The following is a 57671-nucleotide window of genomic DNA, read 5'->3' on the forward strand; positions in this document are numbered from 1 at the left end:
CCGTCCTCGTGGCGCACCTGGCCGGACTGGTCCCAGCGGCGCACGCGGGTGTGGCGCGCGGGATCGGTCGCCTGCTGCTCGGCGGTCGGGAACAGCCCTTCAGTGAGGGCCGCCTCGAACTCCAGGGTGCGGGCCACCGGGTCGACGCCGTCGGGCGTGCGGATGCGGCGCAGCTCACCGGGCAGGCCGTGCAGCTCGCGCCAGTCGTCGGTCACCTCTACCCAGTCCCCCTCGTGAAAGCTCAGCCGCTCGTCGCGGCCGAGGCTCTCCACCGTGATGCGGGTGCGCGCCGGATTGATATGGGTCACCCGGGAGGCGACGGTGGCGTTGTCGCGCGACCACGTGAAGGTGGCCGTGCCGGGCGCGCCCGCCTGGTGTACCTCCACCCGGTAGAGCTGGTTCTCCAGGCCGCGATAGCCCGCCGCGGGTGGCACCCGGCAGGGGTCGGGGTCCGGGCTGGTCGCGGCGGTGGCCGTGGTCAGCCGCGCGCCGGAGGGCGCGGTGGCGGCCGGCCAGCCGGGGATGTCGGCGGCGTCGCTGGCGCAGTCGATATCGCCCACGTCGGGCAGCACCTTCACCTGCCAGACGGTCTGCAGGCGCCCCGTGGTGTCGACGCCCACGGCCGGCTCGATCAGGTCGGGCGCGTTCACGGCGGTGATGTCGCGCTGCCACACGTCGAGGTAGACCAGGTGCGGGCCGGGGCCCTCGGGCAGGGCCGGCGGGCCGGGGTAGTAGGGCTGGTCGGCGTAGTCGAGCGGCACGCTGCCGACAGGCTCGGCGAGGCGCGGCCCCCAGGCGTCGGGTGCACCGCCGTGGTTTTCCGCCAGCAGCCCGTCGACGTAGATCCGCCCCGCGCCGATGGTCAGCGCCCCGCCGGCCGCCTCGATGCGAAAGCCGTCGGGCGTGATGCGCGGCACCGCGTTGCCGCCCAGGGTATCCAGGGTGCCGGCCTGGAGGCGCCGCGCGAGCTGGGCGATCCACTCGTTCCAGTCGGCGTCCAGCTGCACCCGGCCCTGCTGCATGATCACGCCGAGAAAGTCCCGTCGGGCGTCGAAGCGGACGCGGCTCAGGTCGAAACTCATGGTGGATTCCCTCCCTCAGGATTCGTGAAAGATGCCGGCCCGCAGGCTGACCCGTAGATACTCGGCGAGTCGGATGCGCAGGTTGGTCTCGCGCAGGGCGCCGGCGAGATGGTGGTAGACGCCCATCTCGCTCTCGTCGTCGGCGCCGCGCCGGATCTCCGGCGGGGTGGCCGCGGCGAGCTGGCCGTAGGCCGGGGTGCCGTAATGCCGCGAGTCGAAGCGGGGGGCGATGTGGGGGGTACCGGCGGCTGGGTGGGGCTGGCAGCGATGGCGCCGGGGCACGATGGACGCCAAGGGCAGCCAGGAGTAGCGCACGCAGCCGACCTGCTTGCGGGCCGTGCGCACCGGGGCCGCCCAGGCGTCGCCGCTGGCCAGCGCCGCCAGCAGGATGGCGTTGGAAACGAGCGCGATCTCGCTGGCATGGAGCTTGCCGACGACCGTGCAGCCGGCCAGGGACAGCACCGCGCCGGGCCCGGCGTCGTCGAGTGCGGCGAAGGCGACGCCCTCGGGGTCGAGGGCGTCGATCAGGCAGTCCGTGGCGTGGAAGGCGGCGCGCTCGTGGCTGCGCACGCCGCCGACGATGCAGCGCTTGAGCCGGGTCTCGAGCCCCGCGAGTTCGAGCACGAGGCTGGGCGTGGCCGGGTCGCTGGGCGCGCCCTCGGCGGTCAGGCCGATGCCGGGCACCAGGGTACAGTGGTGCAGGTCGAGGCGCGCCAGGGCGTTGCCGTCGGCGTCGGGCACGCCGAGCGGCGCGCCGGTGACGAGCAGGCCGTTGAGGATGCAGGCGCTGTCAGCGCCGCCGCGCACGCTGAGCCCGCCGAGCTCGAGGGTCGGCCGACGGTGGTCGGTGGCGCGGATCTCGATGCTGCCACCCGCCGCCACCTCGATGGCCAGGGTCTCGCTGTAGCGGTCGCTGTCGGTGATCTCGATCACGCCGTCGCCACCCAGTGCGGCGAGGGCGGCGGCCAGCGTCGGCTGGTCGTCGGGCACGCGCTGCACGTTGGTGGTGTCCGCCGGCGCGGGCAGCGTGGCCAGGCGCGAGTATTCGCCGCCGCCGAGGTCGGCGGGGAAGCCCTCGTGCCAGTCGAGCCGTACGTCCGCCGGGTCGGCGGCGTCCGCCGGCAGCGCGATGCGCCCGAGCACCGGGTCGAGGGCGTAGGTGCCGTCGGGTGGCGGGGTATGGGCCCAGCTCGCGCCCTCGTCGGAGAGGTTGCAGACGCGGATGCGCTCGCGTGCGATGTGCTCTCCGTCGACCCGCAGCGAGAGGGCCGGGGCCGGCAAGGCGTCGGGGGCGCCGTAGTGGCGCGCCAGGTGTTGCTGCAGGCGGCGGCGCGAGAGTGGCCAGGGCACGTTGTCCGGTTCGGCCAGGTGGGTGATGTCGTCCTCCGCCTGGGGGCGGTTGTAGAGCGGCAGGTCGTGCCCCAGGGGGCTCGCCCGGTAGCGGCGCGGGCCGGCGCGCGTGGCGGGCGAGTCGCGATGCGGATAGGCGCGGATCCGCCACAGGTGCAGACCGACGTTGGGCAGGTTGTGGCGTCCGCGGCCGGACTCGATGCGTCGCACGTCCAGGGTGCGGTTGGCGGTCTCGAAGGCGCTGCCGATCCACTCGAGCGCCTCGCCGGCGCGCAGGTCGGGCGACTGGCGGTTGTGGCGCCGCGGGTGGTTCATGTATTGGGTGGTGCACAGCCGCTGGAAATACTCGACCGCCCGGGCGTCCCAGCCGGTGACGTCGCGGGCAAGCTGCTCGAGCACCAGGGCCGTGCCCTTGCGCCGGCGCAAGGCGATGGTATGGGCCACCTCGGCCCGCGGACCGGCGCTGTCGCCCACCTCGTGCAGGTCGCGATAGCCGATCAGGTCGCCGATATAGGGCACCACCCAGTCGGCGCAGGTCTCGATGAACAGGTCGTCGTGCAGCTGCTCGAGGCCTTCCTCGGTCACCCGCAGCTGCTCGGCGAGCACCGTCACCAGTTCCTCGAGCGGGCCGCGCTCGAGGCCCATCGCCCGGGCCAGCTCGGCATCGCGCAGGCGGTGGACGGCCGGCAGCAGTTCGAACAGGACTTGCGCCTCGAGACTCATGGCAGCACCTCCAGCTCGAGCGGAGCAGCGTCCAGGGTGAGCAGCTCGGCGGCCTGGGGCAGCGTGGTCAGCGAGTCCACCGGCAGCGCCGCGAACAGGCGCGGCTCGACCGCCGGCGGCATGCCCAGGCGATGCAGCCGCGTCACGTGCACCGCCTCCACGCCGCGTACCGCCTGGGCCACCGCCGCCACCTCGTCCACCGACACGGCCTGCCCGAAGGCGCGTTGCGCGAAGCCGAAACGGCCACGCAGGGCGGCCTCGACCCCGACCATCACCGGGTCCGGCGCGAAGGCGGCGCGCACCTTGACCGCCAGGCGGCAGCGGAAGCGCGCGTCGACATAGTTCACCAGTCGCAGCGGCACCAGGGGATCGCCGTAGCCGACCAGCGCCTGCCGCAGGCTGGCCAGGGTATCGCCGGTGGCGGGCAGCTCGGCGCCGTCGACGCCGGCGAGGGTGAGGAACACGCCCTGCGCCGGCCCGGCGGGAAGCCACAGGGCGTGCGCCTTGTCGATGCCGGCGAAGGCGCGGGCGAAGTTGGCATAGTCGTCGATCGACACCGCGCGCTCCAGGGTGAGCACGGTGAGCGGCGCGTTGTCGCGGGCCCGGGCGAGCGTCTCGGCATCCTCGCCGCCGGTGGCCGGCACGGGGTTGGTCGCCTCGCTCACGCCCAGCGGCCGGCTCAGCAGGGTGGTGATGCGGTTCGCCGCCAGGTTGCCGGCCACGCCCAGGCCCTTGCGGTAACGCGCCCGCAGGTTGCTCTCGCCGCTGGGCAGCCGCGCGCCCTCGCGGCCGTCGCCGAACTGCACGGTGGTGACGCCGGCGTCGTCCCGGCGGGTCTCGAAGACGCGACGCTCGGGGGCCTGCCCGTGCAGGCTGGGGACTTCCTGCCACTGCACGTCGTTGACGCGCACCTCCAGGGTCGAGGCGCGCCCGCTCGGGGTGTCGGCGCCGACGAAGGTGAGCGGCGCCTGGTCGAGGGCCAGGCGCTGGTTGGCGGTGCCGGCATCGCCGCTGCCGAGGATCGTCTCGATGCTTTCGCCGTGGGTGGCGGGAGCGACATTGGCGTTGGCTCGTAGGCTGGCGCGTTCGTAGACGTGGGTCAGGCTCGCCTGCAGGCGCAGCATCGTGTGGTCGCGCTCCAGGGTGATGGCGTCATCGGTGGTGGCGATGAAGGCGATCTCGCTGACCCGGGCGTCGTCATCGCGGCCGGCGAGCAGGCGCACCTGGGTGGCGTAGGCGACGAGGGTGCCGCGCCGGCCGTCGCGATCCATGAGCGCGAGCCGAAGGCGAATGCCGGGCGTGCCGATCAGCGCGGCGAAGGCGTCGGCCGCGAGGGCCTGGCCCCCGGACGCGCCGAGCAGGCGGACCGCGGGGGCCAGCAGCAGCAGCTCGTCGCCGCCCTCGAGGGCCACGCTGTCGCCGTCGTCGAGGGCGAGGCTCAGGCCGGTGGCCTCGGGCGCGAGGCCGAGGCGCTGGCGTCGGCCGCTGAGCGCGAGCGGCTGGCCCGGTCGCAGGCCGTCCTCGCGCCGGCCGAGGACGAGGGCATCGCCGTGGACGGGATGCCGCAGTGGCGTAGCCGCGGGCACGAGCCGTTCGCTCTGGGCCAGGACGAGGGTGCGGCGCAGCGGGTAGCGCGCGGCGGTGAGGTTCTCGTCGGTATCGGGATGGATGCGGGTGATCTTGCCCGAGATCCCGAAGGCGTTGCGGGTGCGGTGGATCACCTTCTCGGCGCGATACAACTCGGTGTAGCCGGGCAGGTCCGCGCTGCCCCTTCCCGGCTCGTTCGATACCAGCGCGATCCAGCCGCCGGCGACGATCTTCGCGTTGTCGGTGTCGAGGTCGATGGTCGGCGGGTCGATCGTGAAGTCCTTCCACTCCCAGCGGCTGCCGGTCGCCAGCAGGCCGATCATGCCGATGAAGGACCCCGTGCTGCCGCCCTTGTCGATCAGCTGGCCGACGTTCGAATCGGTGTTGTTGGCGCTCATCAGGTTCGCGTCGGGGGCGTTGTGTCCGAACAGCGCCGTGCGCTGGCGAAACACCTGCACCTGGGCGGCGGTGGCGGCCGGATCCATGGGCGGGAAGACGCTGCCCAGCGGTCGCTTCCAGTGCACCCGGGTGCGCTGGTTGTCGGTGTCGGGTTCCACCGCGTCGAGCACGCGTACGTCCCATTGCTCGTTGCCGGGGGTGGTCAGGCGCTCCTGGCCGACGACGAGCAGGGCGTCGCCGGGTTGCAGCTGGGTGGCGAGGCCGTCGAGCCACAGCTCGGTATCGCCCTTGGCGGGGCGCCAGGGCGTGCTCGCCTTGACCGGGATGGCATTCCACTCGGCCCGGGCCGGCGCCGGCTCGATGGTCTCGAAACTCTGCGCCTGCTCGTCCTGGCCGGGCACACTCTGCACGCGGGTGCCGACCGGAAGGGTGATCGGCTCGACCGGGGCGCCGGGCACGCCCTTCAGGGTGAAGGCCAGATAGGTGCTCGCGGCCACCCCTGGGGCGAGTTCATAGCCGATCAGCCGTGCCATTTCGCGCACCGAGAGGCGCTCGGTGGCGGTACGCAGGTAGTGCTCGTTGGCGACGCGCTCGGTGTAGAAGGTGAGGACGTCGAGCGAGGCGGCCAGGGCGTCGCCGAGGGCCAGGGTGAAGTCGCTGGCTTCGCGGGTGGTCAGGGCGGCCAGGGCGGGGAGGTCGGCGCTCGAGAGGCGCGCGCGCATCGACTCGAGGAAGTCGCCGTGGCGGCCGACCCGGTAGGCGATGGCAGCGAGCCCGGGCGGGTTGTGGAGGCGGCGTGGCGTCGCGGCATCGATGCCGGCGCAGCAGCCGCAATTGGGGACGTTCGGCCGAGGGTCGCTCATCACTTGCCTCCGTGCAGGTCGAGGCGCAGGACGCCGTGCTCGGGGAAATTGCGATCGTTGTCGAGGCGGGCGATCTCCAGCCGGCCGAGCGTCATGAAGCCGTCGGCCAGCGCTCCGGGATCTTCCTGCCCCTGGCGATGGAAGCGTGTCACCTGCACCGAGGCGACGCCGGCCACCCCTCGCGCGGCCGCGTAGAGCGGGCTCAGATAGACGGTCTGGCCGAAGCTGAAATGGTCCGGGTGGAACAGGCCGCGGCGGCCGTCGGCGCGAGTCCGGCTGCCCAGCACATCGAGCAGGCCGCGACGCACGTCGCTGCGGAACGCCTCTGGGGCGACGCACACCAGCAGGTCGATCTCCAGCGAGACGTAGAGCGGTTCGTCGATATGCAGGTCGTGGCCGGCCATGCGATAGCGGTCGAGATGGGCGAGCGCGGTGGTGGCGAAGGACTCGTCCACCGGCGCGCCGCCCTCGCGATCCACGGTGACGAAGACGCTGTGCCAGCTGCCCGTCCAGCGCAGGCCGGCGGCGGCGCGCTGCACCCCGTCGAGCCGCTCGGTCACCTCGGCGTAGTCGGCCGGCGTCACCGCCCGCTGCTGGGTGCGGAAGGCGTGGGGGGCGTGGCGGCGGACTTCCTCGAGGCTTTCCGGGGCGACCCCGCCGCGGGCCGGCAGGGGATTGCGCACCGCCGCGATGCGCGTCTCGGCGGTGAGCACGTGGACGATGCTGTTCGCGCCCACGTTGCCCTGGGGGCCGTTGCCGATGCGATAGTCGGCGCTGAAGGCCATTCCGCCGGGGGGGCGGCGCCCATGGGTGTCATCGCCGAAGCGTAGCCGGGCGCCGCCGTCGTCCTCGACCTCGAGCACGAAATGGCGATGCTGGGCCTGGCTGTCGAGCAGGTCGCGTCGCGCGCTCCAGGACTCGCCGTCGGCGCTGGCCAGCGTCACCCGGGGCAGGGCGTCGGCCATGTGCCAGGTAAAGGCGGCGCGGGCCGAGGCCTCGGGGTCGAAGGCCAGGCGTTCGCTGCGGCGCTGGCCGCTCTCGACGCGCGTCTTGGCGATGGTGCCCTGGTGGGTGACCGGCCCCTCGGCCAGGCGCGGGCGAAAGCGCGGCGGCAGCGGTTCGGGGGCCTGGCGCGCGCAGGCGTCCCCCGCCGAGGGCGGGTAGTGCAGCCGTGCCTCGGGGACGCGGCCGAGGTCCTCGCCGGCCAGGCTCATGCCGTGATCGACGAGCACCACGTTGCCCAGGGCGATGCTCACCTCGGTGAGCATCAGACTGCCGTGGTCGTCGTCGGTCTGGCTCGACAGGCAGAACGGGAAGGGCAAGGCATCCTCGGGGTGCCAGCGGATCTCGGTGATCTCGGTGTCGTCGAGGGGGTCGCTGAGCGGGCTGGCGCCGTCGCGGGCACGCACCGCGGTGAGGCGCACCGCGTGGCGATGGGCGGGGTCGGCGTCCGCCGCCTCGCCGGTGCGCGGGCCGACCACCTCCTCGAACACCAGCACCTCGCCCGGGGCGAGGTCGGACCAGTGGCCGGCGAGCGTCGCGGCGGTGGCGCCCACCGGCAGGCAGCAGCGTTCGTCGCCCCAGGTGTAGAAGGCGAAGCGGTTGTGACCGGGGTGCAGGCGTGGGCGCGGTTGGCCCTCGAGCGTCAGCGGCTCGAACACCAGCGGCGCCGCCTCGTGCAGGGTGCGCGCCTCGGGCGAGCCGGGGGTGACGCGCGCCGGCACGCCCGACACGCGGGTGACGCCTTGCACGTCGTCGGGCAGGTCGATGGACGGGCCGTCCGTGACCTCGACATGCAGCCAGGCGCGCGCATTGCAGCCCTCGTGCAGGTGGTAGTCGACCAGCAGCGCATGGCGGCGCAGGCTGGTGCGGCGGCGGGCGGTATGCAGGTAGGCTTCGCTGCCGATCGCATCGAGGTGATAGTGCTGCAGGTCGCCGACATAGGCGATCAGCTCGCCCAGGGTGGTGGCCAGGTCCGCCGGGCTGCGGTCGCGCCAGCCGGGCATCTGGCGGCTCAGGCGGTCGATCACCAGGCGGCGCAGGCTGGCGTAGTCGCGGGCCAGGTAGTCGAGGTCCGGCGCGGGGCGCGGCGTGGGCGGGCAGTCGCGGGGCACGGCGCAGTCGAAGTCGCTCGGGCATTCGACCTTGAAGCCGAAGTCGACGGCCGACAGGCGAGGGTCGAAATTCGGCAGCGGGGCGTGGCTGCCCGCCGCCTGTTCGAGGATCAGCCGGTAGCGCGAAAAATCGCCCGCCGTGTCGGTGCGCACCAGCAGGACATGGTCCGCCGCCGGCAGCGCGGTGAAATGGTCACGCTCGGCCGGCGTCGTCTGCGGTGACGGCGGCGGCGCACTGGCAACGCCCACCCAGGCGACGCCGATGTCGCGGATGCGCTCGCCGCCCTCGAGGCGCACACTATGGGGGGCGATGCCGCCGGGCACGGGCTTGAGCAGGCGCACCAGCAGCGTTTGCTGGGGCGGGCTGTCGGGCGGGGCGTCCTCGTCGAGCACCTCGAGGAAGTCGATGCCGTTGAGCGTCGGGTGGGCGTCGACCGCGGCGCGGCGGTTTTCGTCGCAGCAGGTGTAGATCATGCGCCACCTCCCTGGGAGAAGGTCTCCGTCAGCTGGGCATCGCTGCGGCGGATGCGGTAGACGATCGTCACCGACAGGCGCGACTCGACCGCCGAGACCTCCACGGCCTCGACCGCGATCAGCTCGCCCAGCCACTGCTGCAGCGCGCCCTGGACGAGGAACTGCGTGGTGGCCGCCAGCTCCGGCGAGTTGGGCGCGAAGACCAGCTCGCGCAGCCCGCTGCCGAAATCCGGGCGCATCACCCGTTCGCCTGGCGCGGTAAACAGTACCTGCTCGATGAGGCCGCGGAGCCACTGGGCCTCCTCGTCGTCGCGGGTGTGGCCACGGCCGTCGAAGCGATAGGGGAAATGCAGGCGTTGGGTCATGGGTCAGCTCCCGATCACGCGTGTCTGCGCCGACACCGGCAGCAGCGGCGTGCCGTTGGGAACGCACAGGGCCTGGCTGTCCATCAGCACCAGCGGCTGGCCGCCCGAGGTGACCCGCGTGGCCGCCACCACCCACTGGGCGGTGACGCAGGGCACCGGCGAGCCCGAGACGTTGAACGGGCAGCCGGCGATCGCGTAGGGCCCGCTGATCAGCACCGTGGGCTGCCCGCTGACCAGCACGCGGGGGTTGGGCACCGTGGGGGTGGCGGTGCCGCCGTGGGCGCACAGCACCGAGGCGCCGACATGGAGGAGGGGACCGGGCATGGAGGTGTCCTCGCTAGATCACGGTCAGGGCGCCGTTGTTGATCGTCACCGTCGGGCCGACGAGCGTGATCATGGCGCCCTTGCCGTTCTGGATGTAGATGCCGGTGTCGTTGACGATCAGGCTGGCGCCGGTGGCGCTCTTGAGCATGATGCCGCCCGAGGGGCCGGGCAGGTCGGAGATCGTCATGCCGTTCTGCAGCGGCGTCTGCAGGGTGATGGCCGGCATGCCCGGCGGCGTGGCCAGCGCCAGGGCGGGCACCTCGGCCGCGCTGCCCCAGAAGCAGCCGACCCAGATCGGGTGATCCGGGTTGCCCTGCTCGAACTCCACCCAGACCCCCGAGCCGACCACCGGCAACGCCATCATGCCGTTCTGCAGGCCGGCCAGCGGCACGCAGGGCATGGCCCAGCTGGCGGGAACCAGCCCGGCCACGTCGGGCACCTGGACCTGCAGGCGGCCCTGTTGCAGCGGATCGACGTTGTTGAGCACGACGCCGCGGTATTTGCCGTAGTAGCGTTCCGTCATCTTGCCCCCTTCATGCCGGTACCGTCGGCGTGATCGAGATCAGGCCGTTGCGGGTCAGCTCGAAGCGTTGCTTGAACTCGCCGCGCTTGATGGAGCTGGAGACGCGGCTCACGTAGTAGAGGCCGTCGTAGGCGACGCCGGCGCCGCGCACGCCGACGAGCTTGCGCGCCTTGAGCAGGCGACCGTAGCGCAGCACGTCGAGGCTGCCGCTGGCGGTGACGGCATCCTGGGATTTCTTGGCCTCGTTGAGCCCCCGGGAGATCGCCTGCATGGGGTTCATCTTGGCGGTGTCCTTGAGCATCCTGAGCTTGGCGATCGGTGCCGGCAGCGCGCCCAGCGGCGGCTGCAGCGGGTTGAGGTCGGGGATCGGAATCGGGATCGGCGCGCGAGTCAGCGGGTTCTGGATGAACACCACGGGCAGCACGCCCTTGGTGGGGTCGAAGCGGAAGTTCAGCGACTCCACGTTGGTGTGGGCGTCCATGTCGATGTTGAGCGCCGGCTGCGGCGGGCCGACCTTGATCTCGGGGCCGAAGTAGGCAACGTTGGTCAGCGGCACCTCGCCCGGCTCGATGTAGAACACGTGGCCGACCTCCTCTGCCAGCTGCTGGAGGTAGTCCAGGTCGGTGCCCTGCTGGGCCGGGATGCGCTCCACCGGGATCGGCACGTCCGGGAACAGCGCCGGGATGGTCAGCGGGACGATGCCGAAGGCGGCGTACTTGGCGCAGATCAGTGCGACCCGCGCCTCGATCGGCATGGCCGGATAGGGCAGGCCGGAGAAGTCCAGCATGTCCATCACCCGGGTGAGGTCCTCGCCGGTGACCGAGATGCTGCCCGGCTGGCCGTGCTGGCCGGCCTGGACCTCGACGTTGGTCACCACCCCGTCGAACAGCGGCTGGGGGCGGCCGCCCAGGGTGACGATCAGCACCACGCGCAGCGGCGGGGTTCCGAGTCCGGTGTTCTGGCCCACGGCGATCAGGAAGAGGGTGTTCAGCTCGGACTCGCTGTTGACCCGGAAGCGCAGCTGGAAGCCGCTGGTCGCCCCCGCCTCGCTGGTGACGGTGACCGACTCCAGCGCCTCGATCATCATCGCGGGCACGGGCACCGGGGCGACCGGCCCGATCATCAGGCTCAGGTGGAGGGCACTAGAGCTGGACATCGGTGCCTCCGGGCACGCCTTCCGGCAGGGTGATGCGCAGCCGGCGGCCGGGGGTGTCGGTCAGTTCCGCCGGGCGCAGGGCGCCGTTGCCGTCGCACAGCCGCCAGTACTGCTGCGGGTCGCCCAGGTGCTGGGCGGCGAGGGTGTCGAGGCGGTCGCCCATCTCGACGACATGCTCGCGCAGCGTGGCGAACCGCTCGGGCGGCGGAATGAAACGCCGCCTGACGTAGGTGACCGGGGTGCCGTCGGGGGCCGCCCACTGGGCGGTGTCGAGGCTGTGGTAGCGGCTGTCGGGCGCGAAGGCCGGCGAGGTGAGGGCGTTGGCCTGCAGGAAGGCCTTGAGCGGATCGGTCATGGTAGGCCTCCGATGTCGAGGGCGTCGAAGCCGACCGTGGCGGCCCGGCCGGCGAGTCGTTCGCGTGATTGCAGGTAGGCCATGAACAGGCCGCCGCCCTTGTGATCGAAGCCCAGGTCGTCGATGGTCAGCACGCGCAGCCCCAGGGTGACCTTGGCGCGGATGGGGTTGAGCGACGGGTCGAAGGCCTCCTCGGTGATCGAGAAGTCGTTGACCCGCACCGGCACGATGCGGTTGGCGCCCCAGACCAGCAGCGCCAGCGCGGCTTCCATGGGCGCGATCTCCAGGGTGCCCGCATCGGCCAGCGCCTTGCGCGCGAGCAGTTCACTGCTGCCCGGGTTGATCAGAGCCTCGAGCACCGCGAGCTGCGGGGCGATACCGGCCTCGACCGTGCCCCGGTGGCGGTCGGGAAACTCGAGCTGGTCCGCCGCGTCGATCTCCGCCTCGAGGCTGAGCGTTTCCACCGCCGGCCCGGTCAGGCGCAGCGCCTCGGAGCGCTCGGCGCCTTCGCCCGGGGTCTGCACCTGCAGCGTGCGGCTCAGCGAATCCGGGTTGTACTGCAGCGCGATCACTCGGCGCACCCGGGCCGACGCCGGGTCGACCAGCACGATGCCGCCCTTGACCAGGCGCGGGGAGTTGGAAAAGCCACTCATCTTCCGGCCTGCTGTCGCTGATCATCATCATTGCGGTCCATCATTCGGCGTCTCCTCAAGTGCCTGGCATTCCTGACGCTGGCCACGAGATACGGTCTTCGACGCATGTCGATCGTGCGTCTCAGGAGCAACTTCGGTAGCGGCGGTAGGAGCCGGCATAGCGACCGCTCACCGCGACGGTGGTATGCCCGGGGCGGGCACTGTCGAAGATGATCTTCGAGGCGCCCCAGTGCAGCCTGACGCACCCATGTGAGGCGGGATGACGTGGTACCTCGGAGTAGTAATGCAGTCCGATGCCGGCGCGCTGGAACCCACTGAAGTTCTGCAGCTTCAGTTTCGGCGTGACGCAGCTTTGGCCTCCTAGCGTGAACGAGCCGATCGGGGTGCAGCAGCTTCCGCTGCGGGTGCTGTGACCGGTATCGTTACAGCTGGTCTCGCCGCGTACCCCGGCGCCTGTGGAACAATTGATGATGCCATCGCCGGTGACACGCCGAACGATGCGTTCGGCTTCGGCAACGTTGGGGCCGGTCCAGTCCAGCGTGACCCGCTGGTCGGTCAGCGACACGTTGACCTGGCTGATATAGGTATCGGGGAAATCGTAGGGCTGTGTGCTGTCGTGCTCGCTGCGCTTCCCCCTGCATATCGTGTCCTGGTAGCACTGCACGCCTTCCGGGGCTGAGGAGATGGCGGGGGGCAAGCCCGGTGAAGGTTTCTGCAGCAGAACGGGATGTGTCGGGGCCTGGCCGGTGATGTCGACACCGGCAGGCTGGCGATCGAGGCGAGGTGCCCGGTTCTGCTGTACGACATGGGTCAGCTCGTGGGCCAGCAGATGCGGGAATTGCCCGGCGGGGATTCGGTTGGATAGGTAGATATGATGCCGACTCGCGGCCGCCAGAGCGCCAAGGTGCTGTGTGTACTGATGAGAGGCCCCGTCATTGTGGATGCGGACACCGGAAAAGTCGCGGCCGAAGAATGCCTCCATCTCCTGTCGGTACGATGTTGGCAGGGGGCGGCCACTTCCCGCAGTAGCTGGAGGGAGTGTCGCAGGCCTCCCTCGGTTGTCGATGCGCTTGGTGAGGACAGCCTCCTGCTCCTCGGGTGACCGCTCCGAACTCGGCTCGCCGACTTGCGTTTCGGCCGTCTCTTCAATGCTATCGATTCCCTTTGGCTCGGCTGGCGTCCCGCCTTGACTGTTGGCCTCCTCCTCGTCTTCCTTGAACAGCATCGTGTCGCTGGGAGGGCTTGACTGACGGATGTCAGGGACCGCTGTCTTCGGCATCGAGCCGACGGTGGCGGCCTGCGATGGCCTGTGGAAGCCCGGCGCGTCGAGAGGGGACCTGGGCGCCATTGCCGATCGATAATTCATGAAACGGTCCGCAAGGGTATCGGCTTCGGCTTCCAATTGTGCGCGTCGAGAAGGGCTCAGCGTGCCGGCCACCGGCGCGCCTTGGAGACCGTAGGGGGAGAAGGCCGAGGCTGTCTTTCGACCAGTCTCGCATTGCTCGCACCGGGATGCCTTGCTGCATGGGGCCATGAGGATTCTCCTGTTCGCCGTGGCCGCCACTCGTCTAGGGGCGCTCGAAGCTAGCGCTCGAGCCGTCGATGTCATGCGTGACCTGCTCGATATGTTCCATGACATCACCCAAGTGAGAGGACGTGTTTCTGCGAATATCGTGGTACAGGATGACAATCTTCGGTGCGGCAGGGGTTGAAACTCGCCAGTTGTTTGCTGCGATTCGCCGGATGCCTGCGGCGACTTGGGTCTTGAGATCGGCGAGTGACATTTCCCCTCGAGGATCCCCGTCGATATCCCAGAGAAGGTTGGTCAAGTTCAGGTTCTGATAGGTCTGCTCCACGGCTTCATTGGACCTGCCATATGGTGGTCTCACCAGCGTCGCCTCAACCCCCGCTTGATCAGGCGTTGCCGTTGTCTCGCGGATGAAAGACCTGGCCGTCTCCAGTTCCGATTGCAATCGTCCGGCGGCCTGGGCGGAGGGATGTGATTCGTGGTCGATTGTGCCTCCCGTATGGATACCGATCGCGTGGCCATCGGCCCGCATGCGTCTGATAAGCTGACGCCCAACGGGGGTGTTGCCGCGTAACGGTCGGCCTTCTCCGCTGAGTGCATGCGTCTGGACAAAGAAGCCTGCAGTCGCGCTCTTGTCCTGGAGCGTGTCCAGCACCTTTTCGGTGCGGTTGTTGCCACCGCCCAGGGGAGCGGCGTGTGGCCCGTCATCGAAGGTCAATGAATATACTCGGCGAGCTCCCGACGCCCCTCGGGTGTCACGGGCATTGCCATGCTCTGCTGGCGTGTCTGCCTCATCCGCCTGGTTATCCTCGTCACCCCCCTTGCGACTACCGGGCTCCGTATCTGTCTCCGGCGATGGACGACACCTTGAATCGCGGAGAAACGCCTGGTCGCTCTCGCTTCCGTAGATGGCGCCGGTGAAGGTGCCCCGGGCAACATCGAGCCGATCAATGATGCCGGGGCTGACTTCCCAGTGCTCACCGGAAGAGCGGTCTCGGACCGATCCGTGGGTGAAGTGGCCATTGGCACAAATCACGAGATCCTGGCCGCACTTGCTGCGAGCAAATCTGCCGCTGGGAATGGCCATCCAGTTACCGTCATCCTCACAGGTTCTGTTGTTCTCGCAGCGGGTATCACAGGTGAAGAGCGGCCGGTATCTCTTGCCGGTTTCCGAATGGGCATTGCGTGTGCCGTCTGCACAGGCCACGCCATTGTCGGCATCTTCGCAGGCCCACTTCGAATTGCAGGCGAGGAACTCGCAGGTTCCCTCGAACAGAATGTCGCCGTCATGGATTGCCCGTCGCTGGAGCCGGTGGGGCGCCTGCTCCGATTGCTGCACCACATGGGCCAGCTCATGGGCGATCAGCTCGCGTCCGGCCGGACGGTGCGGCGCGTACTGGCCCTGGCCGAAGACCACGTCCCGGCCGACGGTATAGGCCAGGGCGTCGACGTCCCGGGCCGAGCCGGCCGCCGCCGCATCGTGATGGATGCGCACCCGGCCGAAGTCGTGGCCGAAGCGCGGCTCGAAGAAGGCGCGGGTCGCGCCGGGCAGTGGCTCCCCCGGTCGTTGCAGGGTGCGGTGGACGCTGCGCGGGGCGGTGGCGTCCGGCGTTGCGGTCTGGGCGCCGCGGCGAGAAAGGCGGGGTGGCGTACCCCGTGTCGGCTCGGCGTGCTGCCCCTGCAGCACCCGGGCCGCCGCACGGTCCGCTTCCTGCTCCAGGGGATCGTCGCGACGGCCGATGGCCAGTCGACGCTGCAGGCCAGGCGTCGCGTCGCGCCGGCACTCCTCGCACTCGCCGGTGAGCGGCGAGGCGGCGCCGCCGCAGGCGCAGCGACGCTGGAGGAGGCCGGTCTGGACATCGGCGGTGTGGGGGGCGGGATGGTGCCTGGCGTGTCGTGTCATGATCGCTTCCTCCCGGCGAGGCCGTCGGCGATGGCGCTGCCCAGGGCCCGGCCACCGCTGGCTGGGGCCTGTCCAACGACATGGGGCTGGATTCGGAGCCGGGCCCGGTCGCCGCCTTCGACCAGGGCGTCGACCGCAGCCGGCGCGGCCAGGCGGCGCTGCAGCTCGGCCTGGAGGCCGGCAGAGATCGCCTCGGCATCGTCGGGATCGATGCCGCGCAGCACCAGCCGGTCGATATGCAGCACCAGGCGCGTCATGACCACCCCCGGGTTTCGGCGTCGGAGGGTGCCTTCTCGCGCTTGGCGGCCTCGAGGTGGGCGGCGCGCCGCAGGTGGCCCATGGTGACCGGTGTACCGGCCTCGGCGGCGAGGAAGGCGGCGGACAGCGCGATGTTGCGGATGCTGCCGCCGGCCACGTTGAGCCGCGCGAGCTTGGTGTAGTCCAGCTCGCCGAGCGGGGTGGCGCTGGGGAACACCGTGCGCCAGATGGCCTCGCGCTGGGCGGCGTCGGGGAAGGGGAAGTGCACCACGAAGCGCAGGCGGCGTTGGAAGGCGGTATCCAGGGAAGCCTTGTGGTTGGTGGTGAGGATGGCCAGGCCGCGATAGGCCTCCATGCGCTGGAGCAGGTAACTCACTTCGATGTTGGCGTAGCGGTCATGGCTGTCCTTGACCTCGCTGCGCTTGCCGAACAGGGCATCGGCCTCGTCGAACAGCAGCAGGGCGCCGATGTCCTCGGCGGCGTCGAACAGCCGGCGCAGGTTCTTCTCCGTCTCGCCGATGTACTTGCTGACCACCGAGGCGAGATCGATGCGATACAGCGCCAGCTCCAGGGCATTGGCCAGGACCTCGGCGGCCAGTGTCTTGCCGGTCCCGCTCTCGCCAGTGAACAGGGTGGCGATGCCGAGGCCGCGGCTGCTCCTGTCGGCGAAGCCCCAGTCGTGGTGCACGATGAGACGGTGGCGGGTATGCACGGCGAGCTGTTCGAGGGTGCGGCGCTGGGACTCGGGCAGCACCAGGTCGTCCCAGTTGGCACGGGCGTCGATGGGCTGGGCCAGTGCGCCGAGGCCGCCGGCGTCACCCCGGCAGAGGTGGTGCAAGCTGGGGAGGTCGTCGCCCTCCAGCCGCGTGGCGATGCGAGCGATGCGCCGTGCATCGAGGCGATAGTGCCCGGCCAGGGTCTCGATGGTGGCGTCGAGGGCCGCAGCCCGGTCGCCGAGGGCGGCGTGCCAGAGGGCGCGCTGTCCCGGCGCGTCGGTCTTGTCGACCGTGACGCCCAGGCTATCGCCGTCCAGGCGCGGTGCCTCGGGAGCGGCGACGATGACCAGGCCATCGAGTCGTGCGAGCAGATGAGGCAGGGCGTCTCGGCTCTCGTGCTCCCGATGCCGGATCAGCAGGCCGGCGCCGAGCAGGGCGGCCTCGCGCTGCCACAGCATCGCTAGCGAGTCCTGTTCATGAGGCGATTCGGGGATGGCGTCGGCATGCAGCCGGAACAGCGCGACGCCGAGACGCTCGGCCAGGTGGGCGGCCACGTCGTCCTGCCCGGCGGCGTCGTCGCCCCTGAGGATCACCGGCGGCAGCCGGCCGCGCTGCGCCTGCAGCCGCGTGACGACCTCGGCGGCAATGGTGCGGTGCGCCTCGGCCATCAGGCCGGCCGGTGGCACGGCCTCCAGCAGTGGCGCCAGGCGGTGGTCGAGATAGTTCAGTCCGCCAATGAAATGCAGCACGCGCTCGTCCAGCCTGAGCCGGCCGCCGGTCAGGCCGAGGCTGTCGTCGACCTCGATCAGGCGCCAGCGGCGCAGCGCCTCCACCGGGGCGATGGCGCTCCAGTGGGGATCGGGCAGCGTGTCGAGGGCGAGGCCGAACGTGGCCCAGGGAGCGTGCGCTTGCCCCAGGGCCCGGGCACAGAGGGCGGTGAGCCGGGTGTCCATCTCCACGCCGGCGGTGAGCAGCAGCACGTCGCGCTCGAAGCCGCTCAGCGCGAACAGCTGCGTCAGGGTATCGATGGCGGCGGTGGCAGGCATGCGCGCGGAGGCGGCCTCGACCTCGCGTCGGGCTTCGCTCGGGTCGCCCTCGCCGAGCAGCGCGCCCAGGCGAGCGAACTCGGCTACCAGCAGCTGCTGGTTGGCGGTGGTCCAGTCGAGGTCCAGCGGCGCGTTCATGAGATGGTCACCCGGACATCGAGGAAGGTCGGCGGCGTGGTGCTGCGGTCCGCCACCGGGCTGTCGATGCCGTCGATGCGCAGCCGCGCCAGCGGGGCACCGGCGTCTGCGTCGCTAGCGATGAAGTCGAGCGTCGCGAGGGGGGCGACGAAGCCCTCGGGACTGATCTCCTCGTGACCGAGCAGTAGCGACACCGACTGGCCGGGGCGCAGCTCGGGGGTGAAGGTCAGGGTGATTGCGGCATCGCCGTTGCCATCGCGCGCCACCGCCTGCGGCAGGTTGGTGATGTGAGGGGCCAGCGTCAGGGCGAGCCGGTTGGTTTCGCGCGGCAGGCTCTCGCCCGGTCGCACGAGCCGGGCGCTCACGTCGTAGACCCCGACGGGGAAGTCGGCCGCGCGCGCCGCGGGCAGGGTGAAGGTGAGGCGCGACGCGTCACTCGTCCCGGTTGCCGCGAGCAGCTCGTCGATGCGGAAGCGGTCGTTGCGCAGGCGCACCTCGCGCGCCGCGCCGTCGAGATGATGGCCCTCGAGCGTCACGGTCTCGTCCATCCGTGCGACCGGCTGGTTGTCCGCGGGGCGCACCGCCTCGAGCGTGGGCAACGGCGGTAGCAGGTCGGGACTGACCACCACGCCCCTTTCCCGGCCGGAGAGCGGGTCGATCTCGCCCCGGGTGAGCACCGGCAGCGTCGGCCGGGTCGGCCGCGTCGCCTCGATCAGCACCACCGAGACCTGGTAGGCCGCGGTGGGCCGGAAGTGCGACTGGGTGGCCGTCCACAGCTTGGAGATCTCCTCGGTATCGAGAAACTCCGGGGTGATGCGCAGTTGCTCGACCTGGTCGGCCAGGCCGCAGTCGGCCAGCGAGCGCAGCGCCGGCGGCAGATCCAGCCCCACGTCCGGCGAGGGGACCAGGGCGGTGCGGATCATCTCGCGGGTGATCACCGGGAACTCGTGCATCAGCTGCATGGCATGGCCCAGCAGGATCTCGCCATGCAGATCGCCGCCGCTGTAGGCCGAGATCAGGTAGTGCAGGTCGAGGGACAGCGGGGGATTGCCGAGCCGCTGCCGGCCGCCGGGCTCGTGGGCGGGCAGGCCCTGATCATGCCAGCCCGTATTGGGGCTGACCCGGTAGAGGAAGAGGTTGAGCTGACTGGCCTCGGAGCCACCCTCTGGCACGACCCGGTCCGGGGGCAGCACGCTGACCGTCACCGTACTGCCGAGTACGCCGCTGATGTTGTGGTTGACCAGGCCATCGTTGAGCCGGTCGCGGAGCACGGCGGTCACGCCGGCGATCGCCAGGGCGTTGCTCATGAGTGCTCCTCCCGACGCCTGGCCAGATAGTCGTCCAGCGACATCAGGCCCGCGTCGCTGCGTGCTGCCGCTGGCTTCCTGTTGACGCTCGGCGCGGACGATGCCGCTGTCACCTCGATGCGCCCGATATGCACGTGTACCTCGGCGGGGCCGCTATCCGCGGACATCGGCGTGGGCGTCGCCGATTCTGGCCTGGCCGTGGGCGGCGAGGGCTCCCGGCGCGGCTCGGTGGGCGGCAACAGGGCCGCGGGGGACGCGAGGTCTTCGGGCGAGCCGCCAGCGGAGGAAATGGCAAGCGGCGTCAGGGTATGCGGGAGAGGCGAACTCGGTGCGGCCGGTGGCTCGACGGGGGAGGCCTGGCGGGCCGGCACACGGGCGCGGAGGCGCGGCTCGGAGGCGACCGTCGGGGCGGCAGGCCGTGTTGCGGTCGACCATGAGCCGGTGGAGGGCGTCTCGACGGCCCCTTGGGGGTGGACTGCCGACGGTGATGCGGTTTCGGTCTCGGTGGGCGCGGTGACGGTCTGCGGCGGCAGTGGTCCCTCGACATCGGGAGCCTTTCTCGCCTCGACCTCGGGCGCGGCCCCGGGAGATGCGGCGTCCTGCCGCGTCGCGGGCGCGAGTCGCCGCTCGGGTTCGGCGGAGGCCCGTGGCTCGCTCGCCGGAGTCGCCAGCGGGGACGGGGCGCTCGCCGGCGGCTCCGGCCGGGGAGCGGGTGCCGGCTGATAGGGCAGGCGCGTCGGCGCATGGACCCGCAGGGCGGCCGGGGCACGGGCCTGCCGGGCGAGTCGTCGGAACAGGCCGCTCATGCCTGCAGCCTCTCGAGGTAGGCCGCGCGGCGGGTATCGCTCAGCGCGAGGATCTGGGGTTCGCTCCAGCCGTAGGCCCGGGCCAGGACATGGATATCATCGAGCAACGCCCGGGCCCGGCCGTCGAGCTCCTCCCACAGGTAGTCGGCGATATCGAAGCTGGCGGTGTCCCCCTGACCGCAGGCGGGACAGCGGAACGCCAGCGACAGCTCGGCCCAGGGGTCCTGGGTCTCCAGGGCGGCCTCGGCCGCCTCGATCAACCGGACGAGGGCGGTCTCGTCCTCGGGCAGCGGCGCGTCGGAGGCGAGGCAGTCGCGCAGCAGCTGCACGGCCGCCTGCCGTTCGTCGTCGAGGGGCACCAGGCGTGCGAGGTGGCGACTGGTGGGGCGCGTCAGTCGCTGGCCGGCCACCTCGAGGGGCCCGGTGGGCTCGGCCGACGAGGTCGGGGGCAGCTGCGAGGCATCGAGGGTGAATTCCAGCCGCTCGCCGCAGGCCGGGCAGTCGAGCCAGACCTCCAGGCGGTCGCCGAAGGCGGTGCAGCGCAAGGCGAACAGCGACGCGTTGCGGTTGCCGAGAGGTTCATCGGCGAGTCGCTCGGGGGGCAGGTCTGGCGCCGCCAGGGCATGGAGCAACAGGGCGCGGTCGATGGGATGCCGTCGCCGCCCGTGCTCCCAGGCCCACAACAGGCGCTCCGGGGTCAGGGCCATCATCAGGCCGGCTCGTTGAAGCTCGGTTCGCTGGGTTCGGTCACCTCGTAGTCGCGCTCCCAGCCCTCGTTCTCGAGCTTGAGGGTCTGGATGGCGACGGCGTTGGCGTTGGCGTCCAGGTCGGGCAGGGCCTGGTATTCCGAGACCCAGCAGCGGAACACCTTGTAGGCGAGCGCCAGCTGGCCGGCCTCGTTGTAGACCTCGATGATCAGGTCCTTGCGGAAGTCCTTGAGCGACACCTCCGCGCCCAGCCCCGCACCGAAGTTCCACACCTTGTTGGCCCATTGTTCGAACTCGGTGTCGTGGGTGACGCCGCGCTCCAGGGTGATGGCCTCGTACTTGGTGCGCCCCGGCGACTTGCGCGAGGTGGAAGGGTCGCCCCCTTCGCGATGCTCGACCAGTTCGGTACTGCGCTTGAGCGCCCCGACCTTGCTGATGCCCGCCACGTAGCGGCCTTCCCACTTCACGCGAAACTTGAAGTTCTTGTACGGATCGAAGCGCTGGGCGTTGACGCTGAACTGTGCCATGGGAGTGCCTCCTTACACTTCGAGTTGACCGGCCATCTGCTGAATCTTGATGACCACGAATTCGGCGGGCTTGAGCGGCGCGAAGCCGACGAGGATATTCACGACGCCCCGGTCGATGTCGTTCTGGGTGGTGGTCTCGGCATCGCACTTGACGAAGTAGGCCTCGCGGGGGCTGGCGCCCTGGAAGGCGCCCTGACGGAACAACGTCTGCATGAAGGCGCCGAGATTGAGGCGGATCTGTGCCCACAGGGGCTCGTCATTGGGCTCGAACACCACCCACTGGCTACCGCGGTAGAGACTCTCCTCGAGGAACAGCACCAGGCGACGCACGGGGATGTACTTGTACTCGTCGGCCTGGGCATCGGCGCCGCGCAGGGTGCGGGCGCCCCAGATGACCCTGCCGTAGACGGGAAAACTGCGCAGCGCATTGATGCCGCTCGGGTTGAGGGTGCCGTTCTCGATGTCGTTCATCGGCGCACTCAGGCCGGCGGTACCGTTGAGGGTGGCGTCGGTACCCGCGGGCGCCTTCCAGACGCCGCGTGTGGCATCGGTACGGGCACAGACGCCGGCTATGGCACCGGAGGGCGCCATGGCCCGCTGGCGGAAGGCATCGAGCGGGTCGGCGGCGACGATGGCGGGGAAATACACCGCCGCATTGCGCGACTGGGTCACGGCGTTGGCCCAGGCGGCGATATCGGTCAGGTTGCGGCCGGCCACCGCATCGACGATGTAGAAGGCGCGCTCCTCCTCGCATAGGGCGACCGCCGCCTGGATGACCGGGTCGGCCTGGGCCTCGGGCAGGTCACGCGTCTCGGGGATGCACAGGAGATTGAACAGGTCCACGTCGCGCAGCGCGTAGATGCCGCGCTTGGTGGAGGGGCTGCCGATCAGTTCGGTCGCGCCCCCCTTGCTGCCGTCGGCGCCCGGTGTGGACGGTACGACGTCGGCGACCTCGTCGGGGCGGTGCTCGGCGGCGCCGGTGAATTCGCGCCCGCCGTTGGCCAGGCCGAAGCCGATGGTCGCCGCCAGTCCGCCGAAGGCGCCGTTCGCCGCCACCACCGTCGACGAGGCTCCCGTGGCCAGGGAGGCGAGGCGCAGGCTCCCCGTGCCGCTGGTGTCGCCGTCGAGGCCCGACTCCTCGGCCAGCAGTCGGGACGCGAGGCCGGCGTCGTTGATCGCCGTGTTCAGGGCCGAGACGAGCCCGCTCATGTCGCCCGGGGTGGCGGGCAGCGTGAGCGAGAACGCCGTGTCGCCGTCCACCGTGCCGGCGATGACGTTGTCGCTGACGGTGAACGGGAAGGCGATCGCCTGGCTCACCGCGATGCCCTGGTTGGCATACACCAGACCACCGGTTTCGCTGACGCGAACGAGCTGCGAGGCGTGATTGATCACCGAGGCGACGTAGTCGGCCGACTGGGGATTCAGGTTGAGGTTGCGATGGGTCTCGAGCGGCACCAGCTGTGAGCCGCTCCCCGAGGCGACGAGCTGCGAGACGATGAGGTTGAAGTCGGCATCCGGATTGCGCGTGCCGGTGTGCGTGACCTCCAGGCGCAGTGCATTGGCCCAGGCGCCGGGGCTCGCCGCTGCCACCTCGAGCACGGTGCCGCTGCCATCGGCGAGTTGCCAGCGTGCCGGTGCATGCCCGCTCGCCACCCGCACCACATAGGCCTCGGTACCGCCGTTGGAGAAGAACTGGCGCACCGCGTAAGACACCGGGCTGTCGCGGTGCAGGCCGCCGTGGCGGCGCTCGAAGTCGGCGAAACTGGTGATGTGCTGTGCCAGGTCGGGCGTGCCCTTGGCGGTAAAGCCGACGAAGGCGGCGATGGAAGTGGCGACGCCGTTGATGGTGCGTACTCCACTGGAGAGCTCTTCGATATAGACGCCGGGATACGTCAGGGAAGATGGCATGGCACGAATCCTCTTCAGGGCAGTGCGTGGCGGGATTTACAACTGGTTACCCCGGCGCCGTAGTCTGAAAACGGTACCGATCTCATGCTGTGTCGTTTACTTTTCTCAACTTAGTCCGGGGTGTCCCGGTTTGCCATGATGCCGGAAAGGAATTTGCCTGGCCGGCCCATGAGGCGACCGGTTGGCATCGGGTGATATTAGAGAAAGTCCAATAAGAACAGGTTCATAGGTGGGTGGATCGACTGCGAAGAGGGTTGGAGGCTGCGCTGAAGTCGGAGCATTATTATTTTATGAGTAAATGCATATAAACAACTTGCCTTTATTAGAATATTTTTGACTTATTGAGAGGAGGGGGGGAATTATGCAAAGGAAAGGAAGGTTGCTGGAACGGGTTTTTGCCCATAAGGCGTCAAAAAGTCATGGTATCTTGGGGTGTCTTGGTTTACCGGATATGGGGGCGAGGTGGGTTCATCCATTGCGGTTCCGTTCGTCTAGTGAGCCCTTTTTCGGTCGGGAAGGCGCCGGCTAAGGAGGGCTTTGCGGACGGAAGAAGGCGCGGTGATTGCTCGAGAGATCGCCTGTGATCCCTGCTGCCCTTGGTGGTCGCCATGCCGTGGGCGTACTGACCGGCGAGGCCCCGTCAACGTCACCGGGGCCATGGGAAGCACGACGGCTGCGCTGGAGTGAGCAAGGCACTAGCAGCCATGCGCTGCCCAGGCGAGATACCCCGACCCTGCCGGGTTGCCTGGAGCAGGTGTGCCGTAAGATGGCCACGGCGTGAGGACTTTCGTTCTTGCCGCGGACCGGTCATGAATTTGCCTGCCGCTGCGCTGTCGAGCGCAGAACTAGACTGAGAGTGGGCTCTGGCGTGTCCGTGTTGTCGGTAGTGTCGACCGGGCCAACCAGGTGGCGCTGGGCAGCATGCGGGGGCTGGGCCAGGTGTACTGGCATCGGGGATCCGTACGCCTGTGAGGTCGAAGGCCTGCATTGTCCACGGGTGGCAGGTTGGGTGAAGCGAGGGACCGAGATGAAGGTCGATCCGCGGCACAGGCGTCAGGCGCTGCTGGGGGGGCTGGCACTGCTGGGCCTGGTGGCACTGGGGCTCTGGGTCTACCAGTCCGGGTGGCTCGCCCCCGTCCGCCTGGAGCAGCTGGGCCTGAGGCTGGGCCCCTGGGGACCCCCGGTGCTGGCGGGCGTGATGGCGCTCACGGTGGTGGTGGGGCCGATTCCCACCATGGTGGTCAGCGTGGCGGCGGGGATGATCTATGATCCGCTGCTGGCCTTCCTGCTCAGCATGGCCGGAGCCCTGCTGGGGGCCGGCCTGAGCTTCTGGATCGCCCGGCTGGTGGGGCGACCGGTCATAGAGCGCTTCTTCCATGGTCACGTCGCCCTGTTCCCCGAATGCCCCCAGCGCCTGCTCTTCGGCATGGTGCTACTGGCGCGGCTGATTCCCGTGATGTCCTTCGCCCTGGTCAGCTACGCGGCGGGACTGACCGCGCTGACGACCGGTCGCTTCCTGGTGGCGACGGCGCTGGGCATGTTCCCCATGACCCTGATCTATGTGCTGGCGGGGAAGGGCATCGCCATCGACGATAGCCGTGCCATGATCGTTGGCGTGGGGGTCCTCTGCCTGTTGCTCGCCCTGTCGAAGTCGATCGATGCCGGCTGGATACCCTTGCCGAAGCGTTGGCGGGCGTTCGTCGACCACTTCAGGCATCCCCCCTAGGGCTGGCAGCCCAGGCGTCCGCCCCGCGCTCAGCGCGGTTCCTGGCGATAGACGCCGAAGTGTTCCAGGCCGCGGTCGGCCAGGTGCAGCGCCTGCATGCGGCTCATCACGCCCTGGTCGCAGAACAGCAGGTAGTGCCGGTCTCGGGGCAGGGTCGGGGCGCGGTCCTGCAGTTCGTAGAAGGGAATCTCCAGCAGCGGCACCTCGCTGACCTCCAGCGGTGCGGCCTCCTGCTGCGCCGGCGCGCGGATGTCGATCACGCAGGGGGCATGCATCGCCGAGAGTGCCTGCGGCGAGTCCACCGTCAGCACCTCGCCGGGCGTGCTGGCGGGGTCTCCGAGCCGGTCGCTGCGGGTGGTGACGGCGGCCTCCAGGGCGGCATCCAGCACCGAGAAGTCGAAGTCGGCCTCGGCGGCTTCGAGCCGCTCGGCGTCGGTCCTGATATGCGGTCGCCGCGAAATCACCCCGCAATATTCCGGCATGGTCTCGGCGAAGCGGGCGGTATCGAGGTCCCGTGCCTGGTCGATGATGGCCTGCTTGTCCTCGGTGAGCAGCGGGCGAAGGATGGGCACCGGGCTGGCGGCATCGATCTGGCCGAGGTTGGTGAGCGTCTGGCTCGACACCTGGGCGATGGCGTCCCCCGTGACCAGCGCCGGGATCCTCGCCCGCTGGGCGACCCGGCCGGCGGCACGGACCATCATGCGTTTCAGGACGACCCCCATCAGCCCGTCGGGCACGCTGCGCAGGATCTCCCCGACCACGCCCTCGAAGGGCACCGAGAGGAAACGGACCCGGTGCGAGGCCCCGTATCGTGCCCACAGATGGTGGGTGACCTCGCGGACCCCGGCCTCGTGAGCCGGGCCGCCCAGGTTGAAGAAGATGAAGTGCGTCTTCACCCCCCGGCGCATCATGCGCCACGCGGCCACCGGCGAGTCGAAGCCCCCCGACATCAGCGCCAGGGCCTGGCCCTGAACGCCCAGCGGATAGCCGCCCAGGCCGGGCCAGCGGGCACGGATGACCTGGACGCGATCATCGGTGAGTTCCACCGGCACCACCACCTCCGGATGGCCAAGATCGACCCTGGCGGAGGGCGCCGCGCGGAGCAGGGCGCCGCCGAGGTGGCGCTCGATGTCTTCCGAGGTGAACTCATGACGCCCGCGGCGCTTGGTCTTGACGCGAAAGCGACGACCCTCGATGAGCGGGCCCCAGAGGGGGACGAGGCGCTCGGCGATATCGTCCAGGGAGACGAAGGGCACATCCTCCGCCGCCAGGATCTCCTGGATGCCGGGAATGCGGGCCAGGTCGTCCTCGATGGTCGCGGTGAGGTCATGGCTCAGCCCGGCGGGCAGTCGCACGCGAAGCGAGTCCCATTGGTCGCGAACCCTTATGCGCTCGTCATGGCGGCGCAGGATGGTGCGGATATTGCCGGTCAGGCAGCGGGTCATCTGCCGCCGGGCCGAGCGGGACTTGATGGTGATCTCGGGGTGCAGCTTGATCAGGTAGGACATGCGGCGAGGCGTGGAAAAAGTGTCGTGCCATTCTATCAGGCGTCGCCGCGAGGCGCAGGGGCGTGGCGGCGGGCGGCACCGCGGTGGCCGCCACGCGAGCCCCTCGCGGTCAGTAGAGGGCCTGCTCCTCGCGCACGACTTCCTTGAGCAGCTCCAGGAAGAGGCGGTCGGCCTCGGAGTGCTCGGCGGGATCTTCCGGGATGTGCACGCTGGTGGTATCCGAGATCTCGTTGGCGATGCGGGCCATGACATCGGCCTGGTCGCCGTCGCCGAGGCGCTGCCGGGCGATTTCCAGGGACTGTTCGAGGATCTTGGGGTCCTGGAGCAGCTTCTTGATGAAGCTGCGTAGCTCGTTGATCACACGGGTCTTCTGGATTTCCGATGAGGACATGGCGTTCTCCTTGTGCGGGCCGGTGCTGTATTGCCGAGACGATACCATGTTTGGCCCCGGGCGCGAGAGGCCGGGGCCATGTCGTGTAAGACATCGCTTACATGACTCGTGGTCGATCGCTCACAGGAATTGCCTTGGGACCGGCTGCCAAGTATGACAATCCTTGTTAATGTGTGTAACAGTATGTTGCATGTAATGCCTGGAAGAAGGGATTTCTCATGCTGGCGAATGATGGGCCGGCTCCGCAGAACATGAGGCATCCCCATAACAAGGGCAGGAGGTGGGTAGCCGCCTGGGGTATCGGCCAGGGTGCGCTGCTCGAGCCTTCTCCCATTACGCACAACGAAGGGATCTGCCATGACACGCGCGCATACGAAGCCGTCATCGACCAGGATCGGGAGGCGCCTCGTCAGGGGCGTGGCCGCCGGTGCCACCCTGGCCCTGTTACCCCTCGCCTCGGCCGTGGCGCAATCCTTGCCCGCCGGGTTGATGTCGCCGGGGGCCGCCGACCTCCAGCAGGTGGTGCAACGGGCCATTTCCACCAATCCGGAGGTCCAGGCCGCCTGGCGGGCCTTCCAGGCCTCGGGGCATGATGCCCGCGCGGCCTGGGGCAATTACCTGCCGAGTGCCGACGTCAACGCCGGGGTGGGCATCGAGGACCGCGAGAACGATGGGCGGGGCAGCTACGATACCGATTACGCCGAGCTGGCCTTGACCCAGATGCTCTACGACGGCTTCGCCACCCGCAGCGAGGTCGAGCGCCTCGACCGCGCGGAACTGGTGCGCTACTACGAGCTGCTCGGCGCCAGCGAGGGGGTGGCCCTGGAGGCCGCCCGGGCCTATCTCGATGTGCAGCGCTACCGTGAGCTGGTGCGCCTCGCCCAGGACAACTATCGCAAGCACCTGGAGGTCTTCAACCAGATCGAGCAGCGGGTGGCGTCCGGGGCCGGTCGCCGGGTCGACCTGGAGCAGATCAGCGGCCGCCTGGCCCTGGCCGAGTCCAACCTGATGACCGAGGCGTCCAACCTGCATGACGTGACCGCCCGCTATCAGCGCATCGTCGGCGATCTGCCGGCGGCGAGCCTGGCGCCGGCACCGACCTTCGACGACCGGCTACCCACCGATGTCTCCCAGGCCCTCGACCTGGCCTTCCAGGGCAACCCGCAATTCCACGCCGCCATCGAGAACATCGCCGCCTCCCGGGCGCAGCGAAGCGGCACCCGCTCCGACTTCCAGCCCCGGCTCGACCTGGTGGGGCGCACCGGCACCTACCAGGACGGCGACAGCACCAGCCTGTTGACGCCGGACGAGCGGCAGGACCGCCACAGCATCGAGCTGGTCGCCAGCATGAACCTGTACCGTGGTGGCAGCGACCTGGCGGCGTTCCGTGCCGCCAGCGACCGGGTCGAGCAGGCCATCCACCTGCGCGAGAAGGCCTGCGTGGACGTGCGCCAGACCACCCAGATCGCCTACAACGATACCCGGCGATTGCGCGAGCAGCTGGCCTACCTCAACCAGCATCGCCAGTCCACCGACCGGGTACGCGGCGCCTACCAGCAGCAGTTCGATATCGGCCAGCGCAGCCTGCTCGATGTGCTCGACACCGAGAACGAGTTCTTCGAGGCCAGCCGGGCCCACGTCAACGCCCAGTATGACGTGGCCCTGGCCGATGCCCGCACCCTGGCCGCGATGGGCCAGCTGATGCAGGCCTTGGAGGTCCGCCGCGACGATGTGCCCAGCCTGTCGGAGCTCGGCAGCGAGGGCGTCCGTCTCGACCCCGAGACGGTGTGTCCGGCCCCGGGGCCCAGTGGCTATACCCTGGCGGACTTCACCGACGGCATCACCCCGACCGCGACCCGGGCACCGGACCTGACCCTCTCCGCCGATGCCCTGTTCGAGATCAACAGCGCCGAGTTGAGCCTCGAGGCTCGCGAGGAGCTGCGCTCGCTCGCCGCGCGGATTCGCGGGCGCAACGACCTGGCGCGCGTCTACATCGCCGGCCATGCCGATATCACCGGGTCCGATGCCATCAACGAGCCGTTGTCGCGGCGGCGTGCCGAGAGCGTGGGGGCGTATCTGGTGGACCAGGGTGTCGCCGCCGGCTTGATCGAGACCGAAGGGTTCGGCTCGCGTCGTCCGGTGGCCACCAATGCCACCGCCGAGGGACGGCGTCAGAACCGCCGGGTGGAGGTCACCCTGGAGCGGATCGGGGAAGACCTCGAGCTGGGCCAGCGTGAGTCCGGCTTCCAGGGGCGCGTCACGGGATGATGCCTGGCCGGGGGCGTCGGCCCCCGGTACCCGTGACACTGACCGAGTGCAGAGGTGTCCGTGACACAACAGGAAACCCTGGAAGAGGGGGCCGGCGCCAGTTCGGCGGTGCGGGACGAACTGCTGGCGTGCCTGCAGACCCTCGCCCTCGTCCATGACCATGATGCCAGCGCGGAGGCGCTGACCGCTGGCCTGCCCCTGGAGGCCGGGCGGCTCACCCCGGGGGTCTTCCCCCGGGCGGCGGCCCGTGCCGGCATGTCGGCGCGGATCGTCAAGTCCCGCCTGGTGCAACTGAACCCTGCGCTGTTCCCGGCCGTGCTGCTGCTCGAGCCCGGGCGGGCCTGCGTGCTGGTGGCCCTCGACCTGAAATCCCGCCGCGCCCGGGTGATCTTTCCCGAGCTCGGCGAGGCCGAGACCGAGGTCGATCTCGATGGCCTGCAGCACAGCTACAGTGGCCAGGCCATCTACGTGCGACCGCGCTTTCGCTTCGATGCGCGAGGTCCGCAGGTCCGGCACCCGTCGTCAGGGCACTGGTTCTGGGGCGTGATGCGCGAGAACCGTCGGTTGTATCGGGACGTGATCGCCGGCTCCGTGGTCATCAACCTGTTCGCCGTCGCCATGCCGTTGTTCGTGCTCAACGTCTACGACCGGGTGGTGCCCAACCATGCCACCGAGACGCTGTGGGTGCTGGCGGTGGGCATCTTCGTGGTGCTGTGCTTCGACCTGGCCCTGCGCCTGATGCGCAATGCCTTCGTCGACCTGGCGGCGAGCCGCGCCGACGTCAAGCTGTCCTCGGCGATCATGTCCCGGGTGCTGGGACTGCGCATGGCGGCACGTCCCGCCTCCACCGGCTCCTTCGTGGCGACGCTGCAGTCCTTCGAAGCGGTGCGCGCCTTCATCGGCTCCGCCACGGTGGTCGGCTTGGTCGACCTGCCCTTCGTGCTGCTGTTCGCCGGCATCATCGCGATGATCGGGCCACCGCTGGTGCTCCCGGTGCTGGGCGGCATCGCCTTCGTGCTGCTCTACGCCCTGGCGGCACAGGGCAAGCTGCACGAGCTGTCCGAGACCACCTGGCGAGTGAGTGCCCAGCGCAATGCCACCCTGGTGGAGTCGGTCTCCCAGCTCGAGACCGTCAAGGCGCTGCGCGGCGAGAGCCGCATCCAGGGCACCTGGGAGCGGGCCTCGGCCTTTCTCTCGCGCACCGCGGCACAGCTGAGGCTGGTGAGCTCCTCGGTGTCCAGTGTGGCGCTGTGGACCCAGCATAGTGTGGCGGTGGTGGTGATCCTCATCGGGGTCTACCTGATCATCGATGGCCAGCTGACACAGGGCGGGCTGATCGCCGCCTACCTGCTCTCTTCCCGGGCCATGGCCCCGGTGAGCCAGGCGGCGACCCTGCTGGCGCAGTACCATCAGTCGGCCACGGCCCTGCAGTCGCTGGAGGGGGTGATGCAGCTGCCGGTCGAGCGCCCGGAGGGGCAGCGCTTCATCGATCGTCCGGTGATCCGGGGCGATATTCGCTTCGACAAGGTGAGCTTTCGCTATCCCGACGAGGAGCAGGATGCCCTGCGTGACGTATCGCTGCGCATCGAGCCGGGCGAGAAGGTGGCGTTGCTGGGACGCGTCGGCTGCGGCAAGACCACCCTCAACAAGCTCGTCCTGAATCTTTACGCGCCGTCCAGCGGGGCGGTGAGGCTCGACGACGTGGACATTCGCCAGTTCGATCCGCTTCAGCTGCGCCGCCATGTCGGCTATGTGCCCCAGGACGTGAGCCTGTTTTGCGGTAGCCTGCGCGACAATATCGTCGCCGGCGGGGGCAGCGATGGCGTCGAGGACGAGGCGCTGTTGCGTGCCATCGAGCTCAGTGGCCTCGAGGACCTGGTGAATGGCCATCCCCGGGGCGTCGACCTGAACGTCGGCGAGCGGGGGCAGCGGCTCTCGGGCGGGCAGCGCCAGGCCGTGGCCATCGCCCGGGCGCTGGTCCATGACCCCCAGGTGCTGCTGCTCGACGAGCCGTCGAGCTCCATGGACCATTCCACCGAGGAGGCGTTCAAGGCCAGGCTCAAGCGCTATGCCCAGGGCAAGACCCTGGTGGTCGTGACCCACCGCACCTCGCTGCTGTCGCTGGTCGATCGCATCGTCGTCATCGACGCCGGCAAGGTCGTGGCCGACGGGCCCCGCGACAAGGTGGTGGAAGCCCTGCGCAAGGGCCAGATCGGGAGGGCCGGCGGATGAGCTCCTCACGTCGAGGTGCGGAGCAGCAGGGGTTCGAGGCCATCGGTCGGTTCTCCGAAACCGGCGGCCGTGCCTTCCGTCCGCTCATCGATCGTCTCTTCGCCCGCCGCGTGACGGCGGCCCATCTCGACCGCGACTGGGCGAGCGACGCCGACTGGGCGCGGCTGCAGCAGGATCCGCTGCGGGCCAGGGCCTTGCTCTATGGGGTGCTGCTGGCGGTGGTGGCCCTGATCGCCTGGTCGGCCTTCGCCGCCATCGACGAGGTGACCCGCGGGGTCGGGCGAGTGATTCCCTCGAGCCAGCTGCAGAAGGTGCAGTCCTTCGATGGCGGGGTGGTACAGGAGATCCTGGTCGAGGAGGGCGACCGGGTGGCGGCGGGGCAGCGGCTGATGCGCATCGACCCGACGCGCTTCCTGGCCACCTTCCGGGAGAATCGTGCCAAGGCCCAGGCCCTGGAGGTGCGTGCCGAACGCCTGAGGGCGCTGGTCTCGGCCTCCGACTTCACGCCCTCCGCCACGCTGCGCGAGGAGGCTCCCGGTCTCGTGGCCCGGGAGCGGGAACTCTACCAGAGCAGTCTCGAGGCGCTGGCGGAGCAGCAGAGCATCCTCGAGGAGCGCCTGGCGCAGCGGCGCGCCGAACTGGACGAGGCCCGGTCACGACGGGATACCGCGTCACGAGAGCTCGGCATGGCCAGCCAGGAGCTGAACCTGACCCGGCCGCTGCTGGAGAGCGGGGCGGTCTCCGAGGTCGAGGTGCTGCGGCTGCAGCGCGAGGTCTCCAAGGCCAGCGGCGAACGCAACCAGGCGGCGGCCCAGGTGGAGCGCCTGCAGGCCGCCATCGAGGAGGCTCAGGCGCAACGCCGCGAGGTGACCCTGGAAGCCCGCAACGAATGGCGCAATGAACTCTCCCGGACGCTCGGCGACCTGGCGGCGCTGGATGAGTCGAGTACCGGCCTACAGGACCGGGTGCGGCTGGCCGAGATCCGTTCGCCGGTCGACGGGGTCGTGCAGCGCCTGGGCATCACCACTCTCGGCGGGGTGGTGCAGCCCGGCCAGGAGGTGGTCGATATCGTGCCCAGCGACGATGCCCTGCTGGTGGAGGCACGCATCGCCCCGCAGGACATCGCCTTCCTGCGCCCGGGGCAGCCGGCGACCATCAAGCTCACCGCCTACGATTTCGCCATCTACGGGGGGCTCGAGGCCGAGCTGGACCATATCAGCGCCGACACCATCACCGACGACGAGGGCAATACCTTCTACCTGGTCCGGGTTCGCACCCGGGAGGGTGGCAACGCGCACGAGGCACTGGACGTGATTCCCGGGATGACCGCTGAGGTGGATATCCTCACCGGCAAGCGCACCGTGATGCAGTACCTCCTCAAGCCGGTCCTGCGGGCCTGGGACAATGCCATGGGAGAGCGATGATGGCGCAGTTGTTCGTGTGTCAGGGGCACGATGTGATACCTCGTTGGCGTGAGGCCTTCGCCGAGGCTCGGCTGGTCACCCCCGAGCAGGCGCGGGCCCAGGCCGGCGCCGGCGATCGGGTCTGGGTGACCAGCGACCTGGACCGGTGGTCGGGGCTCGTGTCCAACCTCAGTCGACGTGGCGCCATCCTCAGCGTGCTGAGCTATGCGCCGAACTCCCTCGAGGCCTTCCAGGCGCTGGGGGCCGGCGCCCGCGGCTACGCCCATGTCTTATCGCCACCCGAGCTGTTGCGTCAGGTGGAGATGGTGGTCACCCACCAGGGCATCTGGGTCTGGCCGGAACTGCTCGCCCAGGTGGTGGGCGGTGCCTTCCGCACCCTGGGCGGCGAGGCCATGCTGCAGAAGGAAACCCTGGCGTGCCTGACCGAGCGCGAGCAGGCCGTGGCCCTGGCCGTGGCCGAGGGGCTCAGCAACAAGGCCGTGGCCAATCGCCTGGCGATCACCGAACGAACGGTCAAGGCGCACCTGGGCGCCGTGTTCCGCAAGCTCGGCGTGCGTGATCGCATGCAGTTGATTCTCAAGCTCTCCCACCAGGAGCAGGATGCGCTCTGAGCGATATCCCCGTGGGCCTGATATCCCGGGCCATGTTACATCTTGTTACCCTGTCCATCGGTCCAATACCGATGCCTGCCTTCGTCACCTAACTTGAAGGTATGAGGGCGAGTGGTGCCGCCTCGCGCCTCGACTGGTGATCATCAGGAGAGCATGACATGACCATCGCAACCGTTCTATCCATCTCCGGTCAGGCCTGGGCGCGTGATACCGACGGCCAGCTGCGTGAACTCAGCGTCGGCGACCGCCTGCAGGAAGGCGAGACCCTCGTCACCTCGGACACGGGCCGGGTGGTGCTCGATCTCGGCGACAACCTCGGGCCGACGACGATCGGGGAGGGCCGGGAGGTCGTCATGACGCCGGAGCTCGCCACCGATGCGCCGGTCGAGGCGGCCGAGGCCAGTGCCCAGGATGCGGACCTCGCGGCCCTGCTGACGGCCATCGAAGAGGGCCGGGGGGACCTGCTCGGGGATCTGGACGCGACCGCGGCCGGGGCCGATGCCGGCGGTGGCGGCGATGGGGGGCACAGTTTCGTGCGCCTGGCACGGATCAGCGAGAGCGTCGACCCGTTGGCCTTCGACTTCGCCGCCAAGGCCCCGGAGGGGCCCGACGAGGTCCGGCTCGAGGGCGGCGCCGTGGCGGCGGAAGACGGCGATGATGAGCCGGTGGTGGGTGCCGAGGACCCCGAGGGCGACGCGCCGGAGACGCAAGACGGCGATGATGTGCCGACGGTGGCCACCGCCGACCTCGACGGGGACGGCGACGTGGTCTGGGAGTCCGCGCTGCCCGAGGGCAGCGGCGGTGGCACCACCACCACCGGCGGCAGCCTGCAGATCGACACCGGCGACGACCCGCTGGCGCTGATCGAGGTGCAGGACGCCGGCGGCACCTGGATCGCCATCACCGCCGACGCCACCACCGTGCAGGGCGCCTACGGCACCCTGACGGTGAACACCGACGGCAGCTGGCACTATACGCTGGACGCCAACACCCTGGACCATGACGGCACCGACCTGACGGGCGGCGCCGACCAGCTGCAGGAGCCGTTCGCGGTGCGCGTCACCGACGACGACGGCGACGTCTCGCCGGAGGCGACGCTGGTCATCGACGTCAACGACGACGGCCCGGCGGCGGCAGACGACGGCGTCGCCGGCGAGGTGGCCGAGGAGGGCAGCGTCGAGATCGACGTCTTCGCCAACGACGGCGCCGGGGCCGACGGCGTGGACCTGGCGACCGGCATCGCCGTGGCCAGCGGGCCGAGCCTGGGCAGCGTGGTCTACAACGGCGACGGCACCTTCACCTACACCGCCGATGCCGGCGCCGAGGGCGCGGACAGCTTCACCTATACCCTGATCGACCGCGAGGGTGACACCGCCACGGCCACGGTCACCCTGAGCATCGCCGAGGATTCGACGCCGACGGTGGCCACCGCCGACCTCGACGGGGACGGCGACGTGGTCTGGGAGTCCGCGCTGCCCGAGGGCAGCGGCGGTGGCACCAGCACCACCGGCGGCAGCCTGCAGATCGACACCGGCGACGACCCGCTGGCGCTGATCGAGGTGCAGGACGCCGGCGGCACCTGGATTGCCATCACCGCCGACGCCACCACCGTGCAGGGCGCCTACGGCACCCTGACGGTGAACACCGACGGCAGCTGGCACTATACGCTGGACGCCAACACCCTGGATCATGACGGCACCGACCTGACGGGCGGCGCCGACCAGCTGCAGGAGCCGTTCGCGGTGCGCGTCACCGACGACGACGGCGACGTCTCGCCGGAGGCGACCCTGGTCATCGACGTCAACGACGACGGCCCGGCGGCGGCGGACGACGGCGTCGCCGGCGAGGTGGCCGAGGAGGGCAGCGTCGAGATCGACGTCTTCGCCAACGACGGCGCCGGGGCCGACGGCGTGGACCTGGCGACCGGCATCGCCGTGGCCAGCGGGCCGAGCCTGGGCAGCGTGGTCTACAACGGCGACGGCACCTTCACCTACACCGCCGATGCCGGCGCCGAGGGCGCGGACAGCTTCACCTATACCCTGATGGACCGCGAGGGCGACACCGCCACGGCCACGGTCACCCTGAGCATCGCTGAGGATTCGACGCCGACGGTGGCCACCGCCGACCTCGACGGGGACGGCGACGTGGTCTGGGAGTCCGCGCTGCCCGAGGGCAGCGGCGGTGGCAACAGCACCACCGGCGGCAGCCTGCAGATCGACACCGGCGACGACCCGCTGGCGCTGATCGAGGTGCAGGACGCCGGCGGCACCTGGATCGCCATCACCGCCGACGCCACCACCGTGCAGGGCGCCTACGGCACGCTGACGGTGAACACCGACGGCAGCTGGCACTATACGCTGGACGCCAACACCCTGGATCATGACGGCACCGACCTGACGGGCGGCGCCGACCAGCTGCAGGAGCCGTTCGCGGTGCGCGTCACCGACGACGACGGCGACGTCTCGCCGGAGGCGACCCTGGTCATCGACGTCAACGACGACGGCCCGAGCATCACGGCCGGCGTATCCGATGGCGACGGCGTGACCCTCAACACCCAGGATGCCGAGCTCACCGACACCGCCACGGCCAGCTTCGCCGCGGCCTTCACGGTGGCCGACAGCGCCCATGGCGCCGACGGCGCCGGTGCGACCAGCTGGAGTTATGCCCTCGACCTGGCGGCGCCCGACGGCAGCGACGCGGGGCTGACCAGCGGTGGCCAGACGGTCCATCTCTATCTGGTCGGCGGCGAGGTCATGGGCTCCACGGCGGCCAGCGCCGGGGCGGTTACCGAGGCCAACACCGTGTTCAGCCTGGCGGTGGACGGTGACGGCAACGTGACCCTGACCCAGCTGGCGGCGCTCGACCACGCCACCGCCGATAGCGGCGATTACGCCGGTGACCAGCAGGGGCTCGGCACCGGGCTGGTGACCCTGGTGGGCACGGTGACCATCACCGACAGCGAGGGGGACTCGGCCAGCGACAGCCAGACGCTGGACCTGGGCGGCAACCTCCTGTTCGATGATGCCGGCCCCGCGGTAGTGCCGACCGCGGACTATACCGCCCCGACGCTGACCCTGGACGAATCGCCGCAGTCGGCGGACGGCCTCGCCAGTATCAGCGGCGACTTCAGCGGCGCCTTCGCCACGACCATCGACCATGGTCCCGACGGTGCCGGCGGCGTGTCCTACGGCTTGTCGCTGAGCGGCACCGACCTGGGCTCCGGGCTCTATGCGCTCGGTGACGACGGGGCGGCCGGCGGCGAGATCCAGCTGGCCATGGACGGGGATGACATCGTCGGCCGACTCGACGGCACCGAGTACTTCCGCATCGGCGTGGACGACAGCGGCATGGTCACCTTCAGCCAGAGCGCCAACCTCTGGCACGGCGCGGGCGGCGCGGCCCACGACGACGCCGAGACCCTCCAGGCGACGAGCGGGACCCTGCTGCTGACCCAGACGGTGACCGATGCCGATGGCGACAGCGCCTCGGCGGCCGTGGACCTGAGCGCCGGCGTGTTCACCGTCGAGGACGACGGCCCCAGCGCCCTGCTTCCCCAGGCCGCCCACGTGCTGCTGGCGGTCAGTGAGACGGAGGCGACCCAGCAGACGGTGACCCAGCCGCTGCACTTCCTGCCGGGCACGGATGGGCTCGGCGATGTCGTCTTCAACCTGGCGCTGGTGGATGGCCAGCAGCCCCTGCTTAGTGCGGAGGGCGATCAGCTCTACCTCGACAACGCGCCGCTGTTCCTCGAGTACACGGACGCGTCGCACCACAGCATCCAGGCCGTCACCGAGAGTGGCGAGATCGGCTTCGAGGCCACGATCGATGCCGAGGGCAACGTCACCTATACGGTCTTCTCCGGCTCCATCGTGACGGACGGCAAGATCACCTCGGTGACCGACCTGAGCGGTATCGGTGGCGGCAACGTCGCCTTCAAGGGGCTGAATATCGGCACCAGCCAGGCGCCGGACCCGGATGGCATGGATGATGTGCTCGTCTCCTCGGACATCCTGCCCCTCACCGATACCGACCAGGGCACCGTCAACAGCACCAGCGCGACCCTGGGGGTTGGCAAGGGGGCGGAGATTTCCGGCGGCGAGATCGTGCGTTATGACCTGGTCAGCAACCTCTCGGTCGACGATACCCAGCATGCCGCGTCGTACAGCTTCGATGGCTATCAACAGACCCTGGCCTTTACACAGGACATCGTCGTGTCCGGTGCCAAGGAAGCCAGCTTCTATCTGCGGATCTATGCCATGGGGGCGGACGACGCCGCCACGGGCCAGACCCAGTCGCTGGTCTCCGGCACCGGCGGCGACGGCCAGCTGACCCTGACCGCCGAGGAGGTCAGGATTTACGACGCGACCGGCATCGAGCAGACCGGGCATGTGACCGCCAACGCCGACGGTTCCGTGCTGGTCGAAGGCCTTCAGGATGGCTGGAGCTTCGAGATCGTCAGCGTCGATGGCGGCCTGGAACCCGAGGCCTTCAATGCCGTCGAGATCGAGGGCGTCGAACTGACCGGTGGTGATACCACCAGCTTCAAACTGGGCGGCTTCGGCTACGGGGAAGAGCCGAACTTCTCGCCGGTGACCTTCGAACTGCCGGTCATCGGCTCGGATGCGGACGGCGACAGCCTCGATGGCCAGGTCGCCATCACCATCTACCCCGATTCGGAGAGCATCGTGGGAGATGGCCAGGGCAACACGCTGTCGGGCACCGACGGGGACGACAGCCTGTTCGGTCTCGAGGGCGAGGATACCCTGATCGGCGGGCAGGGCGACGATGTCCTGGCCGGTGGCCTGGGCGCCGATACCTTCGCCTGGCAGTTCGGCGACGGGGGCGATCAGGGGGGGGCGGGAGCGCCCGCCACCGACCTCGTGACCGACTTCAACCTGAACGAGGTCGCCGAGGGCGATGTGCTCCAGCTCGGAGACCTGCTGCAGGGAAGCGATGCCGAGTCGGACTTCGCGAGCTACCTGCATGCCGTCGACGATGGGCAGGGCAACACCCTGCTGCACGTCAGTACCAATGGTGCCTTCGGTGACGGCTTCAGTTCGGCGGCGTCGGATCAGGTCATCGCCTTGAATGGGGTCAGCATGGAGGGCGCCGATTCCTCGGCTTTCCTGCAGTCCCTGATCGACAGTGGCCAGCTCGATATCGAGTGAGCCAGCGCCGCCTCTGCCGCGCCCGGCCAAGTCGGGCGCCTTCTTGTGCGTCAGGAGCGAGGCTGCCTATCATGCCCACACCAGCCCAAGCCGGGGAGCGGCCCATGTACATCGAACGCGACGACCAGGGGCGGATACGGCTCGTCAGTCGCGAGCCCACGCCGGAGTGTAGCGAGTCCCTCTCGGCGGATTCGCCCGAACTGCTGGCGTTTCTCATGGAAGGGGAGGTCGGCAGGGAATCGGCCCGCTTCCAGGCCTCGGACCTGGCCTTCGTGCGCGTGCTGGAAGACGTGATCGACCTGCTGATGGACAAGGGGGTGATCCAGTTCACCGAACTGCCCGAGGCCGCCCAGCAGAAGGTGATGGCGCGTCAGTCACTGCGCCGCCGCTTGAATGGGCTGCAGCTGGTGTCTCCCGGGGCGGACGACGACGTCATCTGATCGCTTGCCGCGGCCGAGGTGCCGGGATCGCCGGCCCCTCAGGCCGGCGGCGGGCCTGCCGGCTCACAGCGACGACTTGTCGTTCTGGCGGATGCCGGGGCCGGTGACACCGTCGAGCCCCAGCTCGAACAGCGTCATGGCCTCGTCGCGGCTGGCGACGCCCTCGGCGATGGCCAGGATGCCCAGCGAATGGCAGAGGGTGGCCATGCCACGCAGGATGGTCTGCTGCTCGTGGCTGTCCGCCACCCCGCCGACCAGGCTGTGGTCGATCTTCAGGTAACTCAGCCCCAGGTCCTGGAGGTCGGCGATATGGGTGAACTCGGCGCCGACGTGCTCGAGGCCCAGCTTGCACTTCAATGGGCGCAGCTCCCGGCAGAGGGTCCGGAAGCTCGCCAGGTCCTGGATGGCCAGGGTCTCCGGCAGCTCCAGCCAGAGCTTGCCGGCGGCGCTGGGCCGGGCGTGCAGCCGTGAGCGCAGCTCGAGGACGAAGCGCGCATCGCGAATCGAGGCGGCCGACAGGTTGATGCCCACCGCCTGGCCGCGCTGATCGATGTCCTGCAGGGCCGCTTCCACCACCGCCAGGTCCAGCTCCGTCTCGAGGCCCAGGCGTGCCACCCAGGGCATGAAGACCCCGCCGGCCTGCCACTGCTGGCCGAGCCGCAGTCGCGAGGGGCACTCGTAGTGGAGCAGCTTGCCGTCGCTGTCGAGCACCGGGAAGTGCGCCAGGAAGACGCCTTCCTGCATGGCCTGCTGCAGGGCGCTGCGCCACTGGGCATGGTTGGGGAACAGGCTTGTCTGCTTGCCGTCCTCGATGATGGTGATGCTGTGCTGGCCGCGGGCCTCGGCACTGGACAGGGCGCCGTCCAGGCCGGCCAGCAGGGTGCTGCGCCGGTCGCCCTGGCGGTACGGGCCGATCGCGGCGGGCAGGCCGATCATGGCGTCCTCGTCCCGGACCACGGCCTTGAGGCGCTTGACCAGTTCCTGATGGACGTATTCCGCGTCATCCAGGCCGGGCAGCAGCAGGGCGAAGTCGCTGCCATTGAGGCGTCCTGCCAGGCCACAGCCATGCACCCTGGCCAGTTGCTCCAGGGTCTCGGTCAAGGCCTTGAGCAGGGCATCGGTACCGGCATGGCCCAACTGCTCGTTGATCTGCGTCAGCCGGCTGACGCGCACCAGCACCAGGCTGCCACTGGCGCGAAAGTCGTGGCTCTCCAGGTGGCTCTGCAGCTGGCTGAGGAAGGCCTCGCGGTTCAGCGCCCCCGTCACCGCGTCGTGCTGGAGGCGGCGGCGCATGACATCGAGCTTCTGGCTCTCGCTGCCGAGCATCTCGCCGACGGTGGCGGCGAGCTGGTTCATGGCCACGACCAGATCGCGCAGCTCGTGGGTCCGGGGCAGCTTCGAGGTCGTGAAGCGGCGCATGCTGATATCGCGGGCCTGTTCCACGACCCGGTGCAGCGGCTGGCGGATCGAGCGCACCAGCCACCAGCCGAGCAGCAGGCTGAGGCCGCCGGCGAGCAGGAACCAGCCCGCCAGCTCCAGGGTGCTCTGCCACAGCGAACGATAGGCGTAGCTGTGCTGGCTCTCCACGCTCAGGGTGGCGAACTGTTGCCACTCATCCTGTACCACGGCCGTCCCGGCGGGCACCTCGAAATCGATCAGCTCGGTGAACCAGCCTGGCACGTCCTCGATGGCCGCATCGGCCCGGCGCTGCTCGATGACTTCGCCGTCGATGTCGCGCAGCTCGATGCGACGATAGTAGCCCGTATCGAACTGGGCCGAGACCAGCAGCGCCAGGGTGACGGCATCCTTGGGCATCTGGCTCATGGTCAACGCCAGGGCGTTGGCGTTGTCGGCATTCTTGATGCGGACTTCCTGCTCGATATAGGCGCGGCTCGAGGTCACGCCGATGAACAGGCTGCCGCCGAAGGCCAGCAACAGCAGTCCCACGATGATCAGCCACAGTTGCTTGATGAGCGACATCTCGTTATCCCCCCTGGATGAAACCCTGTCGTCGCATACGGTCGAGCACGCGCCGCCAGCGCGAGAGCCTGGCGATGGGGTCGGCCCTGGAATGGCTCGCACCACCGGCCCACAGGCCGCTGCTGTTGAAGCTGAACAGGGGATCCAGGTCGGTGCGATCCCTGGCGGGCGTGATGGAGGGCACCAGGTTGTCCAGGATCAGCGGTTCGGCGTCCGGCGTCGCGTAATAGCCCAGCACCATATGCGCCTGGGTGATCTGGCTGCGTCCGATCCTGGCCCGAACATAGATCATTCGCAGCCGATCGGTAGGGATGCCGAGCTGCTGCAGGGTGATGTACTTGGCGATGGAATAGTCCTCGCAGTCCCCCGCGCCACGGCCCAGGGTTTCCAGGGGCGTGGCCCAGTAGTCGTCCTGGCGCCAGATGAGGCTGTCGTCCAGCCAGCGCACGCGGCGGTTGAAGAAGCGGTTGACCTCGCGCAGCTGGCGGTCGAGGCCGGCGCCGGCCAGACGATCGAGCAGGGCGAACCACTCGTCGAGCACGTCGAGCCCCGGCTGGCCGTAGGCGTCTGCCATGCTGCGACGCAGCTGCGTCGCATCGAGGCGTGCCTCGACCCGGTCGGGCCGCAGGCTCAGGACGCCCACCGCCAGGCCGCCCATCATCGCCAGCAAGCGGCGGCGCCCGGGCGATGCTGGAGCGTGGGTCGAGCGGTCGGCCATGCGGTCTCGCCGATTAATGAGCTTTTACTCAATCTTAGGGTGCAGAAAGCGCTAATGCGAGCGTGTGATCCCGGTTCAACCGCGTCCGGGACCCTGCCACAGGCGCAGTCGACCCACCCAGGAGAGGCGGTCGACGCGGAGACGCAGCATGTCCGCTGCCTGGTCGAGGGTGGTGTCCGCCGGCAGGCTGTCGACGTAGAGCGAGACGTCGATGCGGTCATCCAGGTAGTGCAGGTCCAGGTCGACCCGGTGCTGCCAGACGGCCAGGTCGTGCCAGGCGGCATCCAGCCGCCGTTGCACATCGTCGCGCAGCGGCAGGCCGGGTCGCAGGCTGTGGGCGGTCTCCCCGGCATCATCCTCGGGATCGATGTGGAAGGTCACGTCGGAGAGGCTCGGAAACGCCTCGCGAAGGCGCCGGGTGACCTCGTTGCCGATCTCGTGGGCCTCCGAGACCGTGACTCGGGGCGGCACCACGATGTGCAGGTCGAGGAGCACGTCGCTGCCGAGCTTGCGGGTCCGCAGGTCATGGACGCCCCGTACCCCGGGGGTCGACTCGGCGGTGGTCTGCAGCGCCGTCCGGTCGGCCAGCGGCAGCGCCGTGTCGATCAGCTCCTGGCTGGAATCCCAGAGCAGCTTGCCGCCCACCTGGCCGACCATGATGCCCACCACGATGGCCGCCACGGCATCCATCCAGCCGATGCCGGCCTGGGCCGCCACCAGGCCGACCAGCACCACCAGGGTGGAGAGGGCGTCGGAACGGGAATGCCAGGCATTGGCCTCGAGCAGGCGGGAACCGATGCGGCGCGCGACACGCAGCGTGTAGTGGTAGATCCATTCCTTGGCGAGCAGGGCGGCCAGGGCGATGGCGATGGCCCAGCCGCCGGGGGCGGGGACCGGTTCACCGTCCAGCAGCCGGCTCAGGCTGGCCCAGGCGATGCCGCCGGCGACGAAGATCAGCACGCTGCCCAGCCAGAGGGTGGCCAGGGTCTCGATGCGGCCATGGCCATAGGGGTGATCGCTGTCCGGTGCCTGGCGGCCGAAGTGGGTCGCCGCGATCACGAAGACGTCGGTGACGATGTCGGAGAAGGAGTGGATGCCGTCGGCCACCAGGGCCGCCGAGCCCACCAGCAGGCCGGCGATGAGCTTGGCCATGCCGACCACGAAGTCCACGACCGCGCCGATGAGCGTGACCTTGTGGGCCTCGCGGGTCTGGCGGTGGCGGCTCTCGGTGGCCGGCATCGTCCTTAGCCCCGGGCGGCCCGGCTGCGTACCGGGTTGGCATACTGGGCGAGCCACCAGCTGCGCAGTTCCTCGGGCACCTCGGCGAGGCGGGCCTGGAAGCGGGCGCGATCGGCGTCGGTCACCTCGCCGAGGTCGACCAGCTCCGGCGCGTCGCCCAGGGCCTCCAGGGCCAGGTAGTGACTGGGGAAGAGGTGGTAACCCTCGAGCACCTGGCGGTCGATCTCCTCGGCCACGGCCTCGGGGGTGTCGAAGTCGGCGGACAGCGGCGTGCCGAAGCGCAGGTGGACCCGCCCCTTGTGGCCGGTGATGCCGGCGACGATCGAACGGATGTCCTCGAACTCGCTCTTCTCGTAGTTGCCGCGCTCGTGGACCGAGTACAGTTCGCGGGCCTTCTGGACATCGCAGGGGTCGAACTCGTAGCTGATCGACACCGGCACCACGCGCAGTTCGGCGATCGCCTCGCCGATGCCGGCCTGGCGGTCCTGCCCGCGTCGCGCCATGGTCAGCATCTTGATGATCGCCGGGTCCGTGCGGTCGATGCCGTCCTTGGCGCGTCCCTCCCGCTGGGCCATCCAGATCGAGTGGTTGTCCTCGATGATGGAGTGGCGGATATAGGCGGAGAGCTTCTGGTAGGCGGCCAGCATGGCCCGCTTGCCCCGGGCGCTGCGCGGCACGATGAAGCTCTTGTTGAGCCGCATCAGGTCGGTGACATAGGGCTTCTTCAGCAGGTTGTCGCCGATGGCGATGCGCACCGTGTCGCGGCCGGCCAGGTACAGGGCATAGTTGACGAAGGCGGGGTCGAGCGAGATGTCACGGTGGTTGCCGATGAACAGGTAGGCGGTCTGCTGGTCCAGTCGCTCCAGGCCGTCGGCCCGGAAGTCGGTGGTGGAGGTGCGGATCATCCGCTCCATGTAGCTGGCGATGCGGCCCTGGAAGGCGCGCACGCTGGTCACCCCGCGCACCTCGCGGCGAATGGCGAAACTGGCCAGCGCTCGCGACAGGCGCGGCATGATGCGCGCCAGGCGCGGCAGGCGAAAGCGGGTCAGGGCATCCAGCAACTCGGGGTCGTAGGCGAGCCGTTGCAGGACCTCGGCGACCTCGTCGTCCTGGTAGGGGCGAATCTCGGCCCAGGGATCGTTGTTGTGCATGTCTGGCGTCGTGTTCATGGGCGCGGCGGCGTGCTCGGTCATGCGGGGTCGGCGGTCAGGACGGGGTGGGCGTCGCCGGCGGCATTGGCTTCACCGCCCAACCAGACCAGCAGGCGCTCGATGCTCTCGGCCAGTGCCCGGGTCATCAGCAGGAAATCGGTCTCCAGGCGCAGCAGGGCATCCCCGCCGTCATCGGCCTGGTTGGCCTCGTCGATGAGGGCGTCATCGAAGCGCAGCGACTTCACGGCCAGGTCGTCATGCAGCACGAAGGCCAGGCGACCCTCGAGGCTCAGCGCCAGCTTGCTGGCCTGGCGGCCGCTCTCCAGCAACTGCTGGATCTCGTCGCTGTCCAGGTCCACCTGGCGCGCGCGCAGCACCCCGTCGTCGCCCTTGGCCTTGAGTTCCACCTGGTCGCCGAGCACCAGGTCGGCGGGGCGCGAGCCGGGGTCGCCGAGCCAGGTGGTCATGGCGCGCATCGGCAGGGTCTGGCTGGCCAGCGGCGTCACCTTGAGGCTGCCCAGGGTCTCGCGCAGCAGGTCGAGGATCTCCTCGGCCCGCTTGCGACTGCTGCTGTTGACGGCGATCAGGGCCCGGCGGCTGTCCCACCACAGCTCGACCTTCTGGCTGCGCACGAAGGCGCGGGGGAGGAGTTCCTCGTAGACCTGCTCCTTGAGGGCGAGTTTCTCCTGGCGCCGAAGCTTGCGTCCCTCGGCGGTCTCGAGGGCCTCGACGCGCTCTTCCACTTCCTCGCGCACCACGGCGGCCGGCAGGATCCGCTCCTGACGCAGGGCCGTCATCAGGCGCTGGCCCTGCAGTTCATGCAGCAGCTGGGTGCCGGCGCGGCCGGCCGGCGGGCACCAGCCGATGCGGCGCGGCTCACTGCCGCCCAGCGGGCGGAAGGCCTGCTCGCCGAGCGCCTCTTCGAGGGTGGCGGTCGCCAGGTCGGGAGCGCCGTGCAGGCGGTAGAGATGCAAGTGCTTGAACCACATGAAGCATTTCCCGGGTGAAAAGGAGGCATATTATGGCGAATGGGAGCCGGGGGTGCCAGCGATGAACCGATCCGCGGGATAAAACTGTCGTTTGAATGCCAGGCGGTCGCCCGCCTAGAATCGCAGGCTCACCCCGAACAGGAGCCTGGACCCATGGAGTCTCGCCAGACCACGGTCTCGCTGCGCGTGCGCGGCTATCACCTCGACGGCTATGGCCACGTCAACAATGCCCGCTACCTGGAGTTCCTCGAGGAGGGACGCTGGGCCTTCTTCGACGAGCGACCGGCGCTGGCCGGCGTGGTGCAGCGCCGCGGGGTGGCCTTCGTGGCGGTCAACCTCAACATCGATTATCGCCGTGCGGCGGGGGCCGGCGAGGACCTCGAGGTGGTGACGGGCCTGGCCGAGCTCGGGACCCGCAGTGCCCGCATGCATCAGGATATCCGGCGGGCCCGGGACGGCAAGCTCGTGGCCAGCGCCGATGTGACCTTCGTGCTGCTGGATGTGCGCGCCAACAAGGCGGTGGCGATCGAGGGAGAGCTTCGCGATGCCCTCTCCCCCCTGGTCGTTGCGCAATAGCCCGCTGCTTTGCCCCGCCCGGGGTGATATGATGTGAGGCTGTTATTGCGCGCCATGTCACGGCCACGTGACGCGCCAACCTGTTGCAGTGCAAAGGATTCGACGACCCATGGGTGACATCGCCAGAGAGATTCTGCCAGTCAATATCGAGGACGAGCTCAAGCAGTCGTACCTCGATTACGCGATGAGCGTGATCATCGGCCGTGCGCTGCCCGACGTGCGCGATGGCTTGAAACCGGTGCACCGGCGGGTGCTGTTCGCCATGCACGAGCTCGGCAACGACTGGAACAAGGCCTACAAGAAGTCCGCCCGCGTCGTCGGCGATGTCATCGGTAAGTACCATCCCCACGGCGACAGCGCCGTCTATGACACCATCGTGCGCATGGCCCAGGACTTCTCCATGCGCCACGTGCTGGTCGATGGCCAGGGCAACTTCGGTTCCATCGATGGCGACAACGCCGCCGCCATGCGTTACACCGAGGTGCGCATGGCCCGGCTCGCCCATGAGCTGCTCGCCGACCTCGAGAAGGACACCGTCGACTGGGTCGACAACTACGACGGCACCGAGCGGATCCCCGACGTGCTGCCGACCAAGGTGCCGAACCTGCTGATCAACGGCTCCTCGGGAATCGCCGTGGGCATGGCCACCAACATCCCGCCCCACAACATGGTGGAGGTGATCAACGGCTGCCTGGCGCTGATCGACGACTATACGCTCAGCGTCGACGACCTGATGGAGCACATCCCCGGGCCGGACTTCCCCACCGGGGGGATCATCAACGGTCGTGCCGGCATCCTCGAGGCCTATCGCACCGGCCGCGGGCGCATCTACGTGCGCGCTCGCCACACCATCGAGCATGACGACAAGACCGGCCGCGACCATATCATCGTCACCGAGCTGCCCTATCAGGTGAACAAGGCGCGGCTGATCGAGAAGATCGCCGAGCTGGTCAAGGACAAGAAGATCGAGGGCATCGCCGAGCTGCGCGACGAGTCCGACAAGGACGGCCTGAGGGTCGTCATCGAGGTCAAGCGGGGCGAGTCCGGCGAGGTGGTGGTCAACAACCTCTTCGCCCAGACCCAGCTGCAGAATGTCTTCGGCATCAACATGGTGGCGCTGGACGGCGGCGAGCCGCGCACCCTCAACCTCAAGGAGATCCTCGAGGCCTTCATCCGCCACCGTCGCGAGGTGGTCACCCGGCGCACCCTGTTCGAGTTGAAGAAGGCCCGGGAGCGCGGCCATATCCTCGAGGGCCTGACCGTCGCCATCTCCAACATCGACGAGGTGATCGAGCTGATCAAGGCCTCGCCGTCCGCCGCCGAGGCCAAGGAGAAGCTGCTGGCGAGGAGCTGGCCGCCGGGGCAGGTCACCGGCATGCTCGAGCGGGCCGGCGCCACCTCCTGCAAGCCCGAGGACCTGGAGGAGGGCTATGGCCTCGATCAGGCCTCCACCCAGTACCGGCTGTCGCCGGCCCAGGCCCAGGCGATCCTCGAGCTGCGCCTGCATCGCCTGACCGGGCTGGAGACCGAGAAGCTGCTCGACGAGTACCTGGGCATCCTCCAGAAGATCGCCGAGCTCACCGAGATCCTGGCCAGCGCCGACCGCCTGCTGGAGGTGATCCGCGAGGAACTCACCGCCGTGCGTGACCAGTTCGGCGAGCCGCGGCGCACCGAGATCCAGGCCAGCCATCTCGACCTGTCCATCGAGGACCTGATCGCCGAGGAGGACATGGTGGTCACCGTGTCCCGCTCCGGCTACGCCAAGACCCAGCCGCTCTCCGACTACCAGGCCCAGCGCCGCGGCGGGCGCGGCAAGTCGGCGACGGCGATGAAGGACGAGGACGTCATCGAGCACCTGCTGGTGGCCTCCACCCACGACACCGTGCTGCTGTTCTCCAACCGCGGCAAGGTCTACTGGCTCAAGGTCTACGAGATGCCGGCGGCGAGCCGTGGCTCCCGAGGCAAGCCGCTGGTCAACCTGCTGCCGCTGGACGAGGGGGAAGCGATCAACGCCATCCTGCCGGTCCACGACTACGACCCGGACAGCTACATCTTCTTCGCCACCGCCAAGGGCACGGTCAAGCGCACCAGCCTCGATCAGTTCTCCCGGCCGCGCAGCGTGGGCCTGATCGCCATCGACCTGGAGGAGGGCGACCGCCTGGTGGGGGCCGCCATCACCAGCGGCTCGGACCATGCCATGCTGCTGTCGTCCAACGGCAAGGCGATCCGCTTCGAGGAAGGCGACGTGCGGTCCATGGGGCGTACCGCCCGGGGCGTGCGCGGCATGCGCCTGGTGGGCGGCGCCGAGGTGATCAGCCTGATCATTCCCCAGAGCCAGCAGATCGATGCCGAGGATGCCGGTGACGACGCCGGGGAGGCCCCTGTCGAGAACGGCAACGGGGGTCAGATCTACATCCTGACCGCCAGCGAGAACGGCTATGGCAAGCGCAGCCGTCTCGAGGAGTTCCCGCTGCGGGGCCGGGGCGGGCAGGGGGTGATCGCCATGCAGACCAGCAGCCGCAACGGCTCCCTGGTCGCGGCCATGCAGGTCTACGCCAGCGACGAGATGATGCTGATCACCGACCGCGGCACCCTGGTGCGGACCCGGGTCGACGAGGTCTCCATCTCGTCGCGCAACACCCAGGGCGTGATGCTGATCCGCCTGGGCGAGGCCGAGTCGCTGGTCAAGACGGTGCGCATCGACGAGCCGGCCGATGACGATGCCGGGAACGACGACGATGCCGGGGTCGACGGCGCCTCGATGGGTGATCCGTCGGCGGACGCCTCCGCACCGGGCGGCGAGGCCCCGGGCCCCGATGCGACGCCCAACGACGATAACGCCTGAACGGAAACACGACGCTGATGACACGCCATTACAACTTCTGTGCCGGGCCCGCCGCGCTGCCGGAGGCGGTGCTGGCCCGGGCCCGGGATGAGCTGCTGGACTATCGGGGGCACGGCCTCTCGGTGATGGAGATGAGTCACCGCTCGCCGGAATACCTGGCCATCGCCGAGCGGGCCGAGCGCGACCTGCGCGAGCTGCTGGCCATTCCCGACAACTATCGGGTGCTGTTCACCCAGGGCGGGGCGACCCTGCAGTTCGCCGCGGTGCCCTACAACCTGCTGGGGCTCGGCGGGCGCCCCAACTTCCTGCATACCGGCATCTGGGGCAAGAAGGCCATGGTCGAGGCGCGCCACCTGTTCGGCGACGCGCCGGTCGCGGCGACCAGCGAGGCCGGCGGTCATGCCGCGGTGCCGCGCCAGTCGGACATCGCCCTGAGCGAGGATGCCGCCTACCTGCACTACACCGCCAACGAGACCATCGGCGGGCTGGAGTTCGACTACATCCCTGAGGCGGTGCGGCCCGACGGGCGCGAGGTACCGCTGGTCTGCGACCTGTCCTCCAGCATCCTCTCCGGGCCACTCGACGTGTCGCGGTTCGGGGTGATCTACGCCGGTGCCCAGAAGAACATCGGCCCGGCGGGGCTGGTCGTGGTGATCGTCCGCGAGGACCTGCTCGACCGGGCCCGCGCCGACATGCCCAGCCTGCTGGGCTACCGGGCGCTGGCCGAGGCCGGGTCCATGGTCAATACCCCGGCCACCTACAGCTGGTACCTGGCCGGCCTGGTGTTCCAGTGGCTCAAGGACGATATCGGCGGCCTGGCGGCCATGGATGCCATCAACGGCCGCAAGGCCGAGAAGCTCTACGCCGCCATCGACGGCAGCGGGCTCTACTCGAACCCGATCGCCCGCCGCAATCGCTCGCGGATGAACATCCCCTTCGTGCTGGCCGACGAGCGCCTGGACAAGCCCTTCCTCGAGGAGGCCACGGCCGCCGGCCTGCTCAACCTCAAGGGGCATCGCAGCGTCGGCGGCATGCGGGCGAGCCTCTACAACGCCGTGCCGGAGGCCGCCGTGGACGCCTTGATCGAGTTCATGGCCGATTTCGAACAACGGCGGGGATGACCGCTCCGGCTTCGCCGGGAGCTGCATGCCGTAGGCGTCAAGCGATGAGCATCACCGGCCCGGCGGCACTGGGCGATAAGTGGCGAGTCGCAGGACGGCGAGGCGAGCCTGCGAGTGCATCCGACATGCAGCCGGCGTGGAGGAGGTGTCGGCTGCGCCGACCTGCGCCGCTTGGCCGCTGACATGTAAGACACCGGGCCCCGGCCCCGATAAGAAGGGAACCACCGATGAGTGATACCCCCAACAATCTCGAGGCGCTGAGACAGCGCATCGACCAGCTCGACAGCGACATCCTGAGGTTGATCAGCGAGCGGGCGGAGTGTGCCCGAGGCGTCGCCGAGATCAAGACCCAGGACGACCCCCAGGCGGTCTTCTACCGCCCCGAGCGCGAGGCCCAGGTCCTGCGCCGGATCATGGAGCTCAACCACGGGCCGCTGGACAGCGAGGAGATGGCGCGGCTGTTCCGCGAGATCATGTCCGCCTGCCTGGCCCTGGAGCAGCCGATCAAGGTCGCCTACCTGGGGCCGGAAGGCACCTTCACCCAGCAGGCCGCTCTCAAGCATTTCGGCGAGAGCGCCGTCAGCCTGCCCATGGCCGCCATCGACGAGGTGTTCCGCGAGGTGGAGGCGGGGGCCGTGAACTATGGCGTGGTGCCGGTGGAGAACTCCACCGAGGGCGTGATCAACCACACCCTGGATTCCTTCATGGACTCCTCCCTGCGCATCTGCGGCGAGGTCGTGCTGCGCATCCATCACCACCTGCTGGTCGCCGATACCACCCGGCGCGACAAGGTCTCGCGGATCTATTCCCACCCGCAGTCCTTCGCCCAGTGCCGCAAGTGGCTGGATGCCCACTACCCGCACGCCGAGCGGGTACCGGTATCGTCCAACGCCGAGGCCGCCCGCCTGGTCAAGACCGAGTGGCACAGTGCCGCCATCGCCGGCGACATGGCCGCCAAGCTCTACGGCCTGACCCGCATCGCCGAGAAGATCGAGGATCGCCCGGACAACTCCACCCGCTTCCTGATCATCGGCAACCAGGACGTGCCCATGTCGGGCGAGGACAAGACCTCCATCGTGGTGGCCATGCGCAACCAGCCCGGCGCCCTGCACGACCTGCTCGAGCCCTTCCACCGTCACCAGATCGACCTGACGCGCCTGGAGACCCGGCCGTCGCGCAGCGGCGTGTGGAACTACGTCTTCTTCATCGACTTCAAGGGGCACCACGACGAGCCCCGCATCGCGGCCATGTTCGAGGAGGTGCGCCTGCGGGCCGCGGAGGTCAAGGTCCTGGGCTCCTACCCCCAGGGCGTGCTCTAGGATGACCCGGCAAGAGACGATACCCGCCGAGTCGCGGCTGCTGATCGTCGGGCTCGGGCTGATCGGTGGTTCCCTGGCCGCGGCCCTGCGCCGGGCCGGTTTCGACGGCGAGCTCCTGGCCTGCGACCCGGACGCCGAGGAGATCGCACGGGGCGTCGAGGCGGGGCTGATCGACCGCGGCGACACGCGCCTGACGGCGATGCTCGACGGCGTCGGCCTGGTGGTGCTGGCGGTGCCGGTGCTGGCCATGCGTGGCGTGATGGAGGAGCTCGCCGCGGGCCTCGGGCGTGCCGCCCCCGACCTGGTGATCACCGATGTGGGCAGCACCAAGTCGGCGATCCGTCAGGCCGCCGAGCAGGCCTTCGGCCGCCTGCCGCCGACCCTGGTGCTGGGCCACCCCATCGCCGGCTCCGAGAAGAGTGGCGTGGCGGCGGCCGATGCCGAGCTGTATGTCGGCCACAAGGTGATCCTGACCCCCGAGCCCACCACCGACCCCGACGCCCTGGCCAGGGTGCGGGCGCTGTGGCGGGCCGCCGGCGCCGAGGTGCTGGAGATGGACGTGGCGCGCCATGACCAGGTGCTGGCCCGTACCAGTCACCTGCCGCACCTGCTGGCCTTCTCGCTGGTGGACACCCTGGCCCGCCAGGACGAGCGCCTCGAGATCTTTCGCTATGCCGCCGGTGGCTTCCGCGATTTCACGCGGATCGCCGGCAGCGACCCGGTGATGTGGCGCGACATCTTCGTCGCCAATCGCGAGGCGGTGCTCCACGCCCTCGACGACTTCGAGGCCGGGGTGGCCCGGCTGCGCCAGGCCGTGGAGAGCGGCGACACCGACGCCATGCTGGCGACCTTCGACCGCGCCAGCCACGCTCGGCACTACTTCGACACCCTGCTCAACCAGACCAGTTATCAGGCGGAATACCAGATGCAAGCACATGGCAAGCTGCGCTACCGGGTCAGCCCCGGTGGCGCCGTGGCCGGGCGCATTCGCGTGCCCGGCGACAAGTCGATCTCCCACCGCTCCATCATGCTCGGTGCCCTGGCCGACGGGGTGACCGAGGTGTCGGGCTTCCTCGAAGGCGAGGACAGCCTGGCGACCCTGCAGGCCTTCCGCGAGATGGGCGTGGCCATCGAGGGGCCCCACCAGGGGCGGGTCACCGTCCACGGCGTCGGCCTGCATGGCCTCAAGGCCCCCGCCGGGCCGCTCTACGTGGGCAACGCCGGCACCGCCATGCGGCTGTTCGCCGGGCTGTTGGCCGGCCAGGCCTTCGATACCGAACTGACCGGTGACGCCTCGCTGACCAAGCGTCCCATGGGCCGGGTAGCCGATCCGCTGCGCGAGATGGGCGCGGTGATCGAGACCGCCGAGGGCGGTCGTCCGCCGCTGAAGATCCATGGCGGCCAGCCGCTCAAGGGCATCGCCTACGACATGCCGATGGCCAGCGCCCAGGTGAAGTCCTGCCTGCTGCTGGCCGGGCTCTACGCCGAGGGCGAGACCCGGGTGCGCGAGCCGGCGCCGACCCGCGATCACACCGAGCGCATGCTCAACGGCTTCGGCTACGAGGTCGAGCGCGAGGGCGACACCTGCTGGCTGCGGGGGGGAGGCAAGCTCACCGCCGCCCCCATCGACGTGCCCTCGGACATCTCCTCGGCGACCTTCTTCCTGGTGGCCGCGGCCATCACCCCCGGCGCCGACCTGGTGCTCGAGCACGTGGGCATCAACCCCACGCGCATCGGCGTGATCAATATCCTTAAGCAGATGGGCGCCGACCTGCGCCTCGAGAACGAGCGCGAGGTGGGCGGCGAGCCGGTGGCCGACCTGCATATCCGCCATGCGCCGCTCAAGGGCATCGATATTCCCGTCGACCAGGTGCCGCTGGCCATCGACGAGTTTCCGGCGCTGTTCGTCGCCGCCGCCAACGCCGAGGGCACGACCCGGCTGCGCGAGGCCGCCGAGCTGCGCGTCAAGGAGTCCGACCGCCTCAAGGCCATGGCCGACGGCCTCGCGGTGCTGGGCGTCGAGAACCGTCTCCATGAGGATGGCATCGATATCGTCGGCCGTCTTGAAGGGCAGGGCGGCGACGCCGCGAACTACGCCGGCGGCCACATCGATAGCCTGGGCGACCATCGCATCGCCATGGCGTTCAGCGTGGCGGCGCTACGCGCCTCCGGCGAGATCGTCATCGACGACTGCGCCAACGTGGCGACCTCCTTTCCCGGCTTCGTCACCCTGGCGCGCCGGGTCGGGCTGTCCCTTGAGGAAGAGCAGGAGGCGTCATGAGCGAGGCCGCACCGGTGCTGACCATCGACGGTCCCGGCGGGGCCGGCAAGGGCACCATCAGCCGCCTGGTCGCCGAGCGACTGGGCTGGCACCTGCTGGACAGCGGGGCCCTGTACCGGCTGACGGCGCTCGCCGCCGCCCGGCACGAGGTGGCCCTCGACGACGAAGCGGCGCTGGCGGGCGTCGCCGCCGCCCTGGACGTGGTGTTCCTGGCCGAGGACGGCGAGGCGCGGATCCTGCTCGAGGGGGCGGATGCCACCCGGGCGATCCGCACCGAACAGGTCGGCGATGCCGCGTCCCGGGTGGCCGCGCTGCCGGCGGTGCGCGAGGCGCTGCTCAAGCGCCAGCGTGACTTCCGCCAGGCACCGGGCCTGGTGGCCGATGGCCGCGACATGGGCACCGTGGTCTTCCGCGATGCCCCCCTGAAGATCTTCCTCACCGCCAGTGCCGAGGAACGCGCCCGGCGGCGGCACCTGCAGTTGCGGGAGGCCGGGGTCGATGCTAGTCTATCGAGTCTTCTCAAGGAGATTCAGGCACGCGATGCACGCGACATGCAGCGCAGCGTGGCCCCGCTCGTAGCGGCCGATGACGCCGTCGAGCTGGACACCACGAGCCTGACGATACCGGAAGTGGTGGATCGGCTGACGGAGCTGCTGGCCAAGCGTGGCCTGGCCCCCGTTTCCTGAAACTCCCTTGCGGCGCCTTCGGCAAGATGTGATGACGTGGTCGGGCACCCCGTTTCCCGTGAGCCCGGCCAGGTCGAACCAGCGCCAACATCCCCGAAGGTAGTCTGAAATGGCCCGCACTCGCTGGTGGTGCGGAGGAGCGGCCCTGCCGCACACAACGTTGATCACGTAGGAACATCATGAGCGAAAGCTTTGCTGAACTGTTTGAACAATCTCTCCAGGACATCAACATGGAGCCGGGCGCCATCGTCCCGGCGACCGTCGTCGACATCGAAGGTGACTGGGTCACCGTCAATGCCGGCCTGAAGTCCGAGGGTCAGATCCCCGCGGCCCAGTTCCGCGACGAGAACGGCGAGCTGAGCATCGCCGTCGGCGACGAGGTGCATGTCGCCCTGGAAGCCGTCGAGGACGGGTTCGGCGAGACCCGCCTGTCTCGCGAGAAGGCCAAGCGCGCCGAGGCGTGGAAGGTGCTGGAAGCGGCCTTCGAGAAGGAAGAGATCGTCAAGGGCGTGATCAACGGCAAGGTCAAGGGCGGCTTCACCGTGGATGTGGATTCCATCCGCGCCTTCCTGCCCGGCTCCCTGGTCGACGTGCGTCCGGTGCGCGACACCACGCACCTCGAGAACAAGGAACTCGACTTCAAGGTCATCAAGCTCGACCCGAAGCGCAACAACGTCGTGGTGTCCCGCCGCGCCGTGCTCGAGGCCGAGAACAGCGCCGAGCGTGAGGCCCTGCTCGCCACCCTGCAGGAAGGCCAGCAGATCATCGGTATCGTCAAGAACCTCACCGACTACGGTGCCTTCGTCGACCTGGGCGGCGTCGATGGCCTGCTGCACATCACCGACATGGCCTGGAAGCGCATCAAGCATCCGAGCGAGATCGTCTCCGTGGGCGACGAGATCAATGTCAAGGTGCTGAAGTTCGACCGCGAGCGTAACCGCGTGTCCCTGGGCCTCAAGCAGCTGGGCGAGGATCCCTGGGTCAACATCAAGGATCGCTACCCGGAAGGCACCAAGGTGCATGCCCGCGTCACCAACCTCACCGACTACGGCTGCTTCGCCGAGCTGGAAGAGGGTGTCGAGGGTCTGGTCCACGTGTCCGAGATGGACTGGACCAACAAGAACATCCATCCGTCCAAGGTCGTCCAGGTCGGCGACGAGGTGGACGTCATGGTGCTCGACATCGACGAGGAGCGTCGTCGCATCTCGCTGGGTGTCAAGCAGTGCACCGCCAACCCGTGGGAAACCTTCAACGCCCAGTACAACAAGGGCGACCGCGTGGCCGGTACCATCAAGTCGATCACCGACTTCGGTATCTTCATCGGCCTGGAAGGTGGCATCGACGGCCTGGTGCACCTGTCCGACATCTCCTGGACCGAGACCGGCGAAGAAGCCGTGCGCCAGTTCAAGAAGGGCGACGAGGCGGAAGCCGTCATCCTGTCCATCGACCCGGAGCGTGAGCGCATCTCGCTGGGCGTCAAGCAGCTCGACACCGACCCGGTCGCCGAGTTCCTGGCCGTCAACGACAAGGGCTCCGTGGTCACCGGCCGCGTGGTCGAGGTCGACGCCAAGGAAGCTCACGTCGAGCTGGCGACCGATGTCGTCGCCGTGCTGAAGGCCTCCGAGATCAGCGCCGACCGCATCGAGGATGCCCGCAACGTCCTGAACGAGGGTGACAGCGTCGAGGCCCGTATCATCGGGGTCGATCGCAAGAACCGTCAGATCAACCTGTCCGTCAAGGCCAAGGATCAGGACGATACCCGTCGCAACCTGAGCAAGCTGCGCGAGCAGGACGTCGAGGGCGGTGGTCCGACCACCATCGGCGACCTGATCAAGCAGCAGATGGGTCAGGACTGAGTCGCGGGCACTGCTTCCGCGCCTTAGGCACCCAGCAAGACGCCGCCCCTCGGGGCGGCGTTTTTTTATGGGAGTCTGGTGCGTTCCCCCGGCGGGAGTGGCTTAAACCGATCCGCGAAGTGGGCAAGCCTTGTCGCTGGATGGCTTCTGTTAACAGTGAGCGGCGGTCTTGAACATTAACGAAGTGGCGGAGTTGGACGCCTTTTCTGGCAAATTTATTAGTGACGAGTTGCATATGGCGATATTCGGAGCAATAATATTCGCGCATCCCTGAGTTTTTAGTCTTGGAAAAAAGGAAGAGAGTCGATGTCATCACTGCTGAGTAACTACATGCAGAAGGAGCAGCAACTCAAGCAGCTCCAGTCCGAACTCGAGAAGTTGGAGCATGACGAGCGTCTCAAGGCCGAGCTCGAGTTCAAGACCAAACTTGAAGAATTGATGAAGGAGTTTGGCAAGAGTGCCGGCGACGTCATCGAATTGCTCAATCCGCAGCCCGCAGCGGCCGCCAAGTCGGCACCCGCCAGTACCGGCGGTCGTCGCAAGCGCAAGCTGAAGATCTACAAGAATCCCAATACCGGCGAGGTCGTGGAGACCCGTGGCGGTAATCAGAAGACCCTCAAGGCCTGGAAGGACGAGTTCGGTGCCGAGACCGTGGAGTCCTGGCTGGTGCGCGTCGAGGAGTGATCGCCCGCGTCGGCCTCGACCGTTGACGACGCCGCCTCCGGGCGGCGTCGCTGCGTTGGGGTCCCGGTGCGGCGTTCCATGATCCAGCGGAACGTGCGTTCGGGGGGGCATCGCTTCAGCCGGCGCGCCGCCCAGTCGCGTCGCCGCCGGTCTCGATAGATGCCGGGAGAGTCGGAAACGCGACCGGAAGCGGCGTCGGGTCCGGGAAGAGGGCTATCGCGGGCGACTCGCCAGTTGCTCGATGCCTCGCTGAATGTCCAGGGTCGGCTGCCGCCGGAGTCCACTCGCAGCCTGTCCCGACTGCTGGCCTGGCCCCAATTGGGGGGGCGCTTATCGAGCCGGGGGTGGAGTAAGCGTTCTCTGGTGATAGCGTCGCTGGATAGGGACAGCGACTGTCAGAGTTAGCGTGGTGTTATATTAGGGTATTTGAATTCAACATGTATGTCGGCAATCAGGGCCAAAGGCTGGTTTGCGATTGGGCGCTGAGCGATTTGGCACAAAGATGCCTGTACGTCAGGCCCGATCGTGGATGGTGATAGGGGGGCAGTAAGCGGGTATACTCCCTTCACACCCCGTACCATCCCATGGGCAGCGCCATCCTGGTGTCTTCGGCCTGTGCCTTGAACTGATTGGTAGCGAATGAAACAGCAGAATTCACGAAAGCCTATGGACGAGCGTGAGAAGTTGCGTAAGTTCCGCGAGCTCGATGATGCCTTCGCCGAAGCGCTGAAGGAACTCGAAAACCCCGACAGTCGACTGGACATCCCCACCGGGCCTCCCGTGCGCTCCCTCGAGGCGCAGGAGCCGCCGGACGACGAGGCCGCCCAGCAGGCCTTCGAGCGTCGCCTGAAGGGCCTGATGCAGGACTACGCGCAGCCCGCCGAGAGCGTCAGCTGCCTCCTCGAGACGCTGCGCTCTCTCGGCCATATCGCCTGATCGAAGGCGTCAGTTCCGATACCGGTAGATCCTCAGGCTCGGCAGCAGCGGGTTGTCCTCCAGGCGCTCATCGCGGCGGCGGGCCCGTGTGCGCTTTTCCGGCGGGCCCGGCGGCGGCTGGTTGTGGTCGGGCAGTCGACCGTCCTCGGACGGCACGAACAGCGGCAGCGCGACGTTCATCGCGCGGCGGGTATGGCCGTCCGGCAAGGGGTCCCGAAAGAACAGGTTGGCCCGCATCAGCGGCGCCTGAGGCTGGACCTGGGCCAGCGGCTCGTCGGCGGGCAGGCCGGCTAGCGTGCGCAGCTGGATGCGAACATGCGGGGCCTCGGTGTCGAGGGCCAGCAGCCGCTGTTCGGCTTCACGCACCGTCAGGCGCTTGATCGAGCGCCCGCTGGCATACCAGGCCAGCCGTACCCTGGCCACCGGGGCCGGCGCCAGGGGCAGGGCGCGCCAGCACTGCTTGAGGTGCAGGCGCGCCAGCCCGCTGCCGCTCAGGTGGCCGTGCAGGCCGGGATGACGGAAGGGCAGCACCGCCTTGATCTCGGGGATCAGGGCGGGCGCCTGCTCGCGGATCTGGGCCAGCAAGGCGGCGAAGGCCTGCTTGGCGGCATTCACCCGCGCCGCCTGCTCCATCACGGCCGCGTCGGCGGCGACCAGTCCCACGTGACTGCGGGTGCTGCGGCCGTCCTGGCCATCCTGGTACCAGAAGT

General features: G+C 69.1%; 42 protein-coding genes (2 of these 42 running past the window's edge). 16 read left to right on the top strand and 26 right to left on the bottom strand.

Translation table 11 applies throughout. The features are described 5' to 3' along the window. The 18 genes from QWY76_RS09755 to QWY76_RS09840 form a co-directional block, all read right to left on the bottom strand. Positions 1–1082, bottom strand: partial view of a DUF6519 domain-containing protein gene (locus QWY76_RS09755; RefSeq protein WP_290310984.1) — the 5' end (the start) only. Its footprint begins 2119 nt before the window's first position; only the first 1082 of its 3201 coding nucleotides appear in the window; its start codon is at positions 1080–1082; its stop codon lies beyond the left edge, outside the window. A gap of 15 nt (positions 1083–1097) precedes the next feature. Continuing rightward, positions 1098–3155, bottom strand: coding sequence for a hypothetical protein (locus QWY76_RS09760; protein WP_290310985.1), 2058 nt, complete (start codon positions 3153–3155; stop codon positions 1098–1100). Then, on the bottom strand, positions 3152–6004 hold the full coding sequence (locus QWY76_RS09765) for a putative baseplate assembly protein (RefSeq protein ID WP_290310986.1): 2853 nt from the start codon (positions 6002–6004) through the stop codon (positions 3152–3154). Before QWY76_RS09765 ends, QWY76_RS09760 begins: the two co-directional genes overlap by 4 nt. After that, a complete protein-coding gene (locus tag QWY76_RS09770; RefSeq protein WP_290310987.1) occupies positions 6004–8592 on the bottom strand; it encodes a putative baseplate assembly protein in 2589 nt (862 codons plus the stop codon). Before QWY76_RS09770 ends, QWY76_RS09765 begins: the two co-directional genes overlap by 1 nt. Then, complete coding sequence (locus tag QWY76_RS09775) at positions 8589–8957, bottom strand: GPW/gp25 family protein (RefSeq protein ID WP_290310989.1); 369 nt, start codon at positions 8955–8957, stop codon at positions 8589–8591. Before QWY76_RS09775 ends, QWY76_RS09770 begins: the two co-directional genes overlap by 4 nt. 3 nt (positions 8958–8960) lie before the next feature. Continuing rightward, on the bottom strand, positions 8961–9281 hold the full coding sequence (locus QWY76_RS09780) for a hypothetical protein (RefSeq protein WP_290310990.1): 321 nt from the start codon (positions 9279–9281) through the stop codon (positions 8961–8963). 13 nt (positions 9282–9294) lie between these two features. Next, complete coding sequence (locus QWY76_RS09785; RefSeq protein ID WP_290310992.1) at positions 9295–9804, bottom strand: phage baseplate assembly protein V; 510 nt, start codon at positions 9802–9804, stop codon at positions 9295–9297. Between the two features lie 10 nt (positions 9805–9814). Then, positions 9815–10960: a hypothetical protein gene (locus QWY76_RS09790; protein WP_290310994.1), complete on the bottom strand. Its 1146-nt coding sequence runs from the start codon at positions 10958–10960 to the stop codon at positions 9815–9817. After that, positions 10947–11315: a hypothetical protein gene (locus QWY76_RS09795; RefSeq protein WP_290310995.1), complete on the bottom strand. Its 369-nt coding sequence runs from the start codon at positions 11313–11315 to the stop codon at positions 10947–10949. Before QWY76_RS09795 ends, QWY76_RS09790 begins: the two co-directional genes overlap by 14 nt. After that, positions 11312–11968, bottom strand: coding sequence for a hypothetical protein (locus tag QWY76_RS09800; RefSeq protein WP_290310996.1), 657 nt, complete (start codon positions 11966–11968; stop codon positions 11312–11314). Before QWY76_RS09800 ends, QWY76_RS09795 begins: the two co-directional genes overlap by 4 nt. A 121-nt stretch (positions 11969–12089) precedes the next feature. Further along, complete coding sequence (locus QWY76_RS09805) at positions 12090–13406, bottom strand: eCIS core domain-containing protein (protein ID WP_290310997.1); 1317 nt, start codon at positions 13404–13406, stop codon at positions 12090–12092. Between the two features lie 130 nt (positions 13407–13536). After that, positions 13537–15399 (bottom strand): eCIS core domain-containing protein, encoded by a 1863-nt coding sequence (locus QWY76_RS09810; RefSeq protein ID WP_290310998.1) that lies wholly within the window; start codon positions 15397–15399, stop codon positions 13537–13539. Next, positions 15396–15656, bottom strand: coding sequence for a hypothetical protein (locus QWY76_RS09815; protein WP_290311000.1), 261 nt, complete (start codon positions 15654–15656; stop codon positions 15396–15398). Before QWY76_RS09815 ends, QWY76_RS09810 begins: the two co-directional genes overlap by 4 nt. Next, complete coding sequence (locus QWY76_RS09820; protein WP_290311001.1) at positions 15653–17557, bottom strand: ATP-binding protein; 1905 nt, start codon at positions 17555–17557, stop codon at positions 15653–15655. The genes QWY76_RS09815 and QWY76_RS09820 overlap by 4 nt, the downstream gene beginning before the upstream one ends. Further along, positions 17554–18864 (bottom strand): Pvc16 family protein, encoded by a 1311-nt coding sequence (locus QWY76_RS09825; protein ID WP_290311002.1) that lies wholly within the window; start codon positions 18862–18864, stop codon positions 17554–17556. Before QWY76_RS09825 ends, QWY76_RS09820 begins: the two co-directional genes overlap by 4 nt. An 802-nt stretch (positions 18865–19666) precedes the next feature. Further along, positions 19667–20380: a hypothetical protein gene (locus QWY76_RS09830; protein WP_290311003.1), complete on the bottom strand. Its 714-nt coding sequence runs from the start codon at positions 20378–20380 to the stop codon at positions 19667–19669. Beyond that, positions 20380–20904, bottom strand: a complete 525-nt coding sequence (locus tag QWY76_RS09835; RefSeq protein ID WP_290311005.1) for a phage tail protein — start codon at positions 20902–20904, stop codon at positions 20380–20382. The genes QWY76_RS09830 and QWY76_RS09835 overlap by 1 nt, the downstream gene beginning before the upstream one ends. A 12-nt stretch (positions 20905–20916) precedes the next feature. Then, positions 20917–22812: a phage tail sheath family protein gene (locus tag QWY76_RS09840; RefSeq protein ID WP_290311006.1), complete on the bottom strand. Its 1896-nt coding sequence runs from the start codon at positions 22810–22812 to the stop codon at positions 20917–20919. Between the two features lie 1027 nt (positions 22813–23839). Here QWY76_RS09840 and QWY76_RS09845 point away from each other — a divergent pair. Beyond that, on the top strand, positions 23840–24538 hold the full coding sequence (locus QWY76_RS09845; RefSeq protein WP_290311007.1) for a TVP38/TMEM64 family protein: 699 nt from the start codon (positions 23840–23842) through the stop codon (positions 24536–24538). 29 nt (positions 24539–24567) lie between these two features. Here QWY76_RS09845 and thiI read toward each other — a convergent pair whose 3' ends face one another. Together thiI and QWY76_RS09855 are read right to left on the bottom strand one after the other, a co-directional pair. Then, a complete protein-coding gene (gene thiI, locus QWY76_RS09850) occupies positions 24568–26046 on the bottom strand; it encodes a tRNA uracil 4-sulfurtransferase ThiI (RefSeq protein ID WP_290311008.1) in 1479 nt (492 codons plus the stop codon). Positions 26047–26155: 109 nt separating this feature from the next. Then, complete coding sequence (locus tag QWY76_RS09855; protein WP_126480813.1) at positions 26156–26437, bottom strand: hypothetical protein; 282 nt, start codon at positions 26435–26437, stop codon at positions 26156–26158. A 357-nt stretch (positions 26438–26794) separates the two neighbouring features. On the opposite strand from QWY76_RS09855, the gene QWY76_RS09860 reads away from it, so the two are divergent. The 6 genes from QWY76_RS09860 (at position 26795) to QWY76_RS09885 (ending at position 38580) form a co-directional block, all read left to right on the top strand. After that, complete coding sequence (locus tag QWY76_RS09860; RefSeq protein ID WP_290311009.1) at positions 26795–28705, top strand: TolC family outer membrane protein; 1911 nt, start codon at positions 26795–26797, stop codon at positions 28703–28705. 60 nt (positions 28706–28765) lie between these two features. After that, the gene (locus QWY76_RS09865) at positions 28766–30937 is read left to right on the top strand and encodes a type I secretion system permease/ATPase (RefSeq protein ID WP_290311010.1); all 2172 of its coding nucleotides are present in this window, start codon (positions 28766–28768) and stop codon (positions 30935–30937) included. After that, positions 30934–32361: an HlyD family type I secretion periplasmic adaptor subunit gene (locus QWY76_RS09870; protein WP_290311011.1), complete on the top strand. Its 1428-nt coding sequence runs from the start codon at positions 30934–30936 to the stop codon at positions 32359–32361. The genes QWY76_RS09865 and QWY76_RS09870 overlap by 4 nt, the downstream gene beginning before the upstream one ends. 32 nt (positions 32362–32393) lie before the next feature. Next, complete coding sequence (locus QWY76_RS09875; protein ID WP_290311012.1) at positions 32394–32972, top strand: response regulator transcription factor; 579 nt, start codon at positions 32394–32396, stop codon at positions 32970–32972. Positions 32973–33130: 158 nt separating this feature from the next. Then, a complete protein-coding gene (locus tag QWY76_RS09880; RefSeq protein WP_290311013.1) occupies positions 33131–38140 on the top strand; it encodes a retention module-containing protein in 5010 nt (1669 codons plus the stop codon). 104 nt (positions 38141–38244) lie between these two features. After that, positions 38245–38580, top strand: a complete 336-nt coding sequence (locus QWY76_RS09885) for a tryptophan synthase subunit beta like protein (protein WP_290311014.1) — start codon at positions 38245–38247, stop codon at positions 38578–38580. Positions 38581–38643: 63 nt separating this feature from the next. Here QWY76_RS09885 and QWY76_RS09890 read toward each other — a convergent pair whose 3' ends face one another. The 5 genes from QWY76_RS09890 to QWY76_RS09910 form a co-directional block, all read right to left on the bottom strand. After that, positions 38644–40560: an EAL domain-containing protein gene (locus QWY76_RS09890; RefSeq protein WP_290311015.1), complete on the bottom strand. Its 1917-nt coding sequence runs from the start codon at positions 40558–40560 to the stop codon at positions 38644–38646. Positions 40561–40564: 4 nt separating this feature from the next. Further along, positions 40565–41278: a transglutaminase-like cysteine peptidase gene (locus QWY76_RS09895; RefSeq protein ID WP_290311016.1), complete on the bottom strand. Its 714-nt coding sequence runs from the start codon at positions 41276–41278 to the stop codon at positions 40565–40567. 75 nt (positions 41279–41353) lie between these two features. Continuing rightward, positions 41354–42517, bottom strand: a complete 1164-nt coding sequence (locus QWY76_RS09900) for a cation diffusion facilitator family transporter (RefSeq protein ID WP_290311017.1) — start codon at positions 42515–42517, stop codon at positions 41354–41356. Positions 42518–42522: 5 nt separating this feature from the next. Continuing rightward, on the bottom strand, positions 42523–43710 hold the full coding sequence (locus QWY76_RS09905; protein WP_435388973.1) for a 1-acyl-sn-glycerol-3-phosphate acyltransferase: 1188 nt from the start codon (positions 43708–43710) through the stop codon (positions 42523–42525). After that, positions 43707–44657: a recombination-associated protein RdgC gene (locus QWY76_RS09910; RefSeq protein WP_290311019.1), complete on the bottom strand. Its 951-nt coding sequence runs from the start codon at positions 44655–44657 to the stop codon at positions 43707–43709. Before QWY76_RS09910 ends, QWY76_RS09905 begins: the two co-directional genes overlap by 4 nt. Before the next feature lie 153 nt (positions 44658–44810). Between QWY76_RS09910 and QWY76_RS09915 the strand changes: the two genes are divergently transcribed. From QWY76_RS09915 to QWY76_RS09955, 9 genes are all read left to right on the top strand, one after another. Next, positions 44811–45233, top strand: coding sequence for an acyl-CoA thioesterase (locus QWY76_RS09915; RefSeq protein ID WP_353960400.1), 423 nt, complete (start codon positions 44811–44813; stop codon positions 45231–45233). A 109-nt stretch (positions 45234–45342) separates the two neighbouring features. After that, complete coding sequence (gene gyrA / locus QWY76_RS09920; protein ID WP_290311020.1) at positions 45343–48078, top strand: DNA gyrase subunit A; 2736 nt, start codon at positions 45343–45345, stop codon at positions 48076–48078. 17 nt (positions 48079–48095) lie between these two features. Continuing rightward, a complete protein-coding gene (gene serC, locus QWY76_RS09925; RefSeq protein WP_290311021.1) occupies positions 48096–49199 on the top strand; it encodes a 3-phosphoserine/phosphohydroxythreonine transaminase in 1104 nt (367 codons plus the stop codon). Positions 49200–49426: 227 nt separating this feature from the next. Next, complete coding sequence (gene pheA / locus QWY76_RS09930) at positions 49427–50518, top strand: prephenate dehydratase (RefSeq protein ID WP_290311022.1); 1092 nt, start codon at positions 49427–49429, stop codon at positions 50516–50518. A 1-nt stretch (position 50519) separates the two neighbouring features. Continuing rightward, positions 50520–52799, top strand: a complete 2280-nt coding sequence (locus QWY76_RS09935; protein WP_290311023.1) for a bifunctional prephenate dehydrogenase/3-phosphoshikimate 1-carboxyvinyltransferase — start codon at positions 50520–50522, stop codon at positions 52797–52799. Further along, complete coding sequence (gene cmk / locus QWY76_RS09940; RefSeq protein ID WP_290311024.1) at positions 52796–53485, top strand: (d)CMP kinase; 690 nt, start codon at positions 52796–52798, stop codon at positions 53483–53485. The genes QWY76_RS09935 and cmk overlap by 4 nt, the downstream gene beginning before the upstream one ends. A 179-nt stretch (positions 53486–53664) precedes the next feature. Continuing rightward, a complete protein-coding gene (gene rpsA / locus QWY76_RS09945; RefSeq protein WP_290311025.1) occupies positions 53665–55341 on the top strand; it encodes a 30S ribosomal protein S1 in 1677 nt (558 codons plus the stop codon). Between the two features lie 306 nt (positions 55342–55647). Next, entirely contained in the window at positions 55648–56025 is a 378-nt protein-coding gene (locus QWY76_RS09950) for a histone-like nucleoid-structuring protein, MvaT/MvaU family (RefSeq protein WP_290311026.1), read from the top strand. 666 nt (positions 56026–56691) lie between these two features. Next, positions 56692–56961 carry a hypothetical protein gene (locus tag QWY76_RS09955; RefSeq protein ID WP_290311027.1) on the top strand — a complete coding sequence of 90 codons (270 nt, stop codon included), beginning with the start codon at positions 56692–56694 and terminating at the stop codon, positions 56959–56961. Between the two features lie 9 nt (positions 56962–56970). Here the strand turns inward: QWY76_RS09955 and QWY76_RS09960 are convergent, their stop codons facing one another. Further along, positions 56971–57671, bottom strand: partial view of a DNA replication terminus site-binding protein gene (locus tag QWY76_RS09960; RefSeq protein WP_290311028.1) — the 3' portion only. It continues 178 nt past the right edge of the window; only the last 701 of its 879 coding nucleotides appear in the window; its start codon lies beyond the right edge, outside the window; it ends in the stop codon at positions 56971–56973.

The organism is Halomonas maura (genome assembly GCF_030409305.1).
Lineage (GTDB): Bacteria > Pseudomonadota > Gammaproteobacteria > Pseudomonadales > Halomonadaceae > Halomonas > Halomonas maura.

Coding starts and splice junctions, on each gene's coding strand:
- QWY76_RS09910 (WP_290311019.1), bottom strand. CDS start 44,657: ATGTGGTTCAAGCACTTGCATCTCTACCGCCTGCACGGCGCTCCCGAC.
- QWY76_RS09915 (WP_353960400.1), top strand. CDS start 44,811: ATGGAGTCTCGCCAGACCACGGTCTCGCTGCGCGTGCGCGGCTATCAC.
- pheA (WP_290311022.1), top strand. CDS start 49,427: ATGAGTGATACCCCCAACAATCTCGAGGCGCTGAGACAGCGCATCGAC.
- QWY76_RS09845 (WP_290311007.1), top strand. CDS start 23,840: ATGAAGGTCGATCCGCGGCACAGGCGTCAGGCGCTGCTGGGGGGGCTG.
- QWY76_RS09840 (WP_290311006.1), bottom strand. CDS start 22,812: ATGCCATCTTCCCTGACGTATCCCGGCGTCTATATCGAAGAGCTCTCC.
- QWY76_RS09950 (WP_290311026.1), top strand. CDS start 55,648: ATGTCATCACTGCTGAGTAACTACATGCAGAAGGAGCAGCAACTCAAG.
- QWY76_RS09790 (WP_290310994.1), bottom strand. CDS start 10,960: ATGTCCAGCTCTAGTGCCCTCCACCTGAGCCTGATGATCGGGCCGGTC.
- QWY76_RS09895 (WP_290311016.1), bottom strand. CDS start 41,278: ATGGCCGACCGCTCGACCCACGCTCCAGCATCGCCCGGGCGCCGCCGC.
- QWY76_RS09860 (WP_290311009.1), top strand. CDS start 26,795: ATGACACGCGCGCATACGAAGCCGTCATCGACCAGGATCGGGAGGCGC.
- gyrA (WP_290311020.1), top strand. CDS start 45,343: ATGGGTGACATCGCCAGAGAGATTCTGCCAGTCAATATCGAGGACGAG.
- QWY76_RS09905 (WP_435388973.1), bottom strand. CDS start 43,710: ATGACCGAGCACGCCGCCGCGCCCATGAACACGACGCCAGACATGCAC.
- rpsA (WP_290311025.1), top strand. CDS start 53,665: ATGAGCGAAAGCTTTGCTGAACTGTTTGAACAATCTCTCCAGGACATC.
- QWY76_RS09775 (WP_290310989.1), bottom strand. CDS start 8,957: ATGACCCAACGCCTGCATTTCCCCTATCGCTTCGACGGCCGTGGCCAC.
- QWY76_RS09880 (WP_290311013.1), top strand. CDS start 33,131: ATGACCATCGCAACCGTTCTATCCATCTCCGGTCAGGCCTGGGCGCGT.
- QWY76_RS09825 (WP_290311002.1), bottom strand. CDS start 18,864: ATGAGCAACGCCCTGGCGATCGCCGGCGTGACCGCCGTGCTCCGCGAC.
- QWY76_RS09835 (WP_290311005.1), bottom strand. CDS start 20,904: ATGGCACAGTTCAGCGTCAACGCCCAGCGCTTCGATCCGTACAAGAAC.
- QWY76_RS09870 (WP_290311011.1), top strand. CDS start 30,934: ATGAGCTCCTCACGTCGAGGTGCGGAGCAGCAGGGGTTCGAGGCCATC.
- QWY76_RS09785 (WP_290310992.1), bottom strand. CDS start 9,804: ATGACGGAACGCTACTACGGCAAATACCGCGGCGTCGTGCTCAACAAC.
- QWY76_RS09890 (WP_290311015.1), bottom strand. CDS start 40,560: ATGTCGCTCATCAAGCAACTGTGGCTGATCATCGTGGGACTGCTGTTG.
- cmk (WP_290311024.1), top strand. CDS start 52,796: ATGAGCGAGGCCGCACCGGTGCTGACCATCGACGGTCCCGGCGGGGCC.
- QWY76_RS09780 (WP_290310990.1), bottom strand. CDS start 9,281: ATGCCCGGTCCCCTCCTCCATGTCGGCGCCTCGGTGCTGTGCGCCCAC.
- QWY76_RS09935 (WP_290311023.1), top strand. CDS start 50,520: ATGACCCGGCAAGAGACGATACCCGCCGAGTCGCGGCTGCTGATCGTC.
- QWY76_RS09760 (WP_290310985.1), bottom strand. CDS start 3,155: ATGAGTCTCGAGGCGCAAGTCCTGTTCGAACTGCTGCCGGCCGTCCAC.
- QWY76_RS09830 (WP_290311003.1), bottom strand. CDS start 20,380: ATGATGGCCCTGACCCCGGAGCGCCTGTTGTGGGCCTGGGAGCACGGG.
- QWY76_RS09885 (WP_290311014.1), top strand. CDS start 38,245: ATGTACATCGAACGCGACGACCAGGGGCGGATACGGCTCGTCAGTCGC.
- QWY76_RS09855 (WP_126480813.1), bottom strand. CDS start 26,437: ATGTCCTCATCGGAAATCCAGAAGACCCGTGTGATCAACGAGCTACGC.
- QWY76_RS09815 (WP_290311000.1), bottom strand. CDS start 15,656: ATGACGCGCCTGGTGCTGCATATCGACCGGCTGGTGCTGCGCGGCATC.
- QWY76_RS09900 (WP_290311017.1), bottom strand. CDS start 42,517: ATGCCGGCCACCGAGAGCCGCCACCGCCAGACCCGCGAGGCCCACAAG.
- thiI (WP_290311008.1), bottom strand. CDS start 26,046: ATGTCCTACCTGATCAAGCTGCACCCCGAGATCACCATCAAGTCCCGC.
- QWY76_RS09800 (WP_290310996.1), bottom strand. CDS start 11,968: ATGAGTGGCTTTTCCAACTCCCCGCGCCTGGTCAAGGGCGGCATCGTG.
- QWY76_RS09795 (WP_290310995.1), bottom strand. CDS start 11,315: ATGACCGATCCGCTCAAGGCCTTCCTGCAGGCCAACGCCCTCACCTCG.
- QWY76_RS09810 (WP_290310998.1), bottom strand. CDS start 15,399: ATGACACGACACGCCAGGCACCATCCCGCCCCCCACACCGCCGATGTC.
- QWY76_RS09765 (WP_290310986.1), bottom strand. CDS start 6,004: ATGAGCGACCCTCGGCCGAACGTCCCCAATTGCGGCTGCTGCGCCGGC.
- QWY76_RS09820 (WP_290311001.1), bottom strand. CDS start 17,557: ATGAACGCGCCGCTGGACCTCGACTGGACCACCGCCAACCAGCAGCTG.
- serC (WP_290311021.1), top strand. CDS start 48,096: ATGACACGCCATTACAACTTCTGTGCCGGGCCCGCCGCGCTGCCGGAG.
- QWY76_RS09955 (WP_290311027.1), top strand. CDS start 56,692: ATGGACGAGCGTGAGAAGTTGCGTAAGTTCCGCGAGCTCGATGATGCC.
- QWY76_RS09770 (WP_290310987.1), bottom strand. CDS start 8,592: ATGATCTACACCTGCTGCGACGAAAACCGCCGCGCCGCGGTCGACGCC.